This is a genomic window from Pseudoduganella rivuli, from assembly GCF_009674485.1.
Lineage (GTDB): Bacteria > Pseudomonadota > Gammaproteobacteria > Burkholderiales > Burkholderiaceae_D > Rugamonas > Rugamonas rivuli_B.
On sequence record NZ_WKJJ01000018.1, the window covers coordinates 170613 to 217984 of the forward strand.

Annotated in this window: 38 protein-coding genes (1 of these 38 only partly in view); 22 read left to right on the forward strand and 16 right to left on the reverse strand. The window is 63.0% G+C overall.

What is annotated here, in order from left to right; all coding sequences use genetic code 11:
• Positions 1-1938, forward strand: the 3' portion of a protein-coding gene (gene prsT / locus GJ700_RS26010) for an XrtA/PEP-CTERM system TPR-repeat protein PrsT (RefSeq protein WP_154379465.1). It extends 849 nt beyond the left edge of the window; the window shows 1938 of its 2787 coding nt (coding positions 850-2787); its start codon lies off the left edge, out of view; the stop codon is at positions 1936-1938.
• Here the strand turns inward: prsT and GJ700_RS26015 are convergent.
• Both GJ700_RS26015 and GJ700_RS26020 read right to left on the reverse strand, forming a co-directional pair.
• Positions 1933-3567 (reverse strand): FAD-binding oxidoreductase, encoded by a 1635-nt coding sequence (locus tag GJ700_RS26015; RefSeq protein WP_154379467.1) that lies wholly within the window; start codon positions 3565-3567, stop codon positions 1933-1935. The two genes, prsT and GJ700_RS26015, sit on opposite strands and share 6 nt — an antisense overlap.
• Positions 3564-4304 carry an N-acyl amino acid synthase FeeM domain-containing protein gene (locus GJ700_RS26020; protein ID WP_371868127.1) on the reverse strand — a complete coding sequence of 247 codons (741 nt, stop codon included), beginning with the start codon at positions 4302-4304 and terminating at the stop codon, positions 3564-3566. Before GJ700_RS26020 ends, GJ700_RS26015 begins: the two co-directional genes overlap by 4 nt.
• Before the next feature lie 238 nt (positions 4305-4542).
• Here GJ700_RS26020 and GJ700_RS26025 point away from each other — a divergent pair, with 238 nt between their 5' ends.
• The 4 genes from GJ700_RS26025 (at position 4543) to GJ700_RS26040 (ending at position 9068) form a co-directional block, all read left to right on the forward strand.
• Positions 4543-5457, forward strand: a complete 915-nt coding sequence (locus GJ700_RS26025) for a PEP-CTERM sorting domain-containing protein (RefSeq protein ID WP_195764017.1) — start codon at positions 4543-4545, stop codon at positions 5455-5457.
• A gap of 152 nt (positions 5458-5609) precedes the next feature.
• Entirely contained in the window at positions 5610-7181 is a 1572-nt protein-coding gene (locus tag GJ700_RS26030) for an XrtA system polysaccharide chain length determinant (protein WP_154379471.1), read from the forward strand.
• A gap of 18 nt (positions 7182-7199) precedes the next feature.
• Complete coding sequence (locus tag GJ700_RS26035; RefSeq protein WP_154379473.1) at positions 7200-7901, forward strand: XrtA-associated tyrosine autokinase; 702 nt, start codon at positions 7200-7202, stop codon at positions 7899-7901.
• 27 nt (positions 7902-7928) lie between these two features.
• Positions 7929-9068 carry a glycosyltransferase gene (locus tag GJ700_RS26040; protein WP_154379475.1) on the forward strand — a complete coding sequence of 380 codons (1140 nt, stop codon included), beginning with the start codon at positions 7929-7931 and terminating at the stop codon, positions 9066-9068.
• Here the strand turns inward: GJ700_RS26040 and prsR are convergent.
• Positions 9065-10411: a PEP-CTERM-box response regulator transcription factor gene (gene prsR / locus GJ700_RS26045; protein WP_154379477.1), complete on the reverse strand. Its 1347-nt coding sequence runs from the start codon at positions 10409-10411 to the stop codon at positions 9065-9067. The genes GJ700_RS26040 and prsR overlap by 4 nt on opposite strands.
• Positions 10412-10610: 199 nt before the next feature.
• Here prsR and nadB point away from each other — a divergent pair, with 199 nt between their 5' ends.
• Positions 10611-12224 carry an L-aspartate oxidase gene (gene nadB / locus GJ700_RS26050; protein ID WP_154379479.1) on the forward strand — a complete coding sequence of 538 codons (1614 nt, stop codon included), beginning with the start codon at positions 10611-10613 and terminating at the stop codon, positions 12222-12224.
• 13 nt (positions 12225-12237) lie between these two features.
• On the opposite strand, the gene GJ700_RS26055 is transcribed toward nadB, so the two are convergent.
• A complete protein-coding gene (locus tag GJ700_RS26055; protein ID WP_229507249.1) occupies positions 12238-12999 on the reverse strand; it encodes a substrate-binding periplasmic protein in 762 nt (253 codons plus the stop codon).
• Between the two features lie 132 nt (positions 13000-13131).
• A complete protein-coding gene (locus tag GJ700_RS26060) occupies positions 13132-15219 on the reverse strand; it encodes a 3-hydroxyacyl-CoA dehydrogenase NAD-binding domain-containing protein (RefSeq protein ID WP_154379481.1) in 2088 nt (695 codons plus the stop codon).
• Positions 15220-15329: 110 nt separating this feature from the next.
• Here GJ700_RS26060 and GJ700_RS26065 point away from each other — a divergent pair, with 110 nt between their 5' ends.
• The gene (locus tag GJ700_RS26065) at positions 15330-15857 is read left to right on the forward strand and encodes a chemotaxis protein CheD (RefSeq protein ID WP_154379483.1); all 528 of its coding nucleotides are present in this window, start codon (positions 15330-15332) and stop codon (positions 15855-15857) included.
• An 8-nt stretch (positions 15858-15865) separates the two neighbouring features.
• On the opposite strand, the gene GJ700_RS26070 is transcribed toward GJ700_RS26065, so the two are convergent.
• The 6 genes from GJ700_RS26070 to GJ700_RS26095 form a co-directional block, all read right to left on the reverse strand.
• A complete protein-coding gene (locus GJ700_RS26070; RefSeq protein WP_154379552.1) occupies positions 15866-16561 on the reverse strand; it encodes an ABC transporter ATP-binding protein in 696 nt (231 codons plus the stop codon).
• Entirely contained in the window at positions 16561-17328 is a 768-nt protein-coding gene (locus GJ700_RS26075) for an ABC transporter ATP-binding protein (protein WP_154379485.1), read from the reverse strand. The genes GJ700_RS26070 and GJ700_RS26075 overlap by 1 nt, the downstream gene beginning before the upstream one ends.
• A complete protein-coding gene (locus GJ700_RS26080; protein ID WP_154379487.1) occupies positions 17325-18605 on the reverse strand; it encodes a branched-chain amino acid ABC transporter permease in 1281 nt (426 codons plus the stop codon). Before GJ700_RS26080 ends, GJ700_RS26075 begins: the two co-directional genes overlap by 4 nt.
• On the reverse strand, positions 18602-19540 hold the full coding sequence (locus GJ700_RS26085) for a branched-chain amino acid ABC transporter permease (protein WP_154379489.1): 939 nt from the start codon (positions 19538-19540) through the stop codon (positions 18602-18604). The genes GJ700_RS26080 and GJ700_RS26085 overlap by 4 nt, the downstream gene beginning before the upstream one ends.
• Positions 19541-19640: 100 nt before the next feature.
• A complete protein-coding gene (locus GJ700_RS26090) occupies positions 19641-20876 on the reverse strand; it encodes a branched-chain amino acid ABC transporter substrate-binding protein (RefSeq protein WP_154379491.1) in 1236 nt (411 codons plus the stop codon).
• 63 nt (positions 20877-20939) lie between these two features.
• Positions 20940-22580 carry a 3-(methylthio)propionyl-CoA ligase gene (locus GJ700_RS26095; RefSeq protein WP_154379493.1) on the reverse strand — a complete coding sequence of 547 codons (1641 nt, stop codon included), beginning with the start codon at positions 22578-22580 and terminating at the stop codon, positions 20940-20942.
• A 178-nt stretch (positions 22581-22758) separates the two neighbouring features.
• Between GJ700_RS26095 and GJ700_RS26100 the strand changes: the two genes are divergently transcribed.
• The 10 genes from GJ700_RS26100 (at position 22759) to GJ700_RS26145 (ending at position 30308) form a co-directional block, all read left to right on the forward strand.
• Positions 22759-24267, forward strand: coding sequence for a protein adenylyltransferase SelO (locus GJ700_RS26100; protein WP_443094168.1), 1509 nt, complete (start codon positions 22759-22761; stop codon positions 24265-24267).
• A gap of 9 nt (positions 24268-24276) precedes the next feature.
• On the forward strand, positions 24277-24678 hold the full coding sequence (gene msrB, locus GJ700_RS26105; RefSeq protein WP_154379497.1) for a peptide-methionine (R)-S-oxide reductase MsrB: 402 nt from the start codon (positions 24277-24279) through the stop codon (positions 24676-24678).
• Between the two features lie 9 nt (positions 24679-24687).
• Entirely contained in the window at positions 24688-25323 is a 636-nt protein-coding gene (locus tag GJ700_RS26110) for a septation protein A (RefSeq protein ID WP_154379499.1), read from the forward strand.
• Positions 25323-25604, forward strand: coding sequence for a BolA family protein (locus tag GJ700_RS26115; RefSeq protein WP_229507251.1), 282 nt, complete (start codon positions 25323-25325; stop codon positions 25602-25604). The genes GJ700_RS26110 and GJ700_RS26115 overlap by 1 nt, the downstream gene beginning before the upstream one ends.
• 92 nt (positions 25605-25696) lie before the next feature.
• Positions 25697-26476 (forward strand): peptidylprolyl isomerase, encoded by a 780-nt coding sequence (locus GJ700_RS26120; protein ID WP_154379501.1) that lies wholly within the window; start codon positions 25697-25699, stop codon positions 26474-26476.
• 81 nt (positions 26477-26557) lie between these two features.
• Entirely contained in the window at positions 26558-27325 is a 768-nt protein-coding gene (locus tag GJ700_RS26125; RefSeq protein ID WP_229507252.1) for a peptidylprolyl isomerase, read from the forward strand.
• A 127-nt stretch (positions 27326-27452) separates the two neighbouring features.
• On the forward strand, positions 27453-28118 hold the full coding sequence (locus GJ700_RS26130) for a DNA alkylation repair protein (RefSeq protein ID WP_154379503.1): 666 nt from the start codon (positions 27453-27455) through the stop codon (positions 28116-28118).
• 65 nt (positions 28119-28183) lie between these two features.
• Complete coding sequence (locus GJ700_RS26135; RefSeq protein ID WP_195764018.1) at positions 28184-29245, forward strand: MORN repeat-containing protein; 1062 nt, start codon at positions 28184-28186, stop codon at positions 29243-29245.
• Between the two features lie 73 nt (positions 29246-29318).
• Positions 29319-30098, forward strand: a complete 780-nt coding sequence (locus GJ700_RS26140) for a class II aldolase/adducin family protein (protein ID WP_154379507.1) — start codon at positions 29319-29321, stop codon at positions 30096-30098.
• Between the two features lie 24 nt (positions 30099-30122).
• Positions 30123-30308 carry a 4-oxalocrotonate tautomerase gene (locus GJ700_RS26145; RefSeq protein ID WP_154379509.1) on the forward strand — a complete coding sequence of 62 codons (186 nt, stop codon included), beginning with the start codon at positions 30123-30125 and terminating at the stop codon, positions 30306-30308.
• 48 nt (positions 30309-30356) lie between these two features.
• Here the strand turns inward: GJ700_RS26145 and lplT are convergent, their stop codons facing one another.
• Both lplT and purL read right to left on the reverse strand, forming a co-directional pair.
• Positions 30357-31619 carry a lysophospholipid transporter LplT gene (gene lplT / locus GJ700_RS26150; protein WP_154379511.1) on the reverse strand — a complete coding sequence of 421 codons (1263 nt, stop codon included), beginning with the start codon at positions 31617-31619 and terminating at the stop codon, positions 30357-30359.
• Positions 31620-31734: 115 nt separating this feature from the next.
• Positions 31735-35775 carry a phosphoribosylformylglycinamidine synthase gene (gene purL / locus GJ700_RS26155; protein ID WP_154379513.1) on the reverse strand — a complete coding sequence of 1347 codons (4041 nt, stop codon included), beginning with the start codon at positions 35773-35775 and terminating at the stop codon, positions 31735-31737.
• 375 nt (positions 35776-36150) lie between these two features.
• Between purL and GJ700_RS26160 the strand changes: the two genes are divergently transcribed.
• A complete protein-coding gene (locus GJ700_RS26160) occupies positions 36151-37827 on the forward strand; it encodes a tetratricopeptide repeat-containing response regulator (RefSeq protein WP_154379515.1) in 1677 nt (558 codons plus the stop codon).
• Complete coding sequence (locus GJ700_RS26165; protein WP_154379517.1) at positions 37827-39464, forward strand: tetratricopeptide repeat protein; 1638 nt, start codon at positions 37827-37829, stop codon at positions 39462-39464. The genes GJ700_RS26160 and GJ700_RS26165 overlap by 1 nt, the downstream gene beginning before the upstream one ends.
• A gap of 46 nt (positions 39465-39510) precedes the next feature.
• On the opposite strand, the gene GJ700_RS26170 is transcribed toward GJ700_RS26165, so the two are convergent.
• Positions 39511-43173, reverse strand: a complete 3663-nt coding sequence (locus tag GJ700_RS26170) for a hydantoinase B/oxoprolinase family protein (RefSeq protein ID WP_371868128.1) — start codon at positions 43171-43173, stop codon at positions 39511-39513.
• 47 nt (positions 43174-43220) lie between these two features.
• Between GJ700_RS26170 and GJ700_RS26175 the strand changes: the two genes are divergently transcribed.
• Complete coding sequence (locus GJ700_RS26175) at positions 43221-44735, forward strand: NAD(P)H-hydrate dehydratase (protein ID WP_154379521.1); 1515 nt, start codon at positions 43221-43223, stop codon at positions 44733-44735.
• 79 nt (positions 44736-44814) lie between these two features.
• Here GJ700_RS26175 and GJ700_RS26180 read toward each other — a convergent pair whose 3' ends face one another.
• Positions 44815-45522 carry an ABC transporter ATP-binding protein gene (locus GJ700_RS26180; RefSeq protein WP_154379523.1) on the reverse strand — a complete coding sequence of 236 codons (708 nt, stop codon included), beginning with the start codon at positions 45520-45522 and terminating at the stop codon, positions 44815-44817.
• Between GJ700_RS26180 and GJ700_RS26185 the strand changes: the two genes are divergently transcribed.
• Together GJ700_RS26185 and mnmH are read left to right on the forward strand one after the other, a co-directional pair.
• Positions 45521-46168, forward strand: coding sequence for an arylesterase (locus tag GJ700_RS26185; RefSeq protein WP_154379525.1), 648 nt, complete (start codon positions 45521-45523; stop codon positions 46166-46168). The genes GJ700_RS26180 and GJ700_RS26185 overlap by 2 nt on opposite strands.
• A gap of 7 nt (positions 46169-46175) precedes the next feature.
• The gene (mnmH, locus tag GJ700_RS26190) at positions 46176-47228 is read left to right on the forward strand and encodes a tRNA 2-selenouridine(34) synthase MnmH (protein ID WP_154379527.1); all 1053 of its coding nucleotides are present in this window, start codon (positions 46176-46178) and stop codon (positions 47226-47228) included.
• A gap of 31 nt (positions 47229-47259) precedes the next feature.
• Here mnmH and GJ700_RS26195 read toward each other — a convergent pair.
• Positions 47260-47372: transposase (locus GJ700_RS26195; protein WP_154379529.1), on the reverse strand; the 113-nt coding region annotated here is incomplete at its 5' end.

The following is a 47372-nucleotide window of genomic DNA, read 5'->3' on the forward strand; positions in this document are numbered from 1 at the left end:
TATCCGGCCGCGCTGGAACGCCTGCAATTGATCTTGCGCGCGGCGCCGGACCACCCGCCATCGAACCTGATGGCGGCGGGCATCTTCCTGACCCAGAACAATGTGCCGCAAGCGGAGCAGCACATCCAGCGCTTCCTGGCCGGCCAGCCGCGCCATGCCTTCGGCATCCGGCTGGCGGCCCAGATCGCCTTGCGCGGCGGGAAACCCGGTGACGCCGTTGCGCTGCTGGAACCGTTGCTGGAACGTGGCGCCGGCGACAGCCAGTTGCAGGCGCTCGCGGGCGAAGCCTATATGCGCACGCAAGCCTATGCCAAGGCATCGGCCTGCTTCGACAAGGCGGCCGCCATCGCACCGCCCACTGCCGCCACCCGCACGTCGCAGGCGATCAGCGAACTGGGTCTGGGCAATAACCAGCGCGCCGAAGCGGCGCTGGAACAGGTGCTGCTGATGCCGGGCGACGCCGCCGGCGATGGCGCGCAGCGGCGTGCCGGCGCCTTGCTGGTGGTGACGCAGATGCGCGCCGGCGCTTATGACAAAGCGCTGGCAACGGTGCAGGCGCTGGAAAAACAGCAAAACAATCCCGCGCTGCAAAACTTGAAAGGCGGCGTGCTGCTGGCGCGGCAAGACCCGGCCGGGGCGCGCCAGGCGTTCGAGGCGGCGCTCGCCTTGCAGCCCGGCTATCTGCCGGCGCTGCAAAACCTGGCGCAACTCGATGTGCTTGCCGGCCAGCCGGACCAGGCGCGGCTGCGCTATGAAGCGGTGCTGGCGCGCAACGGTAACGATACGGAACTGATGGCGGCGCTGGCCCGGCTGGCGGCGCAGCGGGGCCAGATGGCGGCCGCGCGTGGCTGGCTGGAGCGCGCATATCGCGCGGCGCCGGACGCAATGGCGCCGGCGCTGCAATTGGGGACGTATTACCTCGATGCGGGCGAACTGCCGAAAGCACTGGCGCTGGCGCAAAAGCTGCAAGCCGCCAATCCCGCCCACGTGGGTGCACTGGCATTGCTGGCGCGCGCCCGCGCCGCGTCCGGCGATGGCGAGGGCGCGCTGGAAAGCTATACCGACCTGGCGGGCCGCCAGCCCGGTGACGCGGCCGTGCAATTGCAACTGGCTGGCGCCCATATGGCGCTGAACCATAAGCAGGAAGCCCTGGCGGCGATCCGCAAGGCGCTGGAATCGCAGCCTGAACACGGCCCGGCGCTGGCGACCGCCGTACGCCTGCTGACGGATATGCGCTCATGGGACCAGGCCATGGCGCTGGCGCACGGGGCGCAAGCACGGCCTGCCACCGCCGCGCTGGGCTACCGTCTGGCGGGCGACATCGAAATGGCGCGCGCCCATCCGGCACTGGCGCTGCCGCTGTACCGGAAGGCGTATGCGCAGGAACCCGGCGGACCGCTGGCCATTTCCCTGCACCGTGCGCTGGTTGCGGCCGGCAAACCGGACGAGGCGGCAAGCCACATCGCAAACTGGCTCGCCAGCCATCCGCGCGATTTGCCGACGCGCCTGTACCTGGCCAGTACGCTGCTGGCCTCGGGCGACTACCGGGCGGCGATTCCCCACTACGAACAGGTGCTCGCAATCGAGCCGAACCATGTGGTGGCGCTCAACGACCTGGCCTGGACGTGCCAGCAGGCGGCCGACAAACGCGCCCGGGGCTACGCTGAAAAAGCCTACGCGCTGGCGCCCGCCAATCCGGCCGTGGCGGACACTTTGGGATGGATCCTGGCGCAACAGGGTGATGCGGGACGCGCCATCCCCATCCTGAAAAAAGCCACGGACAGTGCACCGCAGGCGGGTGATATCCGCCTGCACTACGCCAGCGCACTGCTGCGCACGGGCGAGCGCCGCGAAGCCCGGCGCCAGCTGGAGCGTCTGCAAGCCGACCGGGGATACAAGCGCCAGGACGAAGTACGGACATTGCTGGCCGGATTATAGACGCGTTGCCGGACCGGGCTGTGGCCCGGGTGGCGGCTGGTAGCGGCCCGGTGCGATGATGTTCAGCGGATCGAGCGCCGCCTTGATGCGGCTGACTGTGCGCCAGAAACCGTCGGCCGCCGGATCCAGCGCCGCCATCGATTGCAGGCCGACACGGTATGGCAAATATCCGGCCGCCATCAGCGCATTGAACAGGCCGTCGTAGCAGGCATGCGCGTCGGCGCTTTCCGCCGCATCGTCCTTGTCATACGCAATCGTCAGGACGCCGCCCAGTGCGCGCTCGGTGATCATGCTGAAGGTGGCGAACAGATCGAAACCATACCGCTCGAAGCAGGGTTCCGCCAGGTCCATCACCGCCTGCAAGTCCGCGCCCCGCATGGGCAGCACGGGCGACAGCCACAGCAAGCCGCAACCGTCGCGGGCGGGATCGGCGCCGATGGGAAAGCCGGGTGGCAATCCGCCCTGCCGCCGCCAATAAGCGCCAGCCAGGAATCTGCCGTCGGGCATGCCCCGGTTCATCCGGAACAGCGACTGCCCCAGCGCGACACGGGCCGCGAGCTTGCGTCCGATTGCCGTATCGCCGAGCAGCCGTGCGACGCGGGAACCCAGCGCCAGCTTGCGGTCATCAATAAAGCGCGGCGCCAGGCGCAATGGCGCCAGCGCCTTGCGCAGCGCGCGGCGCGCGGCGGCCACTTGCTGTCTATCGCCGTATAGCGCGCCGGACACCGTCCACGGCGAGATGCCGCGCTCGCGGCACAATGCATCGCGCACAGCCCGCGGCAGCGGCCGCGTGCCGCCCGTGGCGCCATGTGGATACGTCATTCCGCCCGACAATATCCGCAAATCATTGCCAATATGGATTACCGAGCGCAGCGTGCCATCCATACGCAGCGGACGCAGCGCGTCGGCCACGGCGCCGACGCCGCCATGCCGGGGAACGCCGCACAGGAAATGTCCCAACGCCGGCGATTGCGGCATCAGCCACAGGCCGAGGCTGGTGACGATGCCGAACGCCGATTGCGTAAACAAGCCATCGATCCACGGTCCCAGCCCGTAGGGAAAGACGCGCGCTGCCCGCGCCTGCGGGTAATGCGTGTAGCCGGTACCGACCACGTCGCCGTCGGCCAGCACCACTTCCATGCCGCACACGTGCAGCACGCGGTTGCCGTAAGGCGAATGACCAAATCCCCGCTCGAGGACATTGCCGACCAGGCTGGTGTCGGGCCCGGCCCCCGTGCAATCCATCCAGAACGGCAAGCGCTGTTCCGCCAGGTACCGGGACAACTGCCCTTGCGTCACCCCCGGCTCGATCACCACGTAACCCAGTTCGGCGTTTGCTTCGACGATGCGGCGCATGCGCGACAGGTCCACGATGACCTGCCCGGGCCGCACGGCGCAGGCGTCGCCGTAGCCCCAGTTGCGGCCGGTACTGATGGGATACAGGCCAATGCGATGGGCCGCCGCGATACGCACCAGTTCGACCACGTCGCCGCGGCTGCCGGGAAACAGGATGGCCGCGGGCCGCGCGACCCACGACGCCGTACTGCTGGCGTAGGCATCCAATGCCGCGGCATCCGTACGCACGTGTTCGTCGCCCAGTACAGACCGCCATTGCGCCAGCGCACTCATCCCGCCCCCCGCATCAGGCGCGCGGTGATGCCCGCTTCATCTTCGGGAGGAAAAAAATACGGATAAAACGAGCGCACGTTGCCATGTTGTTCCATCAGGCCGCCATATTGCCGGATCTGATCCTGCATGTAATCGAGGTCCAGCCGCAACAAGACAGCCGGTGCGCCCACGCGTGAACAGTTGCGCTGCGTACCGTAGTGGGTGAAGCCCAGCATGCGCCGGTAAAACATCACGTGGCGGGGATTGACTTCGATGACGTAATCCGTATGGCCATGGATGTGGTGCGCATACAGGTATGACAGGTGGATCATCCCGGCGAACACGCGGCGCGACGCGCCTTTGTCGATGGCCAGCCGCGACGGTTCGCACAGGCGCCGTCCCTGTGCCCGCAAGTGATCGAGTTCATGGCGGAAATTTTCGTCCGCCGGCAGGCCCAGCGCGGGGTCGTCCAGGCACAGCGACATCGTGCCCACGGTCTCGCCGCCGGTTTCCGTATACAGCGTGATACGGTTGGGCCCATGGGTGGCATGGGGATCCACGTCATAGCCGCGCCAGCCATACATCTTTTTCAGCAGCAGGCTGGCCGCCTCGCGTTCCTTGCGGGAATTGGCGAGGCGCAGATGAAACATTTGGCGGTCGATTTCATGGTCTTCCGCCGGGTCGTGGGCCGCCTCGCCAATCACCAGTTCGCGCAGGCCGGGCTTGTCCGCAAATGAAATAATCGAGTCTTCGTCCACGTTGCCTCCCTCAGTGGCTCTTTCAGGTTCAGGCAAGTTGGATCGGTTCACTCGAAAAAAGTTCCCGCCCGGCGCGGGATAGGAAGACAGTGTCGCTTTTCTTCGCAAAACCCTGTTAAAGCACGGCCGCGCGCGGCCAAGTCATTGATATGACGGGTAAAAATACGCAGGCATGGATACTGCTGTACAGGGTTCACCGCAATCCCATGCGGCCAACCCACGAAAGGAGCAGCACGTCATGAACACCACGAAAATCCTGCTGGCGGCGGCCACCGCGCTCGCCGTATCCGGCCCGGCCAGCGCTTCCACCTTTGCTTCGGCCATCCTTGACATCACTGATTTCAAACTGCTGCACTCATCGGGCGCGGATTACAGTGTCGCCAATTTTTCCACGCTGGCTGGCATCAATGACGCCCATGCCACGGCCTCGCTGAACGGCGCGTTTGCCAACGATGCGGATTCGCGCAGCATCCTGGCGCCGATCCCGCCCAATGTCGCGCAGCAATGCCTGGGGGCGTGCATGCCCATCGCGGCCGATACGTTTACGCCGATTGCCGGCGTGCCGCCCGTCACGACGACCTATGGCCATGCCGACCAAAAACTCACGGGCGCGGCGATCATGATCGGCGCCACGCCGGCCGGCGCCCATGCGTCCACGCGGGCCGACGCATCGACTGCCGTCAATGCCGTGGCGTCCGGCAATTCCGATGTCGGCACGTCGACCACGTTCCGCTTCGTGATGGGAACATCCGACACGATGACCGTCTCCTTCATGGGCAATCCCTATACGCGGGCGCTGGTCACGCCCGGCTCCGGCCCCGTGTCCAACGCGAATGCCCGGCTGTCGTGGTCGATCAATATCCTGAACGTGACCACGGGTGCGACTGAACTGGCCTATGCGCCAAACGAATTGAATGCGGGCAGTATCCGCAGCGCCACGCATGCCGCGCCCGCCGATTTGATCTATGCGCCTGGCGCCAGCTTATTTTCAGCCACCACGGGCATGTTGATGGCCGGCAACGAATACCAGATCACGATCCAGCACAATTCGCTGGCCAATACCTTGCAGGCGGTGCCGGAACCCGCTTCGTTGGCCATCCTGGCCACCGGCTTGCTGGGCATGGGCTTCCTGGGCCGCCGGCGCCGCGGCTGAAATCCACTGATCCAGGCGGGCATCCGGCCGCTTGACGCCGCTCAACGCCATTGCAGTCGGGGTCCGGGCGGCTGACCTCCCTTCCTATAATCGAACCACAGGCCGCCGCAACCGCCATGCCTGTTTGCGGATCTTTTTGCGGGAACGAGTATATGGAAGAGCTGTTATACCAACTGCATACGGCCGGCCACTGCATCTGGAAATTCCGCTGGCGCACCATCGCCGTCGCGTGGATCTGCGCGCTGGCCGGCTGGACCGGCGTGGCGCTGCTGCCCAACGACTACCAGACTTCCGCGCGGGTCTTTGTCGATACGCAAGGCATATTGAAACCACTGCTGTCCGGCATGACCAGCGTGCCCAACGTCGAACAGCAGGTGGCGATCATGAGCCGCACCCTGCTCAGCCGGCCGAATATCGAACGCGTCATGCGCATGGTGGACCTCGATGTGCGCCAGGCCACGCCCCGCGACCATGAAATCAGGATGGATGAGCTGCTGAACCGCATCCGCATTGCCGGCACCGGCAGCTACGACATCTACACCATTACGTATAACGACCGCGATCCACGCCTGGTGCGCGATGTCGTGCAATCGCTGCTGGCGATTTTCGTCGAGGGCAGTTTCCGGGGCAAGAAGGGGGAATCCGAAAAAGCCGTGCAATTCATCGATGCGCAAATCAGCGCCTATGAAGAAAAGTTGCAGGCGGCGGAGGACTCGGTCAAGGAATTCAAATTGCGGCACAACGCCGTGTTGCCCCGCGCGGGCCAGGATTACGGCGCGCAGCTGTCGCAATCGGCCGATGCACTCAATACCGCCCGGCTGGATTTGCTGGAAGCGGAGCAGGCCCGCGAAGCAATCCGCCAGCAAATCCCCGCCGTTCATTTAACGGCGCCAGTACCACCTGACCAGCCAAAACCGGTCGTCATTGATGACCCGGAAATTGACGCCCGCATCGTAGCCATCACCAAAACCCTCGACACGCTGCAATTGCAATACACAGACCAGCATCCCGACGTCGTCGCGGCGCGCCGCCTGCTGGCGCAACTGGCACAGCGCCGGGCGGACAGCGCCGCAGATCCGTCGCCGGCAGCCGATCCCGGCCGGCGCTACAGCCCCATGCTGCAACAGATCAAGGTCGCGCTGACGGAAGCGGATGCGAAAGTCGCCGCCATGCGGGCGCGTGTCAGGGAACTGGGCGTACGCCATGCGCGGCTGGAAGCGCAAAGCAAGGCAGTCCCGGAGCTGGAATCCCAGCTGGCGCAACTGAATCGGGACTACCAGATCAACAAGGACAATTACGAAAAACTGATCAGCAAGCGGGAAGCGGCCAAACTGTCCGGCAATCTCAGTTCGACGCAAGAAATGATGAATTTCCGCATTATCGATCCGCCCACGCTGCCCGTCCGCCCCGCCGGCCCCAACCGTTTTCTCCTCAACAGCGGCGTCCTGGCGGTGGCGCTGGCCGCGGGCTGTCTCACTGCCGTCACGGCAAGCCGCAGCCGGCCCAACTTCGACAGCATCCGCGAATTGCGCGATTTCAGCGGGCTGCAAGTCATCGGCGTCATCGCCAGGCATTGGACGCCCGACCAGCTTCGACTGCGCAAGCGCAGCCGGGCGTATTTTGGCGCCATGCTGGGCACATTGCTGCTGGCGTATGGCGGCGTGTTGACCCATACCCTGGTCACCGATGGCGGCGGCCTGTCGCGGGCATTGATCGCGCCCTGAGCACTTCGCGGATACGTGATGCCGTCCGGCCAGCCTCCTCCCCGCCTTCTGCCCCCGGCCTCGCCGCAGGGCCCGCACCACGCTGCGGTGGCGGAAGAATTCCGCATGATCAAACGCCCGCTGCTGCGCCAGTTGCGCGACAAGGACTGTGCCCGCGCCAACCTGATCGCCGTGACCAGCGCCATGCCGGGCGAAGGAAAAAGCTTTTGCGCCATCAACCTCGCGCTCAGCATGGCCACGGAGCGCGACACTACCGTGCTGCTGGTCGACGCCCACATGGCCCGTCCGGCGGTACCCGCCATGCTGGGCATGCGGGACTGCCCCGGCATGATGGATTTGCTGCTGGACGATACGCTAAGCATTGCCGACGTCATTATCAAGACGGGGATTCCCGCGCTCAGTGTGCTGCCAGCAGGCAAAGCCCATCACCACGCCGTGGAAATGCTGGCCAGCCGCGACATGGAGCGGTTGCTGGAAGAGTTGGCGTCGCGCTATGCCGACCGCGTCATCATTTTCGATACGGCGCCGCTGCTGGCGACAACCGAGGCCAGCGTCCTGACAGCGCAAATGGGCCAGGTGGTGCTGGTGGTCGATGCGGAAACCACCACACACGCAAACCTGGGCGACGCACTGCGGCACCTGGAACCCTGCCCCCATATCCACCTGGTCTACAACAAAGCCAATGTCCGGCCCATGCCGCCAGCGTACGGCGGCCGGTAATGATCCAGCAGAAAACAAGGAGAGGCGATGGAAGTGCCGACCACGAACTTACTTGCCTGCCAGGCAGCCACAACCTGTCCACCGCTGGTGGTCCACATCACCGATGCCCTGGACACCGATGCGGAAGAAGGCCTGTTGAGTTTGCTTCATCAAATGCCGCCCGGCCGTTACCGCCACGTCGTCATTGGCTGGCGCCACGGCGCCATGTGGGAATTGCGCCATAGCGGCCATTTGGCCCAGGTGGTGCGCATGCCGCTGGCGGCAAGCCATGTCCCGTACGACTGCCGCCTGCCGGCCTTGCGGTTGTTCCGCCGGCTGAAGCAAATGCGTCCGGCGCTGATCCACACGCGCAGCGCGGCCCTGCAATGGCTGGCCGCGCTGGCCGGCGTTCCCGTGCGCTTGCACGACGCCAGCGCAGCCGGTTGCGCACCGCGCCGCCATGGGCTGCGCAGCTGGCTGGCGCGTCTGCTGACGCCGTCCGCCCAGCCCCGGCCCCATGCCGCCGTCGATTGCCTGCAATTCCATCCCCGGCTGGGCCCGCCGGCCGCATTGGGGCCGGCGGGCTATTTATGCGACGGCGCTTGCGTGATCGGCGCGGCCGGGCCCATGGATGGCGCACATGGCCACCTGCAACTGGTCGACGCTTTCCTGCATTTGCTGGCATTCCACGGTGCAACGGCGCCGCTGCGCCTGCTGATTATCGGCGACGGGCCGGAACGCATCGCCTGCAAAAAAAGGTTGGCCGACGCCGGCGCCGCGCACCTGGCCTGGCTGCCGGGGCAGCGGGACGACGTGGCGCGCCTGATGCGCGTGATGGACATCTTCGCCGCACCGGAGTGCACACCGGAGTCCGCTACCCATGTGCTGCAGGCAATGGCCAGCGGCTTGCCGGTGGTCGCTTGCCAGGGCGGCGCGCACAGTCACCTGGTGCAAACCGGCTGGACCGGCGCCCAGGTTCCGCAAGGCGACGCCACGATGCTGGCCGAAACGTTGTCCGATTATGTAAGGATTCCCGGCCTGGCGCGCCGCCACGGCTTGCGCGGCAGGCGCCAGGTATTGAGCCACCACAGCCTGGCAGCCGTGGCGGAGCACTACACGGCGCTGTATGACAGGCTGATTCCGCGCGAGGAAGGTCCCGGGACGGCGCCCGCCCCGGGAAATGCCTAACGGATGCCGTGATGGCTCATCAAATCGTATAGCGTGGGCCGGCTGATACCCAGCAATTCCGCCGCGCGCAAGACGTTGCCGTCGACCCGGCCCAGCGCTTTCACCATCACCCGGTATTCCGCCGCATCGCGCGCCAGCCGCAAGTTGACGTTGTCGTCAACCGCGCTGGAGGCGGCCGGCAATCCCAGGTCTTCCACCATGATCAGCGGCCCCTCCGCCATGATGACGGCGCGCCGCACGCAGTTTTCCAGTTCCCGCACATTGCCAGGCCACTGGTGCGCTTCGATGGCGGCCAGCGCTTGCGGGTGGAATTGCAGGTGGCGCCGCGCGCTGGCGCAGCAGCGGTTCTTGACGTGATGCGCCAGCAACAGCGCGTCGCCGCAACGTTCGCGCAGCGGCGGAATGGTCAGCACGATTTCGCTGAGGCGGTAATACAAATCTTCGCGGAACGCGCCCTGCTCGACCTGCGCCTTCAGGTTGCGGTGCGTGGCGCACAGCACGCGCACGTCGACAGGGATTTCCTGGCGCCCGCCCACCCGTTCGATGACCCGCTCCTGCAGAAAACGCAGCAATTTCCCCTGCAGCGCCATCGCCATGTCGCCGATCTCATCGAGGAAAAACGTACCGCCGTGCGCCAGTTCGATCTTGCCCTGGATTTGCCGTCCGGCGCCCGTGAACGCGCCCTTTTCATGGCCAAACAATTCGCTTTCCAGCAACTGCTCCGGAATGGCCGCGCAATTGATGGCGATGAAACCTTTGCGCTTGCGGGGACTGAGCCGGTGCAAGCCCCGCGCCAGCACTTCCTTGCCGCAACCGGACTCACCCAGCAGCATGACGCTGGCCGACGACGGCGCGACTTTTTCCACGTCGCGGCACAGCTTCAGCATGCCAGCGTCGCGCGAAATAATGCCGGCCAGCGGCGAATCCTGTTCGATCTGCACCATGCGCTTGTGTTCCAGTTGTACCGCGTGCAGGAAAAAAGCGCGCTCCACCATCAGTTGCAGCAATTCCAGTTCCACCGGCTTTTGCTGGAAATCATAGGCGCCCATGGCGATGGCTTTTAATACATTGGCGCGGTCCTGGTTGCCGGACAGGATAATGATCTTGGTATCCGGCGCCGCCGCCAGCATGTCGGCCAGCAGCGCCAGCCCCACTTGCGCACTGTCCGGCTTGGGCGGCAATCCCAGGTCCATGGTGACGACGGCCGGCTGGTGCCGCCGCACATGCGCCATTGCCTGTTCCGGATTGCCCGCCACCAAAACTTCGTATTCATCCAGGCCCCAGCGCAGCTGGCGCTGCAAACCCGGATCATCTTCCACTAAAAGCAGTTTTTTCCTGGCCATGACTTGCCTCCCGACGGTGGATGCACCACCTGCTGAAAGGTGGCTTAGCCATGATCGCGCCCGCTCCGTGGCGCAGTTTTGCGCCGCCGCAAACCCACCGGCGGCAAGCCGTGCACCAGCGCAAAATGACCGCTTCATGACAGGGAAGCGGCAAATCGTCTATAGTCTTACTTCTCTCGAGCAAACTTGACGATTCATAATGAAATTCGATGTCGCTATCGTTGGCAGCGGCCTGGCCGGCTTGTCGGTGGCCTTGCACCTGGCGGAAACCCGCAAAGTCGCAATCATTTCCAAACGTAAATTACTGGATGGCGCCAGCAATTGGGCGCAAGGCGGCATTGCCGCCGTGCTCGACTCCGGCGACAGCCACGACCAGCACATCGCCGATACGCTGGTCGCCGGCGGCGGCCTGTGCGACGAAGCGGCCACCCGTTTTATCGTGGAAAACGGCCGCGCCGCCATCGAATGGCTGATCGAACAGGGCGTCCCCTTCACCCGCGACGACAGTGCGGAGTTGGGTTTCCACCTGACCCGCGAAGGCGGCCACAGCCAGCGGCGCATCATCCATGCGGCGGACGCCACCGGCCATGCCGTGCAAGTGACCCTGGAGCAGAAAGTACGGGCGCACCCGAACATCAGCCTGTTCGAACACCATTGCGCCATCGACCTGATCACATCGGACAAGCTGGGACCGAAATCCGCGCCGCACAGTTCGCAACCGCACTGCCACGGTTTATACGTGCAGGACGTTAACTCCGGCACCGTGCACACGGTCGCGGCGGAACACACGGTAATGGCAACGGGCGGCGCGGGCAAGGTCTACCTGTACACCACCAACCCGGACACGGCCAGCGGCGACGGCATCGCCATGGCGTGGCGCGCCGGCTGCCGGGTGGCGAACATGGAATTCATCCAGTTCCACCCGACCTGCCTGTACCACCCGTACGCGAAATCGTTCCTCATCACGGAAGCCATCCGTGGCGAAGGCGGTTTGCTGAAATTGCCGCCGGAAGCGGGCGCCGCCGCCGGCAGCCGCTTCATGCTGGCGCACGACGAACGCGCCGAACTGGCGCCGCGCGACGTGGTGGCCCGCGCCATCGACTTCGAAATCAAGAAGCGCGGCCTCGATTACGTCCACCTCGACATCAGCCACAAGCCGGCCGACTGGCTGAAGGAACACTTCCCCACGATCTATGCGCGCTGCCTGGAACTGGGCATCGACATCACGAAAGAACCGATCCCGATCGTGCCGGCCGCGCACTATACGTGCGGCGGCATCGTCACCGACCTGTCGGGCCGCACCGACTTGCCGGGCCTGTATGCGGTCGGCGAAACCGCCTACACGGGATTGCACGGCGCCAACCGCCTGGCCTCGAATTCGCTGCTCGAATGCGTGGTGATCGGCCGCGCCTGCGCGCACGATATCGAAGCCAAGGAGCGCAACGGCACGCCGTACCTGCCGGACTGGGATGAAAGCCGCGTCACGGATGCGGACGAGGAAGTGGTGATTTCCCATAACTGGGATGAATTGCGCCGCTCGATGTGGAATTACGTGGGCATCGTGCGTACCACGAAACGCCTGGAACGGGCGCAGCACCGCATCGCGCTGCTGAAGGAAGAGATCGACGAGTATTACCGCAATTTCCGCATCACCAGTGACTTGCTGGAATTGCGCAACCTGGTCGACGTCGCCAGCCTGATTGTCAACAGTGCGTTGCAGCGGCGGGAAAGCCGCGGGCTGCATTTCAGCCGCGATTATCCGGAAACCCTGCCGAAAGCGCTGCCCAGCGTACTGACGCCGGCGCGGCGCTGATCCCGGGTGGCGACTACGGCACGATGACTTCGTGCCGCTGTCCCAGCTTTTTCAATTCCCCGCTGTCCACCATGCGCTGGAACGCCGCATCGAAATCCCGCCGCAAGGTGTCGAACGACGTATCGCGCGGGAAGGCGAAATAGCCTTCCTGCACATCGATCACCTTGGGCAGCATGACGATCTGGCCAACCAGCCCGAGCCGGCCCAGCACGGGCTCCGTATTGCGGCGGTTGCTGGCAAATAAATTCACGTGCTGGTGCACCAGCATTTTCAGGCCGCTGTCGACGCTGTTGGCGACACTGAGCCGCAACTGCGGGCGGGCCTGGTCGAACGCCGCGCCATACGCCCAACCATTGAGCACGACGATGCGCTGGTCGCCCAGGGCGCCGAAATCGCCATTCCAGCTGGCGTTGGCATCGTTACGCGCATAAAACACCATCTGGTCCTGATAAAAGGCCAGTTTGGAAAATGCCATGGTTTGTTGCCGTTCGGCGGTTTTATACGGACCGACCAGGATGTCGGCCTTGCCCTGCGCAATCAGGGCCTGGGCGCGGGCCCACGGATACAGTTCGAAGCGCACCGTATGGCCCATGCGCTGGGCCAGGATACGCACGATTTCAGGACCCAGTCCGATGATTTCGCCTTCCTGCCCCCGTTCGAACACCCGCTCGAAATGCGCGCCGATGGCCACTAATTCACGGGCCGAGGCCGGCTGCATGGCGCCGGTGGCGCCGATCAACATGGTCGCTGCAAAGATTGCGGCACGCTTGCCCATAGTAGCCTCCCTGTTGCCCCATCATAACACCGGGGCACGGCAAGGCAACCACGGCGTGGTATGGCCGCCGCAGGCGGACACGCGTACGCACCCGCCTGCCGGCGCCAGGATGGCGCCGAAGCAACAGCTGTATCAGCCGTTAAAACCTTTGCCCTCGGCCGCCAGTTTCACCAGCAAGGGCGCCGGTTTCCACGCGTCGCCATGGCGTCCACGCGCCATGCGCTCCATCGCGCCCAGCACGTTCGGCAAGCCCACCGTGTCGGCGTAGAACATCGGACCGCCCCGGTGCAGCGGGAAGCCATAGCCGGTCAGGTACACCATGTCGATGTCGGATGCGCGCAGCGCAATGCCTTCTTCCAGGATATGCGCACCTTCGTTGACCAGCGCATACACCAGGCGCTCGACGATTTCCTGGTCGCTGATCTTGCGGCGTTCGATGCCAAGGTCGGCCGAATGCTGGACGATCATGGCGTTGACGGCCTCGTTCGGGTACGCCTTGCGGTCGCCTGCCTTGTAGTCGTACCAGCCGCCGCCGGTTTTCTGGCCGAAGCGGCCCATTTCGCACAGCAGGTCGGCGGTTTTCGAATACGTGATTTCCGGCGATTCCACGTAGCGGCGCTTGCGGATGTACCAGCCGATATCGTTGCCCGCCAAATCGCCCATGCGGAACGGCCCCATGGCAAAGCCGAATTTCTCGACAGCCTTGTCGACCTGTTCCGGCAAGCAACCTTCTTCCAGCAGGAAGCCGGCCTGGCGGCTGTATTGCTCGATCATGCGGTTGCCGATGAAGCCGTCGCACACGCCGGACACGACACCGGTCTTTTTCAGTTTTTTCGACAGCGCCAGCGCCGTCGCCAGCACATCCTTGCCGGTTTTCGCGCCGCGCACGATTTCCAGCAATTTCATGACGTTGGCCGGGCTGAAGAAGTGCGTGCCGATCACGTCCTGCGGGCGGCTGGTGAACGCGGCGATCTTGTCCACGTCCAGGGTCGACGTGTTCGACGCCAGGATCGCGCCCTGCTTCATGACTTCATCGAGCTTCTTGAACACGGTTTCCTTGACGCCCATGTCTTCGAACACGGCTTCGACCACGATATCCGCGTCGGCAATCGCGGCATAGTCCAGTGCGCCGGTGATCAGCGCCACGCGCTGCTCGAATTTCTGCTGCGTCAGTTTGCCCTTCTTCAGCGTGTTTTCATAATTCTTGCGGATCGTGGCCAGGCCCTTGTCCAGCGCTTCCTGCTTCATTTCCACGATGGTTACGGGAATGCCGGCATTGGCGAAGTTCATGGCAATGCCGCCGCCCATGGTGCCGGCGCCGATCACGGCCGCCTTGTTGATCGTGCGCACCGGCGTATCGGCCGCCAGGTCCGGCACCTTGCTGGTCATGCGCTCGCTGAAGAACGCATGGCGCAGCGCTTTCGATTCCGTGGTCTGCATCAGCGCAATGAAACGGTCCCGTTCAAAGGCCAGGCCGTCCTCGAATTTCTTCGTGATCGACGCCGCCACGGTTTCCACGCACTCCAGTGGCGCCGGGAACGGGCCGGACATGGCTTTCACGGTATTGCGCGAGAATTGCAGGAACGCTTCATGGTTCGGGTAATCGACTTTGCGGTCGCGCACTTTCGGCAGCGGGCGCACGTCGGCCACGCTGTTGGCAAACGCAATGGCTTTCTCCAGCACGTTGTCGTCCGCGCCAAACACGGCGTCGAACAGCCCGGTGCCGGCGAGTTTTTCCGACATCACGGGCGCGCCCGACACGATCATGTTCAGCGCCGGTTCCAGTCCCAGCACGCGCGGCAGGCGCTGCGTACCGCCGGCGCCCGGCAACAGGCCCAGTTTGACTTCCGGCAGCGCGATTTGCGCGCCTGGCGTGGCCACGCGGTAATTGCAGCCCAGCGCCAGCTCCAGGCCGCCGCCCATGGCCACGCTGTGGATCGCCGCCACTACGGGCTTGGTCGAGTCTTCGACCGTGCGGATCAGCGAGTGCAGCGATGGCTCGGCCAGCGCCTTTGGCGAATTGAATTCGCGGATATCGGCGCCGCCGGAAAATGCCTTGCCGGCGCCCGTGATGACGATGGCCTTGACGGCGTCATCGGCCAGCGCGCGGCGCATGCCTTGCACGGCGGCCGTGCGGGTTTCCAGTCCCAGCCCATTGACCGGAGGGTTGTTCAGCGTAATGACGGCTACGGTGCCGTGCACGTGGTAATCGGCGCTCATGTCTCTTCCTTATTGTGTGAACAAGTCGGTAAAACCTCACTATAACGCAAAAACGAACGGTCGTATTATTTTTTTCCAAGCCGTGCTGTGGTACTGTGGAACAGGGCTACATGAAGGGAGCACAACGCATGGCGGAAAACACGATCATACGGCACGTCAACATGGGGAAACTGCTGACCGGCAGGGGTAATCAGCGCCTGGTTGCCGTACTGGGATCGTGCGTAGGCCTGGCTTTCCTGTGGCCCAATGGCCAGCGTTGCGCGCTGGCCCATTGCGTGCTGCCGCATGCCCCGCCGGAAGAAGGCGGCATGGGCGCACGCTATGTCACGCAAGCCGTGCCATCGATGCTGACCGCCATGGGCGTGACGGCGGCCGAGCGGACGGAAATCGACGTGGTGCTGGCCGGCGGCGCCAGCATGTTCGGCCCCGGCAGCGCCCTGCTGCAGGTCGGCCGGCAAAACATCGTGGCCGCCCTGTCGACGTTGCAGCAATTCGGCCTGCGCGTGGCGTGCAGCGACCTGGGCGGCTATGGCGGGCGCCAGTTGATCGTCGATTGCAGTTCGTACACCTGCTTCGTGCGCCCCATCATCGCTCCCGCGTCGGAAGCGCCCGTGCCGCCCCAGTTGCTGCGGCGCTGAACCGCTCATCACACTTCCAGCCATTCCTTGCGCACGGACGCATCGCTGCGCAACTGGTTCGGCGTACCCTCGAACACGATGGCGCCGTGCCCCATCACGTAAACGCGCTGGGCGATATCGAGCGCAATCGCCAGTTTTTGTTCCACCAGCAGCACGGAAATACCTTTATTGCGCAGCGCTTGCAGGTAATCGGCCACCAGCGCCACGATTTTCGGCGCCAGCCCTTCCGTCGGCTCATCGATCATGATCAGGTCGGGGTCCCCCATCAGCGTGCGGCACAAGGTCAGCATCTGCTGTTCGCCGCCGGACAGCACGCCGGCCGGCACGTTGCGCCGCTCCTGCAAGCGGGGGAACATGCGGTACATGTCCGCCAGGGCCCAGCGCGGCGAGCGCTGGCCGCTTTTCTCGCCCAGCAGCAGATTCTGCTCGACCGTCAGCGTGGGAAACACGTCGCGGCTCTCCGGCACGTAACCGAGCCCCTTGCGCGCCACCTGGTACGCTTTCAGTCCCAGCACTTCATCGCCCTGGAAACGGATGCTGCCGGCCGCCTGCACCTGCCCCATGGCCGCCTTCACCAATGTCGAACGCCCCGCGCCGTTGCGCCCCAATAAGCTGACGATCTCGCCCGGCTGGACATGCAGGTCGACACCGTGCAGCACGTGGCTCTTGCCGTAATAGGCATGCAATCCCCGGATCTCCAGCATCACGCGGCCTCCTCGTGGACGCCGCCCAGGTACGCGGCCTGCACGTCCGCGTTGCCGCGGATACGCTGCGGCGTATCGCAGGCAATGACTTCCCCGTACACGAGGACCGCGATGCGGTCCGCCAGTCCGAACACCACGCTCATATCGTGCTCCACCATTAACAGGGTCTTGCCGACCGTGACTTTGCGGATCAGCGCCACCGCCGCATCCGATTCCGATCGGCTCATGCCGGCCGTCGGCTCGTCCAATAAAATCACGTCCGCGCCGCCGGCAATCGTGATGCCGATTTCCAGCGCCCGCTGTTCCGCATACGTCAGTACCCCGGCCAGGGTATGGCGCTGGCGCTGCAAGCCGATCAGTTCCAGCACTTCCTCGGCCCGCTCATGGGCGTCGCGCAGGCCGGACAGCAGGCGCCAGAACGCATATTTATACCCCAGGTGCCACAGCACGGCGCAGCGCAGGTTTTCATAGACGGACAGGTTGGTGAACAGGTTGCTGATCTGGAAGCTGCGCGACAAACCGAGCCGGTTGACCTGGTAAGGTGTGCAACCGGCGATATCGCGCCCGTTCAGCAGGATGCCGCCCGACGTCGGTGCAAAACGGCCGGAAATCAGGTTGAACAGCGTGGACTTGCCCGCCCCGTTCGGCCCGATCACGGCCAGCCGCTCGCCCGGCGCCACCTGCAATTGCGCGCCGCGGATGATTTCCGTATTGCCAAAGCGCTTGCGCACGTCGCGCAATTCCAGCGCATAGTGTCGGTCTTTCATACACCCCTCCGTATCCGGTCAGCAATTTGCGCGCCCGCCGCGTCCCACGCCCGCGTGAACGCCGGCCGCATCAGGCGCCAGCCAATGATGCCTGCCACCAGCAAGGCGCCGGCCACCAGCCATGGTCCCGCGCTGTGCGTATCGACCAGCACGCCGAACAGTTTTTTCTCCGTCCCGTTGATGGCTTCCTGCGTCGCGTGATACGCCAGCTCGATCGCCATCACCAGTCCCGCCACGCCCACCAGCACGGCCAGCATGATGCTCGCCAGCGGCGCGGCGATGCGGCCGAACTGGCCGAACTTCGCCACCCGCAGCAACAGCATCAGCAGCGAACCCAGTCCGCCCGGCGCAAAACGCACCAGCACCACGAAGAACAGGCCCAGATACAGTTGCCATGCCGCCGTATAGTCCGGCAACAGCACGGAAAACAGGATGCCCACCACGCCGCCCAGCAGCGGGCCGAAGAAGAAGCCGATGCCGCCAATGAACGTGAACAGCAGGATGCTGCCGGAGCGGATCGCGCTGACGTTTTCCGCACTGACGATTTCAAAATTGATGGCCGACAGCCCGCCCGACACGCCGGCCACGAACGACGACAGGATCACGACCAGGTAGCGCACCCAGCGCGAATCGTAGCCGATGAATTCCACCCGTTCCGGGTTGTCGCGCACGGCGTTGATGATGCGTCCCAGCGGCGTGTGCGTGTAGGCATAGGCCAGCACCGTGCACGCAAACAGCCAGCCCGCGATCAGGTAATACACTTGCACCTGCGGCCCGTAGCTGATGCCCAGCACCTGGCCGCCATACACGCGGTTGGTGGTCACGCCACCCTCGCCGCCAAAGAAGCCGGGGAACATCAGCGCACTGGCAAACACCAGCTCCACCAGCCCCAGCGTGATCATGGCAAACGTGGTGCCGGCCTTGCGCGTCGTGACGTAACCGAACAGCACGCCAAAGCCCATGCCGGCGGCGCCGCCCACCAGCGGAATCACGGTGACCGGCACGCTGGCCTGGTTCATCGCATGGGCGGCGAAGAACGCGCCCAGGCCGGAATACACGGCGTGGCCGAACGACAACATGCCGCCCTGGCCCAGCAACATGTTGTAGGACAGGCCGAACAGCATGACCGTCCCCATTTGCGACAGCATGGTCAACCCGCTGCCCTTGTTGAAGATCATCGGCGCGGCCAGCAACACCAGCGCATAGGCGCTCCACAGCAGCCAGCGGCCCAGGTTCAGCGGCGCATAGCGCAGCGTTTTGACAGTCGGTGCGTTCATTCGCGTGTCCCCAATAAACCTTTCGGCCGGAAAATCAGCATCAGGACCAGCAGCAGGTACGGCAGGATCGCCGCGGTCTGGGCGATCGTGATCTTCAGCAAGGCATGGTCCGGTGCGATGAACGCCACACCCAGCGCCGCCAGCAAGCCGCCCAGCGTATGGTCCAGCGCGACAGCCGCCGTCTGCATCACGCCGATCAGCAGCGAGGCGATGAACGCCCCCGCCAGTGAACCCATGCCGCCCACCACGACGACAACAAAGATGATGCTGCCGACGGTGGCCGCCATCGCCGGCTCGGTGACGAACATCTGCCCGCCAATCACGCCGGCCAGCCCGGCCAGCGCACTGCCGCCGCCAAACACCCACATGAAGATGCGGGGAACGTTATGCCCCAGCGCTTCAGCCGCGTCCGGATGCGTCAGCGCCGCCTGGATCACGAGGCCGATGCGGGTGCGCGTCAACAGCAGCCAGGTGCCGGCCAGCATGGCCAGCGCCACCGCCATCATGAAGGCGCGGTATTTCGGGAAGCTGGTGGAAAACAGCGTAAACAGCGGGCCGTCCAGCGCGGCCGGCAGCGGGTAGCGCACGGCCGTGCGTCCCCACACCAGCTGCACCAGTTCCACCGCCAGGTAAGACAGGCCGAACGTGAACAGCAATTCCGGGATGTGGCCGTATTTGTGCAGCGGCCGCAGGCCGTAGCGTTCGACCAGCGCGCCCAGCATGCCGACGGCCAGTGGCGCCAGCACCAGCGCCGGCCAGAAACCGATGCGGCTGGCGATGGTGTAGGCGATGTAGGCGCCCAGCATGTAAAAGCTGGCGTGGGCAAAGTTCAGTACGCCCATCATGCTGAAGATCAGCGTCAGGCCGGACGACAGCATGAACAGCAGCAAGCCATAGCTGATGCCGTTCAACAGGGTGAAAAGAGTGAATTCCATGATTTCCGCAAGCGTCAAGGGGGACGCCGTTCCCGCGCGGGCGGGAACGGTGGTGCGGGCGGCGGACCGCCCAAACTGTCAAGGCACCGACTGGACGACGTCAGGCGCCCGGACGCTTCATCTGGCACGACGTCGGCTGGCCGGCCACATAGGCGTCGATCTTCTTGTCCATGCGCCAGCCATACCCGGTGTTTTCCTGGTCGTACTTGATGTCCTTGCCATTGGTCTTGGTCCATGTACCGATATACAGGTTTTGCTGCAACTGGTGGTCGGACTTCTGCATCATGACCTGTCCGTTGAGCGCGGGCGCTTTCATGCCTTCCAGCGCGAACGCGACTTTCACGGGGTCGGCGGTCTTTATGGTTTTCACCGCCTGGGACAGCATCAGGATGATGGCGTGGGTTTGCGCCGCGTAATAATCATCGTTGTACTTGGCTTTGAACGCTTCCACCACGTCCTTGCCATTGAACGTTTCGTTGTTCGCCATCCAGTTGCCGATGATCTTGGTGCGCTCGGCGCCGGCCGCGCCCATGGCGCTCGGCACGCCCGTCGTGATGCCGTAATACGTATAGAAATTCGCCTTCAGATCCGCATCCTTGGCGGCGCGGATCAACAGCGCCAGGTCGGCGCCCCAGTTGCCGGTAATGACGCTGTCTGCGCCCGACGCCTTGATTTTCGCGATATACGGCGAAAAATCCTTGACCTGCCCAATCGGATGCAGATCGTCGCCGGCGATTTTCACGTCGGGACGCTTGCGGGCCAGGTATTCCTTGGCGGCACGGCTGACGGCGCGGCCGAACGCATAATCCTGGCCGATGATGTAGACCGACTTGATGTTTTTGTCCGGCGCCATGTAGCTGGTCAGCGCTTCCATTTTCATGTCGGAGTTCGCATCGAAGCGGAAGTGCCAGAAGCTGCACTTGGCGTTGGTCATGTCCGGGTCGACCGCCGCGTAATTGAGGTAGACGATTTCCTTGCCGGGGTTGCGCTCGTTGTGCTTGTTGATGGCGTCCAGCAGCGCCAGCCCGACGCCGGAGCCATTGCCCTGCGTGATATAGCGGTAACCCTGGTCGATCACGGTTTTCAGCTGGGTCAGCGATTCCTGCGGGCTGGCCTTGTTATCGAAGCCCACCACTTCGATGGTGTTGCCTTCGCCGGCCCATTTGCCCTTGCTGGCCATGTCGGCGATCAGTTGGAAGCTTTTCAGCTGGTTTTGCCCGACCGGCGCGAACGGGCCGGACAGCGGGTCGATAAAGGCGATTTTCACGTGTTCCGCACTGGCGGCGGCGCTGAACAAAGCGAGGCTGGCTGCAACTGCTAAGGTGCTGCGTTTCATGTCTCCTCCTGTTTTATTATGGCCGCCCCGGCGAGATTGCCGGCGCGGCTTACCGCGTATCGCTTACAACGTGGGCAGCTGGTGGTCCTTATAAATATCCCGCAGTTTGTTTTTCTGGACTTTACCGGTGCCGCCCAGCGGCAGCGCGTCGGTAAAGACCACGTCGTCCGGCAGCCACCATTTGGCGATCTTGCCTTCGTAGAACTTCAGCAATTCCTCGCGTGTCACCGCCATGCCGGGACGCGTCACCACCACCAGCAACGGCCGTTCATCCCATTTCGGGTGGTGCACGCCAATGCACGCGGCCTGCATCACGGCCGGATGCGAGACGGCGATATTTTCCAGGTCGATGGTGCCGATCCACTCGCCGCCCGACTTGATGACGTCCTTGCTGCGGTCGGTGATCTGCATGTAGCCGTCTTCATCGATGGTGGCCACGTCGCCGGTCGGGAACCAGCCATCGCGCAGCGGATCGCCGCCCTCGTCCTTGAAGTAGGCGCGGATGATCCACGGCCCCTTGACCAGCAAATGGCCGTACGACTTGCCATCCCACGGCAATTCCTTGCCATCGTCGTCGACGATTTTCATGTCGACGCCATACACGGCGTGGCCCTGCTTTTGCAGGATGCGGCGCTGTTCTTCCTCCGGCAACGCCAGGTGCTTCCCTTGCAGGATGCACGTGGTGCCCAGCGGCGACATTTCCGTCATGCCCCACGCGTGGATGACTTCCACGTTGAACTGGTCCATCAGCGTATTCATCATGGCGGGCGGACAAGCCGAACCACCGATCACCGTGCGGCGGAACGTGGAAAATTTCAAGCCGTTTTGCAGCGCGTGGTTGATCAGCCCCAGCCACACGGTCGGCACACCGGCCGAGAACGTGACTTGTTCCGATTCGAACAAGTCATACAGCGATTTGCCGTCCAGCGCGGCGCCGGGGAACACGAGTTTCGCGCCATTGAGCGGCACCGAATACGGCAAGCCCCACGCATTGACGTGGAACATCGGCACCACCGGCAGCACCGTGTCGCGCGCCGACACGTTCAGCGCCGACGGCATGGCCGACGCGTAGGCGTGCAGCACAGTGGAGCGGTGCGAATACAGCGCGCCTTTCGGGTTGCCCGTGGTACCGGACGTGTAGCACAGCGTGCACGCCGCGTTTTCATCGAATTGCGGCCACGTGTACTCGTCGCTGTGCGCATCGATCAAGTCTTCGTAGCTGCGCAAGTCCGGGATTTTTGTTTCGGCCGGCATGCGGTCGCGGTCGGCCATCAAGACATAGGTGCGGATGGTTTTGCAGTGCGGCGCAATCGCTTCCACCAGCGGCAAAAACGTCAGGTCGAACAGCAATACCTGGTCTTCCGCATGGTTGGTGATGTAGGCCACCTGTTCCGGATGCAAGCGGGGATTGATTGTGTGCAGCACGGCGCCGGAGCCGGACACCGCGTAATACGCTTCCAAATGACGGTAGCCGTTCCAGGCCAGCGTGGCGACCCGGTCGCCCATCGTGACGCCCAACCCTTGCAAGGCATTGGCCAGGCGCTTGGCGCGCCGGTGGCAATCGCGATAAGTGTAGCGGTGCAAGTCGCCTTCCACGCGGCGCGAGACAATTTCACTGTTGCTGAAATGCCGTGCCGCAAATTCGATAATGCCCGAGACCAACAAGGGCTGATTCATCATCTGTCCCATCAGGGGTGGCGCCATCTTGTCTCCTTATGATTTTTGTAAGGCCATTTTCGAACGCGCGTGCTATTTTCGTCAAACTTTTTTGATGCTGCACCGCACCAAAGTGGCCGGAATCAAACAGTGGTTACTGGTTGTAACAGCAATAGTAATCCCGCACGTGCCCCGCCTAGAATCCGCCTAAGCTAAAATCAGAGAAATCCTATCCGTTTTCTACACTGGAATCGCCATTAAACAACTACCCCTGCAGCATTCGTTCGCGAGCCTGCCTCCTGATTTTTATACCCGATTGATGCCGACGCCGTTACCGCAGCCTTACCTGGTTGCCGCGTCGGCCGACGCCGCCGCGCTGATCGGCCTCGACGAAGCCGCGCTGGCCGAACAAAGCGCCCTCGATATCCTGGCCGGCAATGCCATCCCCGACCAGGCGCAACCGCTGTCCGCCGTGTATTCCGGCCACCAGTTCGGCGTCTGGGCCGGGCAACTGGGCGACGGCCGCGCGATCTTGCTGGGCGAAGTGCCGACCTCCGCCGGCCCGATTGAATTGCAATTGAAAGGCGCGGGACTGACGCCCTATTCCCGCATGGGCGACGGCCGCGCCGTGCTGCGCTCGTCGATCCGCGAATTTTTGTGCTCGGAAGCCATGGCGGCGCTCGGCATTCCCACGTCGCGCGCGCTGGCCGTGGCCGGGTCCGACCAGGGCGTGGTACGTGAAACCATGGAAACGTCGGCCGTCGTGCTGCGCATGGCGCCCACGTTCATCCGTTTCGGCTCGTTTGAACACTGGTTTTACCGCAACCAGCCGGAGCAATTGAAAACCCTGGCCGATTACGTGATCGCCCGCTTTTACCCGGCCTTGCAGGACAGCGCCAACCCGTATGCGGCGCTGCTGGAAACCGTCACGCGCCGCACGGCGGAATTGATCGCGCACTGGCAAGCCGTGGGCTTCATGCATGGCGTGATGAACACGGACAATATGTCGATCCTGGGCGAGACCATCGATTACGGTCCGTTCGGCTTCATGGAAGCGTTCGACAGCAACCACATCTGCAACCACAGCGACCACCAGGGCCGTTATTCCTACGGCAACCAGCCGCAGATCGGCCACTGGAATTGCTACGCGCTGGGCCAGGCGCTGCTGCCGCTGATCGGCGACGTGGAAACCACGCAGGCGGCGCTGGATGTCTACCAGCCCGCGTTTGCCGCGAAAATCGATGCGCTGCTGCGCGCCAAACTGGGGCTCGCGACGGCGCAGGACGCCGACCGCGACTTGCTCGACGCCATGTTCGGCATGCTGCACGATAACCGCCCCGACTTCACGCTGTTCTTCCGCCGCCTGGGCAACCTGCAACTGGCCGCGGACACCAGCCTGGAAGGCAACGCCCATCCCGACGCCCCACTGCGCGATTTGTTCATCGACCGCGCCGCGTTCGATGCCTGGGCGCTGCGTTATCGTGCGCGCCTGCGGCAGGAGAACAGCATAGACTCGGTGCGCAAAGCCGCCATGGATGCGGTAAACCCGAAATACGTGCTGCGTAATTACCTGGCGCAAGTGGCCATTGAAAAAGCCCAGCAAAAAGACTTTACTGAAGTGGCGCGGTTGCTGACAGTTTTGCGGCGCCCGTACGACGAACAGCCGGAACATGAAGCCTATGCGGCGCTGCCGCCGGACTGGGCTTCCCGTCTCGAAGTCAGCTGCTCATCCTGAGGAATCACCATGAACGATAAAGTAGAGAAAACCGACGCCGAATGGCGCGCCATGCTGGACCCGATGCAGTACCAGGTCACCCGCCATGCGGCCACCGAACGCGCCTTCACGGGTCAATACTGGGACCACTACGCGCACGGTATTTATACCTGCGTATGCTGCGGCACACCGCTGTTCGCCTCCGACGCGAAGTTCGATTCCGGCTGTGGCTGGCCCAGCTATTTTGAGCCCCTGAATCCTGCCAATGTCATCGAAGTGGTGGACCGTTCCCATGGTATGCTGCGCACCGAAATCATTTGCGCCGTGTGCGACGCCCACCTCGGCCATGTTTTCCCGGACGGCCCGCCGCCGACCGGCTTGCGTTACTGCATCAATTCGGCGTCGCTGCGCTTTGATCCACAAGATGAATAAAGAAGTTTCATGAAAAAGATACTGTTCGATTTTTTCCCGCTGCTGGTATTTTTTGGCTGCTATAAATATGGCGGCATGCACGCCGACGCCACGGCGGCGCTGGTCAATGCCCACCTGTCCGGCGTGATGGCGGGCGGCACCGCCACGGCCGAACAGGCGCCGATGGTGCTGGCCACTATCGCGGGCATGCTGGCCAACGCGGGACAAATCGTTTATTTACTGGCACGCGGCCGCAAAGTCGACTTCATGCTGTGGCTGTCGCTGTTCTTCTTCGTCGTGTTTGGCGGCCTGACCATTTACTTCCATGACGAAATCTTTATCAAATGGAAGCCCACGCTGATTTACTGGTGCTTCGGTGTCGGCCTGCTGGGCGCGCGCTACCTGTTCAACCGCAATGCGATCCGCCAGACCATGGGCGCGCAACTGGAATTGCCGGACGACGTGTGGGAACGCCTGAACCTGATGTGGACCGCGTTCTTTATCAGCCTGGGTTTCATCAACCTGTTTGTCGCGTTTGTGCTGTTCAAGGGCGATACCCCGTCGTGGGTCAGCTTTAAGGCATTTGGCGCGACGGCGCTCACCTTTGTATTTATCGTGGGCCAGACTTTTTACCTCGCTAAATACATTAAGGATGAGGAAGCATAATGGAAACCCGTATTGATACGCGCATGGAGCGCATCGAACAGCGCTTGCGCGCCGCATTGGAACCTGTGGAAATGACGCTGGAAGATGAATCCGCATTGCACGCGGGCCATGCCGGCGCCGCTTCCGGTGGCGGCCATTACCAACTGCGCATCGTTTCTTCTAAATTTGAAGGTTTGAAACTCGTCATGCGACATCGTCTCGTGTATGATTCCGTGCACGATATGATGCGCGGAGAAATCCATGCATTGGCCATTACCGCATTGGCACCGTCAGAAGTATGAAACCATGCGGCGATTTGGATAGAACCGACATCTGCGATCACCTTTCCTCACCGCCGCTTTTTCAAGAACTTTACCCCTTAGGATTTGAAACAATGAATTTGAAGCCAGCCCGTTTGCTGATCGCACTTATCGCCGTGGTTGCGGCGCCTGCGTTTGCTCAAAATGTTGCGGTCGTCAATGGCAAAGCCATTCCGTCGTCGCGCCTGGAATCCATGGTCAAGCAAGTGGTCGCCCAAGGCCGTGACCAGGATTCGCCAAAACTGCGCGATGCGATCAAGAAGCAATTGATCGGCCAGGAAGTGCTGGTGCAGGAAGCCGCCAAGCAAGGCTACGACAAGAATGCCGAAGTCAAGGCAGCGCTGGAAGATGCCCGTCAGCAAATCCTCGTCAACGCGCTGGTGATGGACTACGTCAAGAAGCACCAGGTGACGGACGCTGAAATCAAGGCGGAATACGATGCCTTCGTCGCGCAGAACGGCGGCAAGCAATACCACCTGCGTCACATCGTGACGGAAACCGCGGCCGATGCGGACGCCGTGATCGCCAAGCTGAAAGGTGGCGCCAAGTTTGAAGACCTGGCAAAAACCTCGAAAGACACCGGCACCGCTGCCAACGGCGGCGACCTGGATTGGGTGAATCCTAAATCCGTACCGAAACAATTCGCTGACGCATTCGTCGGCCTGAATAAAGGCCAGGTCACGGAAAAAGCCGTGCAAACCCCGAATGGTTTCCACGTGATCAAAGTCGACGAAGTACGCGACGCCACCTTGCCATCGATGGAAGAACTGAAGCCACAAGTGGCTAACGAAGTGGCACGCAAGAAAGTTATGGCTTACCAGGATGAACTGGTAAAGAAAGCCAAAGTTCAGTAATTATCTGAGCCATTATAAAGGCGCCCCGCGGGGCGCTTTTATATTGCCGCTTGTATTGAAGATTGAATAGTGAGACACATAATGAACCGTACCCTGATCGCCCTGCTGGCCATGGCCGCCGCCCCTGTCATGGCGCAAAACGTCGCCACCGTGAATGGCAAAGCCATCCCTAACGCGAAACTGGAAGCCGCCGTACAACAGTATTCGGCACAAAGCCGCCAGCCGGATTCGCCGGAATTGCGCGCCGCTATTAAAAAAGAATTGATCGCCCGCGAAGTATTGCTGCAGGAAGCCATGAAACAAGGCGTCGGCATGCGTCCGGAAGTGCAAGGCGAACTGGATAAAGCCCGCACGCAAATCATGGTTAACATGATGATGCGCGATTTCCTGAAGAAGAATGCCGTGACCGACGCGGAAATTCAAAAGGAATATGACACCGCCAAGGCATCGCAAGGCGGCAAGGAATACCGCGCCCGCCATATTCTGGTGGAAACCGAAAAAGAAGCCACCGACCTGATCGCCAAACTGAAAGCCGGCGGTAAATTTGAAGAACTGGTCAAAGGCACCAAGGATACCGGTTCCGCGGCAAATGGCGGCGACTTGGGTTGGTCCGCTCCTGGTTCGTATGTGCCGGAATTCTCGCAAGCCATGGTGGCATTGAAACCGGGTGAAATGACCCCTGCTCCGGTTAAGTCGCAATTCGGTTATCACATTATCCGTTTGGAAGAAGTGCGCGACGCCCAATTCCCGCCGCTGGAAGAAGTCAAAGACCAGGTTGCCGAAGCCGTCAAACAGCGCAAGCTGATTACCTTCCGCGATAACCTGATGAGCAAGGCTGTCGTGAAATAATTCTTCACACTGCAATATTAGAAAGCGCTTCTTCGGAAGCGCTTTTTTTTCGCCCTGCAATGACGCCGATTGGCAGCTCATACCACGAACCGGCATGATCACGCCATAATATGGCATAATTTACAGCATGGATCACTCTATCGTTGCCGCCGCGGCGGCTGAGCTGCGCGCCACCCTGCTGCCGCAGGCCGATGCTGGGCGCGCGTCCGCCATGCGCGCCTATATGCGCGACCGTTTTATATTCCTTGGCATTCCGACGCCGGCACGCCGCGCCGCCATTAAACCTGTGCTGAAAAACTTCAAGCAAGCGGAATGGTTATTGCCGCTGGCTCGTTCTTTATGGGCCATGCAGGAACGGGAATACCATTACGCGGCGCTGGATTTACTGGCCATGCATTACAAGCAATTGCGGGTGGCGGAGATTCCCGCCCTGATCCAATTGGCGCAGCAACATGCATGGTGGGATACGGTGGACGCCATGGCTGGCGTGATTGGCGATGTTTTACGTCACGGACACGATTATATGGACGACGCCATTGCCGATAATGATTTCTGGGTGCGCCGCATCGCCTTGCTGCACCAGTTGGGCTGGCGCGATAAAACCGATGCACAACGTTTATTTACTTATTGCACGGCGGTGGCCCATGAAAAGGAGTTCTTCATTCAAAAAGCCATCGGCTGGGCGTTGCGCGATTATGCGCGCCATGCGCCGGATGCCGTCAGGGCATTTACCGCGCAACATCGGAATATTCTGGCGCCGCTCAGCTATCGGGAAGCCAATAAACATCTATGACTATTCAACGGCACCGCACTGAACGCCGTACGCTATCATACATTTTTTCATTCAACGGAATAGCTATGCTCCGTGCATTGCCCATCGCATTGATTGCCTCGTGTTTCGTTAATTCCACTTGCGCGGAAACATTGTCGTCCTCGGAGCAATATATCGGCAAGCCTGATTGCCGGATTCTTAATCCACATCCGGTTGCGAATGAATCCGTCACCTGGAGTGGCGCCTGCAAGGACGGTTATGCGCACGGCAATGGCACGTTGCTTTGGCGTGTGAAAGATAAAGACGGTTCGAGTTATGAAGGCGGTTTACTCCGCGGGCGGCGACATGGTGAAGGAGTGGCACGGCATTCGGACGGTACAGTTTACCGAGGGAATTTTGCGAACGGAAATCTCCATGGCAATATCCGCATCGAGCGCGAAAATGAATTCGCGGTGGATGCGATATTCGAACGTGGACAAATCACCGCGCCCGTGTCGGCGGGATTTATTTCCGGGAACACCTATACGGGTAATTGGGGTGACAGCGGCCCTGACGGGCATGGGACGATGGTTTATGCCACAGGTGGCAGCTATACGGGCGAATGGCAGGATGGCCAGATGCACGGCAGTGGCACTGTCACCTACCCCAACGGCATAACACGCGCGGTGCGATTCGAGCGCGGCCTGCCTGCGGGGGCGCCTATCCAGCCGGAAAAACCACGTGGCCACCATTTGCAGGACCCGGCGTCCATGTACCGCTTCAATGCGATCGCGCGCGATTCGGCGGTCCCGTTTAACAAGGGTTATCTGGATCTGTCGCCGGAACACCAGCAAATCGTGCGCAGCCGGTTCGCTATCCTGCAAAGTGATGACGCGCCACCCTATCCAGTCAAAGGAACGGCTGAAATGTTCAAGATCATTTCCGCCGCCCACGCGAAGTTGCATAGTGAAGGGATCTTGTCGCTGGACGTCCTGGTGGATGAACACGGTGCGCCGCAGTCCGTGGCGATACGGCGTACGCCGGATTTGAACATTGCCGAATTCGTCGGCAAGATATTATTGTTGAGTAAATATACGCCGGCCCGTTGCGCTGACCAGCCTTGCGCCATGCGCTTCCCGCTTTCCCTGAATTTGCTGCCGCCCGAGTGACCAGCCCGGATGGCAATAATGTTCATGCGGGCCACGATATAACGTGCGCCATGCCGGCTGCTAATCTGGCGTCATGGACAGACTCTCGACACCCGGCCAGGCGGCCCTGGCCCGCTCCGCCATCACCACTCCCGCCGAATGGCAAACCCGCGTCGACCTCGCCGCGTGCTATCAGTTATGCGCGCTGTACGGCTGGGATGACGGTATTTATACGCATATCTCGGCCGCGGTGCCCGGCGAACCGGGCCACTACCTGATCAACCCGTTCGGCATGCGCTTCAATGAAGTCAAGGCGTCGAACCTCGTCAAGGTGGACAGCGACGGCCAGATCGTCGGCCCGTCGCAATACACGGTCAACCAATCCGGTTTCCGCCTGCACGCCGCCGTGCACAAGGCGCGCCCGGACGTGGCCTGCGTGATGCACCTGCATAACCTGTCCGGCATTGCCGTCGGCGTGCAGGAAACCGGCTTGCAGCCGCTGTCGCCGTACGCGCTGCGCTTTTACGGCGAACTGGCGTACCACGATTACGAAGGCATCGCCATGACGGAAGACGAACAGCAGCGCCTGACGCAAAACCTCGGCAACCGCCATGCGATGTTGCTGCGCAATCACGGCAGCCTGACTGCCGGCCGCACCATTGCCGAAGCCTTCGTGCTGATGGAGACGCTGGACCGCGCGTGCGACGTGCAACTGCGCGCCCAGGCGGCCGTGGTGCCGCTGCGCCAGCCATCGGAAGCCGTGTGCCTGAAAGCCCATCTGCAACTGGTGGGCGACGGTTCGCCCGAAGGCGCGCTGGAATGGCCATCGCTGCTGCGCCGCCTGGATGCCGCCAGCCCCCAATATCGCACTTGATCATCGAATATTCAGGAGAAAAACATGCCAACCATCAACGTTCAACTGTTCGAAGGCCGCACGCCGGAGCAAAAGCGCGAATTCGTCAAGGCCATCACGGAAGCCACCGTGAAAACCCTGGGTTCCACGCCGGAATCCGTCGACGTGCTGATCCATGAAGTCAAGCGCGAGCACTGGGCCACCGGCGGCAAGCTGTGGTCTGACCAGTAAATCCAATCCCACACATAAAGAAGCCGGCCTGTGCGCCGGCTTCTTGCTTTAGTGCCCGCCTTCGCCGATCAGCGCCACCGCATCGAACTGGCGCTGGTTGGCCGCATGGCGCAACGTAATCAGCACCATGATGCCGGCCACGAACAGCCCGAACAGCACGATGATCACATCCAGGTCGAGGTTCAGGCTCAGCATCAGCGCATACATGGCCAGCATGGCGAGGATAGAAATATTTTCATTGAAGTTCTGTACCGCGATCGAACTGCCCGCGCTCATCAGCACGTGGCCGCGGTGCTGCAACAGCGCATTCATCGGCACCACAAAGAAACCGGACAGCGCGCCGATCAGGATCAGCAGCGGATACGCCAGCGACACGCTCTGCACCCACGGCATCACCATGACGATCAAGCCCATCGCGATACCGAACGGGAGCACCTTCAACGTATCCTTCAGCCGCACCATGCGCGCCGACAGCACGGCGCCGGCCGCCATGCCGATGGCGACAATCCCCACCAGCCGCGTGGCGCGGTCGTAGGGCATGTGCAGCGACTTTTCCGCCCACTTCAGCACGATGAATTGCAGGGTCGCGCCGGCGCCCCAGAACAGCGTCGTCACGGCCAGCGACACCTGGCCCAGCTTGTCGCGCCACAGGATACGCACGCTGCTGTTGAAATCCGCCAGCAAGCGCAGCGGGTTGAGCGCCTGGCGGCTGTAGCGGGCGCCCGTGTCGGGAATAAACAGGTTGAACAGCGCCGCGGCGATATACAGGCAAGCCGTGACGCACAGCGCCGCTTCCGATGCGGTATCGATGCCGGTTTGCCACAGCGGGAGATCCAGCCCCAGCAGCAAATCCGCCGCGCGCTGGCTGACCAGCCAGCCGCCCATCACCGTGCCGAGGATAATCGACATCACGGTCAAGCCTTCGATCCAGCCATTGGCCGGCACCAACTGTTCCGCCGGCAGCAATTCCGTCAGGATGCCGTATTTCGCGGGCGAATACACGGCCGCGCCAAAGCCCACCACCGCGTACGCCAGCACCGGATAGGCGCCGCAAAACAGCAGCCCGCAGCCGGAAATCTTGATCAGGTTCGCGATGAACATCACGCGGCCCTTCGGCATGGCGTCGGAAAACGCGCCGACAAACGCGGCCAGCACGATGTAAAACAGGACGAACGATTGCTTCAGCATGGGCGACATGTACGCCGGGCTGTTCAGCCGGGTCAGCATGTCGATCGCGACAAACAGCAGTGCATTGTCGGCCAGCGACGAAAAGAACTGCGCCGCCATGATGGTATAAAAGCCACGATTCATTGGTATTTCGCAAAGCCGAACAGGCGTGCTTTATACCATGAATGCATGCTTGAAAACAAACCGGGCAAGTGGTCATCCCACTTGCCCGGCTTAATTTACCGACGCGTTACCGGTGTTAGCCGATGAACTTGCGCGCGTTACGGAACATGCGCATCCACGGCGAGTCCTCGCCCCAGCCGTCCGGATGCCACGAGTTCTGCACCGTGCGGAATACGCGTTCCGCGTGCGGCATCATGACCGTGAAGCGGCCGTCGGCCGTGGTTACCGACGTCAAGCCCTGCGGCGAACCGTTCGGGTTGAATGGATAGACTTCGGTGGCGGCGCCACGGTTGTCGACGAAGCGCAGCGCGGCAATGGCTTCGCCGATATTGCCGGTTTGCGAGAAGTCCGCAAAGCCTTCGCCGTGCGCGATGGCGATCGGCGTTTGCGTGCCGGCCATGCCCTGGAAGAAGATCGACGGCGAATCCAGCACTTCCACCATCGAGAAGCGCGCTTCGAATTTCTCCGACTTGTTCGTCGTGAACTTCGGCCAGGCGTGGGCGCCAGGAATGATGGATTTCAGGTTGCTCATCATCTGGCAGCCGTTGCAGACGCCCAGGCCGAACGTGTCGGTACGGGCGAAAAATGCCGCGAACTGGTCCGACATGGCCGGGTTGAACAGGATGGACTTGGCCCAGCCTTCGCCCGCGCCCAGCACGTCGCCGTACGAGAAACCGCCCACGGCGATCAAGCCCTGGAAGTCGGCCAGCTTGACGCGGCCGGCGATCAAATCACTCATGTGCACGTCGATCGCGGTGAAGCCGGCCTGGTGCATGACCCACGCGGTCTCGATGTGCGAGTTGACGCCCTGCTCGCGCAGGATCGCCACGCGTGGACGCACGCCCGTGGCCAGGAATGGCGCGGCGACATTCTCCGCCAGGTCGAACGTGACTTTCGGCGTCATGCCCGGGTCCTGTTCGTCCAGCAGGCGGTCGTATTCGGCATCGGCCGTGGCCGGGTTTTCACGCATGCGCGAAATGCGCCACGACGTTTCGCTCCACAGGCGGTGCAGTTCGGCGCGCGGTTGCGCGTAAATGATTTTCGCGTCGCGGGTAAATTCCACCAGGCCACGGTCGTTCAGCTTGCCGATGATGTGGCTGCACGCGCCCAGGTTGAAGGTACGCAGCACGTCCATCACGTCGGATTTCTCGGACGCGCGAACCTGGATCACGGCGCCCAGTTCTTCATTGAACAGCGCGCGCAGGGTCTGGTCGTTGCGGCGTTCGCCCACCTGCGCCGTCCAGTTCTTGGCGTCGCCGTGGTCGGCGCCATGCCCCTCTTCCAGGGTCAGGATGTCCAGGTTGACGGACACGCCGGCACGGCCGGCAAACGCCATTTCCACCAGGGTCGCGTACAGGCCGCCGTCGGAACGGTCGTGGTACGCCAGCAGCTTGCCATCCTTGTTGAGTTTCTGGATCGCCGCGAAGAAGCCTTTCAAGTCTTCCGCGCTGTCCACGTCCGGGCTGGTGTTGCCCAGCTGACCCAGCACCTGCGCCAGGCTGGACGCGCCCATGCGGTTCTTGCCGCGGCCCAGGTCGATCAGGATCAGCGACGTGTCGCCCAGGTCGGTACGCAGTTGCGGCGTCAGCGTTTTGCGTACGTCATACACTTGCGCAAAGCCGGAGACGATCAGCGACACCGGCGACGTCACGGCTTTGGCTTCGCCGTCGTCTTTCCACGTGGTGCGCATCGACAGCGAATCCTTGCCGACCGGGATCGAGATGCCCAGGTCCGGGCACAGTTCCATACCGACCGCTTTCACGGTGTCGAACAGCGCCGCATCCTGGCCGGGCTGGCCGCAGGCCGCCATCCAGTTGGCCGACAGCTTGATGTTGGAAATATCGTCGATCGGGGCTGCCGCCAGGTTGGTGATGGTTTCACCGACCGCCATGCGGCCCGAGGCCGGCGCATCGATCACGGCCAGCGGCGTACGCTCGCCCATCGCCATCGCTTCGCCCACATAGCCTTCATAGCTCAGGGTCGTCACGGCGCAATCGGCCACCGGCACCTGCCATGGGCCGACCATCTGGTCGCGCACGGACATGCCGCCCACGGAACGGTCGCCAATCGTGATCAGGAACGATTTGTCGGCCACGGTCGGCAGTAGCAGCACGCGCTTGGCGGCGTCGTCCAGCGCCACACCCGTCAAGTCCAGCGCCGGGTAATCGTTTTGCACGTGGTGCACGTCGCGGTGCATTTTCGGCGGTTTGCCCAGCAACACGTCCATCGGCATGTCGACCGGCGCATTGCCCAGCTCATTGTCCACCAGCTTCAGCTGGCGCTCTTCGGTCGCCACGCCCACCACGGCGAACGGGCAGCGCTCGCGTTCGCACAGGGCCTGGAATACCGGCAAGCTGTCCGGCGCAATCGCCAGCACGTAGCGTTCCTGCGATTCGTTGGACCAGATTTCTTTCGGCGACATGCCGGATTCTTCCAGCGGCACCTTGCGCAAATCGAAGATCGCGCCGCGCTTGGCGTCGTTGGTGATTTCCGGGAACGCGTTGGACAGGCCGCCCGCACCCACGTCGTGGATGGAAATGATCGGGTTCTGCTCTTCCAGCTGCCAGCAGCCGTTGATGACTTCCTGCGCACGGCGTTCCATTTCCGGGTTGCCGCGCTGCACCGAGTCGAAGTCCAGGTCCGCCGTGTTGGTGCCGGTCGCCATCGACGACGCCGCCGCGCCGGCCATGCCGATGCGCATGCCGGGGCCGCCCAGCTGAATCAGCAGCGAACCGACCGGGATGTCGTTCTTGTGCGTGTGCTTGGCCGAAATATTGCCGATACCGCCGGCAATCATGATCGGCTTGTGGTAGCCATACACGGTGTCGTGCGCGCCGGCGTACGGCTTGCCGACGTTTTGTTCATAGGTACGGAAGTAACCGCCCAGCACCGGACGGCCGAATTCGTTCGAGAACGCGGCGCCGCCCAGCGGGCCGTCGATCATGATCTGCAATGGCGACGCGATGCGGTCCGGCTTGCCGTATACGGGCGCGTTGCCACGGCCGCCGACGGGCGCCGTCACGGCTTGCGCGTTTTCCCATGGCTGGACTGCGCCCGGCAGCATCAGGTTCGAGACCGTGAAGCCCGTCAGGCCGGCTTTCGGCTTCGCGCCACGGCCGGTCGCGCCTTCGTCACGGATTTCACCACCGGCGCCGGTGGACGCGCCAGGGAACGGCGAAATCGCGGTCGGGTGGTTGTGCGTTTCCACTTTCATCAGCGTGTGGATCAGCTCGGACGACGCGCCATATTCATGGCCTTCGCCGCGCGGGAAGAAGCGCGTGACTTCCGAACCTTCCATGATCGACGAGTTGTCGCTGTACGCCACGATGGTGCCTTTCGGCTGCTTTTCGTGGGTGTTCTTGATCATCTTGAACAGCGACTTGTCTTGCGCAACGCCGTCGATAGTCCAGTCCGCATTGAAGATCTTGTGGCGGCAATGTTCGCTGTTCGCCTGCGCAAACATCATCAATTCCACGTCGGTCGGATTACGCTGTGCCTTGGTGAAGGCGTCCAGCAGGTAATCGATCTCGTCGTCGGACAATGCCAGGCCCAGGTCGGTGTTGGCTTTTTCCAGCGCCATGCGGCCGGCGCCGATCACGTCGATGGATTCCAGCGGACGCGCTTCCAGTGCGCCGAACAGGCCGGCGGCTTCGTCGGCGTGGCGCAGCACGGATTCCGTCATGCGGTCATGCAACAGCGCGGCAACCTGTTCCGCCTGCTCGGCCGACATCTTGCCCGCGCCGATACCGGTGCCGAGGAAACCCGCTTTCAGGTGGACACGGAACGCAATGCCGCGCTCGACGCGGTGGATATGCGCCATGCCGCAGTTGTGCACAATATCGGTGGCTTTCGATGCCCACGGCGAAATGGTGCCGAAGCGCGGAATCACGACGAATTCTTCGACAGGGCTGTCGTGGTGTTCGGCGTGCGCCGGTTCGCCATACGTCAGCAAGCCTTGCAGGCGGCGGGTATCGTCTTCGGAGACCGAGACGGCATCGATGAAGTGCAGGTAGCGCGCTTGCACACCGGTGACGGCGGGCAGGACGGCTTGCAGTTGGTTGAGGAGGCGTTGGCTGCGGAAGGCGGACAGGGCGTTGGAACCCGGCAAAATCAGCATGGTGGGGGACGTGGTTAGGCGACTTGTGGCCGCGGATAATAAAGAGGAAACAATGAAATCTGTGAAGCTTAAAATCCGTTGCCCGGCATTATACCTTTTTCACCCCTCTCCGGACAGGGCAAGCCAGTGACACCCTGTACACGAAATTGCTTGTCTGACACACCATCGTGCCCGCAAAGCAACATTTTTTACCCCCGCCACCCTAAAGTCGCGCCGGCCCGTGCCGAAAAAGCTGCAAGCCCTGCATTTTTGCCTATCCTTAGAGTATGCTGGAGCAAAGTTTCCTGATGCCCGCCCGCAACTTAGCCAGGCTTGGGAACTTGTAAAAACTGTCGGATGCGCAGGTTTTGCAAGATTCCTTCACGAGAGAAAACTATGCCAGACTATAGCAATTTGTCGATCCTGATCGTCGACCCCAACCAGGGTATGCGCGCCAGTCTGCACAACATGCTGAGCATGCTGTACATCACCAAGGTGGACGACGCCGTCAGCGCCGGTACGGCGATCCGCCAGCTCAGTAAGAAGTCATACGATGTGATCCTCTGCGAATACGACCTTGGCAGCGGGTCCGGTGATTCCGGACAGGATGGCCAGCAACTGCTGGAAGACTTGCGTAACAATAAAGTCATCGCGCAGTGGACCATCTTCATCATGCTGACGTCCGAAGGCGTGTATGGCCGCGTGATCGGCGCGGCCGAGTTGCTGCCCACGGATTACATCCTCAAGCCGTTCACCGTTGAAACGCTGTCGCAGCGCTTCGGCAAGGCGCTGGAACGGCGCGCCGTCTTCCTGCCCGTGTACCAGCAGATCGGTCAGGGCAAGATCAAGGAAGCCATCACGGCCTGCCTGGCCGCCGAAACCGCCCAGCCCCGCTACGCGGCCGATTTTGCCCGCCTGCGTGCGGAATTGCTGCAATCGATCGGCCAGATCGCTGCGGCCGAACTGGCCTATGCGTCCGTGCTGCAAACCAAGCAGATCGGCTGGGCCCAGCTGGGCCAGGCGCGCTGCATGCACTTGTTGAAACGCCATTCGGAAGCCCAGGCGGGACTGGAAGCGCTGATCGCATCCAACCCGCGCTTCATGGCGGCCTACGATTTGCTGTCCAAGGTGCACCGCGCCCAGGGCAATGACGAAGCGGCCAAGCACGTGCTGCAGGATGCGATTGCGATTTCCCCCAACATGGTGGGCCGCCTGCGCAACCTGGGCGAAGTGGCGCTGGCGACCGGTGACGTCGAAGGCGCGGAAAAAGCCTACAAACAAGTGGTGGCGAAAGCCAAATACTCGGAATTCCGCGATCCGGAAGACCATTTGAACCTGGTGCGCACCTTGGTCACCAAGGGCGACGCCAATGGCGCGGCGGGCGTGGTGCGCGACATGGAACGGTCGCTGCGCGCCAGTCCGAACGTGGACGTGTGCCGCGCGTTCTCCGCGGCGCTGGTGCAGGAAATGAATGGCAACGCGGAAGGCGCCGTGGCCGAACTGACGACGGCGCTGGCGGCGCTGGGCGAGGCGCGCGTGTCGAACAGCCTGAAACTGGGCCTGGCGCAATCGCTGATGTCGAACCAGATGGACGACCAGGCCAATGCCGTGTTCTCGGCGTTGACGGCCGACGCCAGCAGCGGCATCACGGATGCGCAAGTGGTGGCCCTGTGTGAAAAGGCCGGACGGACCGACCTGGCCGAACGCTATGGCAAGAAAGTCGATTCCGAAGTGGATGCGATGGTGCGTAAGGCGGCGGAAAAATCCCGTTCCGGCGATCTCAAAGGCGCCGTGGCCGTCATGCAGGAAGCGCTGCGCCGCCGTCCCGACAATACCGGGCTGTGGGCGGTGGCGTCCACCGCCATGCTGCGCCAGATCACCGACCTTGGCTGGGACGGTCCCCTGGCCGCCCAGGCCGCGGGCTTGCTCAAGCGCATGCGCGAAGACAATCCTTCCCACCCGTTGCTGGCCGGCCTGATCGCCCAATACCAGGCGGCCCGCCAGAAGTACAATGTTGCTCCCCCGGCTACCGCGGCCCCGCCGCAGCAGCCAGCCCATGTTGAAAGCCGCTGATGCAGGATTACGCAGAATTATCCGTCTTATTGATCGACCCCAGCCAGGCCATGCGCACCAACCTGCGCGGCATGCTGAACCAGGCTGGTATTGTCCGTGTCGACGACGCCCTGTCGGCCGGCACGGCGATCCGCCAGATCAGCAAGAAGCAATACGACATCATTTTGTGCGAATACGACTTGTCCGGCGGTGTCGGCGACGGCGGACAGGATGGCCAGCAATTGCTGGAAGACTTGCGCCTGCACGACATCCTGTCCCGCTGGTCGATCTTTTTCATGCTGACGTCCGAAGGGGCGTACAGCAAGGTGGTCAGCGCGGCCGAACTGGCGCCCAACGATTACATCCTCAAGCCGTTTACGCTGGAAATCCTGATGCAGCGGATCGCCCGCGCCATCGGCCGCCGCACGGCTTTTACCCCCGTCTACCAGTTGCTGGACCAGGGCATGGTGCGCGAAGCGATTGCCGCCACCCGCGCCGGCGAAGGCAGCCACCCGCGCCTGGCCACGGAATTTGGCCGTCTGCGCGCGGACTTGCATTTCAGCCTGGGCGAACTGGCGGAAGCGGAACTGATTTACCACACGATCCTGGCTGGCCGTCCGATCGGCTGGGCGCACCTGGGCCTGGCGCGCTGCCAGTTCGGCACCGGACGCTACGATGAGGCCGTGCTGACCCTGGATAAATTGATCAGCCAGAACCCGAAATTCATGGCCGCCTACGACTTGCTGGCCCGCACGCACGAGGCGCTGGGCCAGCCGGCCCAGGCCAAGCGCGTGCTGGAAGAAGCCGTCGCGATTTCGCCGCACATGGTGCACCGCCTGCGCCACCTGGGCACGGTGGCATATGACGCGGGCGACCCTGCCGTATCGGAAAAAGCATTCAAGCAAGTGGTGGCCAAGGCCAAGTATTCGGAATTCCGCGATCCGGAAGACCACGTCAACCTGGTGAAAGCCCTGATCAAGAAGGGCGATCCGAACCAGGCGGGCGGCGTGATCCGCGACCTGGAGCGTTCGCTGCGGGGCAACGACAACCTGGAAGCGTGCCGCGCGATTTCATCCGCCCTGCTGCTGGAAAGCATGGGCAACGGCAACGCCGCCATCTCGGAATTGAACGCAGCAGTCGCGGCCGTCTATGGCGCGCGCGGCCTGTCGCGCCGTATCCGGCTGGGGCTGGTGGATTCGTGCCTGCAATACAAGCTGGACAAGGATGCGGCCGGCGTCGTGATCGGCATGATGAATGACGACAACGATGCGCTGTCGCTGGAAGACGCGGTGGGCGTGTTTGAAAAGGCGGGCCGCCACGACCTGGCGCGCGGCGTCGGCGAAACCGTCAACCTGCAGGTGGGCGAATTGCTGGACAGCGCCGCCAGCCAGATGGAACAGGGCGACCACAAATCCGCCGTGTCCACCCTCAGTCTGGCGCTGCGCAAGGCGCCGAACAATCTGCCCGTGCTGTACGCGACGATCGGCGCCATGGTGCGCCAGCTCGACGAACTGGGCTGGGAAGCCGGCACCGGCGAACAGGCTGGCGTGCTGTTGCAGCGGCTGGGACGGATGGATGGGGACAACGAGGAATTCGACCGGCTGGTGCAGCAGTATTCGGGTACGCAGCGCAAGTACGGGATTTCCACCACCGCGTAATACGCGCGCCGCGGCGGCATATTCCCGCCGCGGCGCCACACCATTGTTACGCCATGCCGTAACCGCCACCGCCCGGCGTTTCCACCACAAACACGTCGCCCACACCCATTTCCGTCTTGCCGATATGCCCCAGCTGCTCGACGGAACCATCGCTGCGCAACACGTAGTTGCGCCCCTTGTCGCCCTCCCCGCCGCCGGCCATGCCGAATGGCGCATATAACCGGTTGTTCGACAGGATCGCCGCCGTCATCGGTTCGAGGAAGCGCATTTTACGGGTGCCGCCATTGCCGCCCTGCCAGCACCCCTTGCCACCGGAACCATCGCGGATTTCATAGCTGTCCAGCCGCACGGGGAAGCGGAATTCCAGCACTTCCGGGTCGGTCAGGCGTGAATTGGTCATATTGGTCTGTACCACGGAGGTGCCGTCGAACCCGTCGCCGGCGCCGGAACCGCCGCTGATGGTTTCGTAATACTGGTAGCGCGCGTTACCGAACGTGAAATTGTTCATCGTGCCCTGCGACGCCGCCAGCACGCCCAGCGCGCCATACAGCGCATTGGTGATGCAGGTCGACGTCTCGACGTTGCCCGACACCACCGACGCCGGGTAATGGGGATTGAGCATCGAGCCGGATGGAATGATGACGTTCAACGGCTTCAGGCAGCCCGCGTTCAGGGGGATGTCGTCATCGACCAGCGTGCGGAACACATACAGCACGGCCGCCATGCAGACCGCCGATGGCGCGTTGAAATTGTTGTCCAGTTGCGGCGACGTGCCGGTAAAGTCGATTTCCGCGCTGCGGCCTGCGCGGTCCACCCGCACCGCCACCTGGATTTGCGCGCCGTTATCGAGTGGCAAAGTGAAGTGGCCGTCGTGCAGCGCGCTGATCACGCGGCGCACGGCCTCTTCCGCGTTATCCTGCACGTGGCGCATGTATGCCTGCACCACGTCGAGGCCGAAATGCGCGACCATCTTGCGCAATTCATCGACGCCCTTCTGGTTGGCGGCAATCTGCGCGCGCAAGTCCGCCATGTTCTGGTCAGGATTGCGGGCAGGCCATTTGGCGCCGGCCAGCAGCGCGCGGGCTTCTACGTCGCGCAAACGACCACCCTCGGCGCCGTCGACCAGCTTGAAATTGTCGATCAGCACACCTTCGTCTTCGATGCTGCGCGAATCCGGCGGCATCGAGCCGGGTGTGGTGCCGCCGATGTCCGCGTGGTGGCCGCGCGATCCCACGTAGAACAGGATGGACTGGCCGGCCTCGTCGAACACGGGGGTAATCACCGTCACATCCGGCAAGTGGGTGCCGCCGTTGTACGGGTCGTTCAGCATGTAGACATCGCCCGGCGCCATCCTGCCTGCATTTTCCCTCATGACGGTCTTGATGCTTTCACCCATGGAGCCCAGGTGCACCGGCATATGCGGCGCATTGGCGATCAGGTTGCCGTCCGCATCGAAGATCGCGCACGAGAAATCCAGGCGCTCCTTGATGTTGACGGAATATGCCGTGTTTTGCAGCCGCAGACCCATTTGCTCGGCAATCGACATGAACAGGTTGTTGAACACTTCCAGCATGACGGGATCGGCCGTGGTGCCGATGGCGCGCCGTTCCGGCAGCGGCAACACGCGGCGCAGCACCAGGTGGTCTTGCGGCGTGACCTGCGCCTGCCAGCCCGGCTCCACCACGGTGGTCGCATTGGCTTCCGCGATGATCGCGGGACCGTCGATGACGTCGCCAATGCGCGTGTCGTCGCGGCGGTACAACGGCGCATCGCGCCATTTTCCCGCGCCGTACATGCGCACCACGCCATGCGCGCGCAGGCCACCGTCGCGCGGCGCCTGTTCCGGCGTGGCTGGCGGCGGCGCGTCCGATGCGCCGACCGCCTCGACCGACACGGCTTCGATGACCAGCGCCTTGTGCGGCATCAGGAACGAAAAGCGCTTGCGGTACGCCGCCTCGAACTGGGCCTGCATGTCACCCAGGCTGCCGAACAGCACGATCAGCGCGGAATCCGTCCCTTCATAGCGCAAGTGCACGCGGTCGATCAGCGCGATGCGTTCGTCCGCCACGCCCTGGCGCAGCAATTCGCCGCGCGCCTCCTGGCCCAGCGCATCGAGGCGGGCCCGCAATGGTGATTCGACGCCCTGCTCCATGCGGATTTCCAGCGCCTGTTCGCGCATCGCGGCCTGGTCCGCCAGCCCCATGCCATAGGCCGACAGCACGCCCGCCAGCGAATGGATGAACACGGTCTTCATGCCCAGGGCATCGGCCACCAGGCACGCGTGCTGGCCGCCCGCGCCGCCAAAGCTGGTCAGCGTGTATTCGGTGACGTCGTGGCCGCGCTGCACGGAAATCTGCTTGATGGCGTTGGCCATGTTGCCGACAGCGATTTCTATAAAGCCCGCCGCCACTTCGTCGGCGCCGATCGGCTTGCCGGTGGCGGCATGGATGTCGGCGGCCATGGCCGCGAAACGCCGCTTGACTTCATCGCGGTCCAGCATTTGTTTGCCGTCCGCGCCGAACAGTTTCGGGAAGTGTTCCGGCTGGATCTTGCCCAGCATGACATTGCAATCCGTGACGGCCAGCGGGCCGCCGCGGCGGTAACTGGCCGGGCCGGGGTTCGCGCCCGCACTGTCGGGGCCCACGCGGAAACGGCTGCCGTCGAAATGCAGGATCGAGCCGCCACCGGCCGCCACCGTATGGATGCTCATCATGGGTGCGCGCATCCGCACGCCGGCCACTTGCGTTTCAAACACCCGCTCGAATTCACCGGAATAATGCGACACGTCGGTCGACGTGCCGCCCATGTCGAAGCCGATGATCTTGTCAAAGCCCGCCAGGCGGCTGGCCCGCACCATGCCGACGATGCCGCCGGCCGGACCGCTGAGGATGGAATCCTTGCCCTGGAAAGCGCGGGCATCGGCCAGGCCGCCATTGGATTGCATGAATTGCAAGTTCAGGCCCGGCAATTCGCTGGCCACCTGGTCGACATAGCGGCGCAGGATGGGCGACAGGTAGGCGTCCACCACCGTGGTGTCGCCGCGCGCCACCAGTTTCATCATGGGACTGACCAGATGGGACACGGAAATTTGTGTAAAGCCGATGTCGCGCGCGATCCCGGCCACGCGGGCTTCATGCGCCGTGTGACGGTAGCCGTGCATGAAGGCAATGGCCAGCGAGCGCATGCCGCTGTCGAACGCGGCTTGCAGCCCGGCGCGCGCAGTCTGCTCATCGAGCGGCGTCACCAGCTCGCCGTGCGCGCCGATGCGCTCATCGATTTCCACCACGCGGGAATACAGCAATTCCGGCAGCACGATGTGCCGCTCAAACAGCCGGGGACGGTTCTGGTAGGCGATCCGCAGCGCATCGCGGAAGCCGCGCGTGATGGCCAGCACCGTGGGTTCGCCCTTGCGCTCCAGCAGCGCGTTGGTGGCTACCGTGGTGCCCATTTTCACCGCTTCGATGCGGCCGGCCGGCACCGGTTCGCCGGCCGCCACGCCCAGCAAATGGCGGATGCCGGCAATGGCGGCGTCGCGGTACTGTTCAGGATTCTCGGACAACAGCTTATGCGTGCGCAGTTTGCCGTCAGGCATCCGCGCAACGATGTCGGTAAACGTGCCGCCGCGGTCGATCCAGAATTGCCAGTCCATGTGCTCCCCTAGGGAATGTTGAAGGGCATATTGTAGTGCGCCGGCATGTCGATCCGCCATGTGTATTTGGCGTTAAAATGACACACCCACATACAGGAAACCATTACATGAATCCACTGTATAGCGTCGCTGAAATCCGCGCCATCGAGTATGCTGCGGCGCAGCGTTTACCGGCCGGTGCATTGATGCAGCGGGCGGGCCAGGCGGCGGCCAATGCGGCGCTGGACATGCTGCCGTTTTCCACCAGCCGCGCCAGGGTGCTGGTGCTGGCCGGTCCCGGCAACAATGGCGGCGATGCGCTGGAAGTGGCGGCCCACCTCGCGTTCGCCGGCGCCCAAGTGAGCGTCCAGCATTACGGCTGCGAGGATGCAGGCGGCCATTGCAGTCCCGAACGGGAAGCGGCCTTGCAGCGCGCCCGGGGCAGCACGGCGAAATTCGAACGGCTGGCGCCGGAAACGCTGGCGCAGCACGACTGGAACCTGGTGATCGACGGCCTGTTCGGCATCGGCTTGGCGCGCGCCATCGAAGGCGACATGCGCGCGCTGGTGGAAGCCGTCAATGCGCTGCCATGCAACCGCTTCGCGCTCGACGTGCCCAGCGGGCTCGATGCGGATACCGGCGCCATCGTGGGTCCGGACGGCGTGGCCGTGCAAGCCACGCATACCATCACGTATATCGCGGACAAGGCCGGCCTGTACACGTGCGCCGGGCGCGATTACGCGGGCGACGTGCAGGTGGCGCGGCTCGATATCGATGCGGCGCTGTATCCGTCCACGCGCTGCCATTTGAATGACGTGAAATTTTTCGCGCGCCACCTGGCCAAGCGCCGCCACAACACGCACAAGGGCAGCTATGGCAACGTCGCCGTGATTGGCGGCGCGCCCGGCATGGGCGGCGCCATCACGCTGGCCGCGCGGGCCGCGCTGATGTCGGGCGCCGGCCGCGTGTATGCATGCCATATCGATGTACCGCCCGCTTACGACAGCACGCAGCCGGAATTGATGCTGCGCCGTGCGCAGGAATTCGAGATGGAGGGCGCCGTGGTGGTGGCCGGCCCCGGGCTGGGCGCCAGTGAGGACAGCCGCGCGGCGCTGGCGCGGGCCGTGCGCAGCACCGCGCCCCTGCTGCTCGACGCCGATGCGCTGAACTTGCTGGCGGAAGACAATGCGTTACAGGCCACCGTGGCGGAACGGGCCGCGCCGACCGTCATCACGCCGCACCCGCTGGAAGCTGCGCGGCTGTTGGGCATCTCGGCGCAAGCGGTGCAATGCAACCGCCCCGGCATGGCGCGCGACCTGGCGGCGCGCTTGCGCGCCATGGTGGTATTGAAAGGGTCCGGCACCGTGCTGGCAAAGCCGGATGGCCATACCGTGGTCAATACCACGGGCAATCCCGCGCTGGCCACGGCCGGCACGGGCGACGTGCTGGCGGGCCTGTGCGGCAGCTTGCTGGCGCAAGGATGGCCCGCGTGGGAAGCGGCGTTATCGTCCGTGTGGCTGCACGGCATGGCGGCCGACGTGCTGGTAACGGAAGGACTGGGCCCGATCGGCGTGACCGCCAGCGAACTGATCCCGGCAATCCGCACCGCCCTGAACCGCATGGTGCACATGCACGGCCGCTGAGCCCGAAATGGCCACAGGCTATGCCCCGCAGGGCGGTTTTGCCAAGGGCAAAGCCGCCATGCACGCAGCCCGCCGAAGTCTAAGCGAGCCGCCCCGCAGCGATCGTCAACGCCCTTCCACACCGCGCCGCCACGGCGGGATCATGCGTCACCAGCACCAGGGTCGATCCCTTTTCCCGGTTCAGCTCGAACATCAACCCGATCACCGCCTCCCCTGTCGCCGCATCCAGGCTGCCGGTCGGTTCATCGGCAAACAGCAACGGCGGCTCGCCCACGAAGGCGCGCGCCAGCGCGACCCGCTGCTGCTCGCCGCCGGACAGGAATTTCGGATAATGGCGCAGCCGCGATGACAGCCCCACCCGCGCCAGCATGGCTTGCGCCTTCGCCTTTGCCGCCGGATCGCCCGCCAGTTCCAGCGGCAACATGACGTTTTCCAGCGCCGTCAAATGCGCCAGCAACTGGAAATTCTGGAACACGAACCCCAGCTTGGCCTTGCGCAGCGCGGCGCGGCCATCTTCGTCGAGGGCATAGATATCGCAGCCGTCGAGCAACACGCGGCCGGCGGTGGGCGTGTCGAGGCCGGCCAGCAAACCCAATAGCGTGGACTTGCCACTGCCGGATGCCCCGACAATGGCGACCGTTTCCCCGTGTTGCACGGTAAAATCCACGCTGTGCAATATAGTCAGTTCCCCGCTGGCATCGGCCACGGTTTTGCCGAGGCCGGTCACGGCGATCGCCGCGCGGGGGCTGGTGTAGTCACCATTTTTCGAATTGGGAAAGTCAGGCATGTTGGAATTCATTCGTCGTATGCGCCGGTCGTTGTGGCTGCCGCTGTTTGTCGTGCTGTGCCTGGGCATGGCCCCGAGCGCTCATTCTGCACCAAAAAAAGTCCTGGTGGTGGGCGACAGCCTGTCTGCCGAATATGGGCTGGCCGCCGGCACGGGCTGGGTTGCCCTGCTGGGCGACAAGATCAGGCAGCAAAAGCTGGATGCGGAAATCGTCAACGCCAGCGTCAGCGGTGAAACCACCAGTGGCGGGCGCACCCGCCTGCCGGCGCTGTTAAAGAAGCACCAGCCGGATGTCGTCGTCATCGAACTGGGCGCCAATGACGGCTTGCGCGGCCTGCCGGTGGCGGCCGCCGAAGCCAACCTGCGCGCGATGGTCGACCAGGCGCGGGGCGCCGGCGCCAAGGTGCTGCTGGTGGGCATGCGCATGCCGCCGAACTATGGCCGCGACTACGCGGAAAAATTCTTCGCCATGTTCGGCACGTTGAGCCGCGACGTGAAAACGCCGCTGGCGCCGTTCATGCTCGACGGCGTGGCCGACAAGACCGACCTGTTCCAGCCGGACCGCCTGCATCCGCTGGCCAAGGCACATCCCATTATCCTGGGCAATATCTGGCCCCATTTGCAGCCGCTGCTGAAAGCGAAATAAGCACCACATGAAATATCCCGAGTTACTGAAGTTCGACGACATCGTCGGCCAGCTGGACCAGTTCGACGCGATCATCGATGCGCGCAGCCCGTCCGAATACGCACTGGACCATTTGCCGGGCGCCATCAATTGCCCCGTGCTGGACGATGCGGAGCGGGTGCTGGTCGGCACCACCTATAAACAGGTGGGTGCGTTCGAAGCAAAGAAAATCGGCGCGGCCATCGTGGCGCGCAATATCGGCAAGCACCTGGAAACACTGTGGCAAGACAAGCCGCGCGAGTGGCGGCCGTTGATTTATTGCTGGCGTGGCGGCAACCGCAGCGGTTCCATGGCCCACATCCTGGCGAAAGTCGGCTGGCCCGTGGTGCAGCTCGATGGCGGTTACAAGGACTACCGCCATTATGTGGCGGCCGCGCTGGAACAAGTCCCGCCGCTGGATTTGCGCGTGGTGTGCGGCACCACCGGCAGCGGCAAGAGCCGCCTGCTGCAAACCCTGGAAACCGTGGGTGCACAGGTGCTGGACCTGGAACAGCTGGCGGCGCACCGCGGCTCCGTGCTGGGCCGTATCCCCAGCCATCCGCAGCCGACGCAGAAAATGTTTGAAAGCGCCATCTGGGACCGCTTGCGCCGCTTCGATCCCAGCCGCCCGGTGTTTGTGGAATCCGAGAGCAAGAAGGTGGGCGAGTTGCGCGTGCCGGCGGCGCTGATCGACCGCATGCGGGCATCGCCCTGCATTGCGCTGCAGTTGTCGCGCCCGCACCGGGTGCAATTACTGATGGAAGACTACGCTCACTTCACGCAGGATGCGCAGGCGCTGAACGAGCAGCTGGGTTATCTGACCAGCCTGCACGGCAAGGAGAAGATCGGCGCCTGGCAAGCGCTGGCCAATGAAGGCCGCATGGCGGAGCTGGTCGACGCGCTGCTGGCCGACCATTACGACCCCGCCTACCTGCGCTCCATTCACCGCAATTTCCCGCAGCTGGCGCAGGCCCAGGTACTCGACCTGCCGGGCATCGCGCCTGAAGACTTCCGCAACGCGGCGCTGTCGCTGCACGCCTGAATCAACGCTCCGCGCGTAAAAAAAAGGTTCTTCACGGATTGCCGGGAAACGCTGCTTTGATCTTCAGGAAGAAGAATTCCGAGTCGCGATAGCCATAGGCCATCCGTTTCATTACCTTTATCTTGTTGTTGATGCCCTCGAGCT

Coding starts and splice junctions, on each gene's coding strand:
- GJ700_RS26015 (WP_154379467.1), bottom strand. CDS start 3,567: ATGAGTGCGCTGGCGCAATGGCGGTCTGTACTGGGCGACGAACACGTG.
- GJ700_RS26025 (WP_195764017.1), top strand. CDS start 4,543: ATGAACACCACGAAAATCCTGCTGGCGGCGGCCACCGCGCTCGCCGTA.
- GJ700_RS26030 (WP_154379471.1), top strand. CDS start 5,610: ATGGAAGAGCTGTTATACCAACTGCATACGGCCGGCCACTGCATCTGG.
- GJ700_RS26035 (WP_154379473.1), top strand. CDS start 7,200: ATGCCGTCCGGCCAGCCTCCTCCCCGCCTTCTGCCCCCGGCCTCGCCG.
- GJ700_RS26040 (WP_154379475.1), top strand. CDS start 7,929: ATGGAAGTGCCGACCACGAACTTACTTGCCTGCCAGGCAGCCACAACC.
- prsR (WP_154379477.1), bottom strand. CDS start 10,411: ATGGCCAGGAAAAAACTGCTTTTAGTGGAAGATGATCCGGGTTTGCAG.
- nadB (WP_154379479.1), top strand. CDS start 10,611: ATGAAATTCGATGTCGCTATCGTTGGCAGCGGCCTGGCCGGCTTGTCG.
- GJ700_RS26055 (WP_229507249.1), bottom strand. CDS start 12,999: ATGGGCAAGCGTGCCGCAATCTTTGCAGCGACCATGTTGATCGGCGCC.
- GJ700_RS26060 (WP_154379481.1), bottom strand. CDS start 15,219: ATGAGCGCCGATTACCACGTGCACGGCACCGTAGCCGTCATTACGCTG.
- GJ700_RS26065 (WP_154379483.1), top strand. CDS start 15,330: ATGAAGGGAGCACAACGCATGGCGGAAAACACGATCATACGGCACGTC.
- GJ700_RS26070 (WP_154379552.1), bottom strand. CDS start 16,561: ATGCTGGAGATCCGGGGATTGCATGCCTATTACGGCAAGAGCCACGTG.
- GJ700_RS26075 (WP_154379485.1), bottom strand. CDS start 17,328: ATGAAAGACCGACACTATGCGCTGGAATTGCGCGACGTGCGCAAGCGC.
- GJ700_RS26080 (WP_154379487.1), bottom strand. CDS start 18,605: ATGAACGCACCGACTGTCAAAACGCTGCGCTATGCGCCGCTGAACCTG.
- GJ700_RS26085 (WP_154379489.1), bottom strand. CDS start 19,540: ATGGAATTCACTCTTTTCACCCTGTTGAACGGCATCAGCTATGGCTTG.
- GJ700_RS26090 (WP_154379491.1), bottom strand. CDS start 20,876: ATGAAACGCAGCACCTTAGCAGTTGCAGCCAGCCTCGCTTTGTTCAGC.
- GJ700_RS26095 (WP_154379493.1), bottom strand. CDS start 22,580: ATGGCGCCACCCCTGATGGGACAGATGATGAATCAGCCCTTGTTGGTC.
- msrB (WP_154379497.1), top strand. CDS start 24,277: ATGAACGATAAAGTAGAGAAAACCGACGCCGAATGGCGCGCCATGCTG.
- GJ700_RS26110 (WP_154379499.1), top strand. CDS start 24,688: ATGAAAAAGATACTGTTCGATTTTTTCCCGCTGCTGGTATTTTTTGGC.
- GJ700_RS26115 (WP_229507251.1), top strand. CDS start 25,323: ATGGAAACCCGTATTGATACGCGCATGGAGCGCATCGAACAGCGCTTG.
- GJ700_RS26120 (WP_154379501.1), top strand. CDS start 25,697: ATGAATTTGAAGCCAGCCCGTTTGCTGATCGCACTTATCGCCGTGGTT.
- GJ700_RS26125 (WP_229507252.1), top strand. CDS start 26,558: ATGAACCGTACCCTGATCGCCCTGCTGGCCATGGCCGCCGCCCCTGTC.
- GJ700_RS26130 (WP_154379503.1), top strand. CDS start 27,453: ATGGATCACTCTATCGTTGCCGCCGCGGCGGCTGAGCTGCGCGCCACC.
- GJ700_RS26135 (WP_195764018.1), top strand. CDS start 28,184: ATGCTCCGTGCATTGCCCATCGCATTGATTGCCTCGTGTTTCGTTAAT.
- GJ700_RS26140 (WP_154379507.1), top strand. CDS start 29,319: ATGGACAGACTCTCGACACCCGGCCAGGCGGCCCTGGCCCGCTCCGCC.
- GJ700_RS26145 (WP_154379509.1), top strand. CDS start 30,123: ATGCCAACCATCAACGTTCAACTGTTCGAAGGCCGCACGCCGGAGCAA.
- lplT (WP_154379511.1), bottom strand. CDS start 31,619: ATGAATCGTGGCTTTTATACCATCATGGCGGCGCAGTTCTTTTCGTCG.
- purL (WP_154379513.1), bottom strand. CDS start 35,775: ATGCTGATTTTGCCGGGTTCCAACGCCCTGTCCGCCTTCCGCAGCCAA.
- GJ700_RS26160 (WP_154379515.1), top strand. CDS start 36,151: ATGCCAGACTATAGCAATTTGTCGATCCTGATCGTCGACCCCAACCAG.
- GJ700_RS26165 (WP_154379517.1), top strand. CDS start 37,827: ATGCAGGATTACGCAGAATTATCCGTCTTATTGATCGACCCCAGCCAG.
- GJ700_RS26170 (WP_371868128.1), bottom strand. CDS start 43,173: ATGGCGGATCGACATGCCGGCGCACTACAATATGCCCTTCAACATTCC.
- GJ700_RS26175 (WP_154379521.1), top strand. CDS start 43,221: ATGAATCCACTGTATAGCGTCGCTGAAATCCGCGCCATCGAGTATGCT.
- GJ700_RS26185 (WP_154379525.1), top strand. CDS start 45,521: ATGTTGGAATTCATTCGTCGTATGCGCCGGTCGTTGTGGCTGCCGCTG.
- GJ700_RS26180 (WP_154379523.1), bottom strand. CDS start 45,522: ATGCCTGACTTTCCCAATTCGAAAAATGGTGACTACACCAGCCCCCGC.
- mnmH (WP_154379527.1), top strand. CDS start 46,176: ATGAAATATCCCGAGTTACTGAAGTTCGACGACATCGTCGGCCAGCTG.